Here is a 57671-nt window from a genome sequence, read left to right on the forward strand (position 1 = left end):
CCGGCGTGCCCGGGCCGTTCCCGGGCAGTGCCCGGGCATGAGCGCGGGCCCCACCCGGCGCGTGGCGTCTGGATCGAGTCCGTCGGCGTCCCGGTCGGCCCGGGCGCCGCCGCGCGTTGTTGCGACCAGCATGACGACGAACCCGATCGACACCGCCGCGGCTCCCGCGGCGGCCACGACGACGGCCCCGACGAGGGTCCCGGGGGCGCCCGGCCCCCTCCCGCGCCGGCGCGCCGCGCTGGCGCTGGCCACGATGTTCCTGGGCAGCTTCTCGCTCGTGACGGCGGAGTTCCTGCCGCCGGGGGTGCTCACCCCGGTGGCGCAGGACCTCGGTGTCTCCGAGGGCGTGGTCGGCCTGTCGGTGAGCGCCACGGCCCTGACGGCGCTGGCCACCGCCCTGGTGCTGGGCTCGCTCTTCCCGCGCACCGACCGCCGCACGCTGCTCGTGGTGCTCGCGCTGGGCGCGGTCGCCTCCAACGTGCTGGTGGCGCTGGCGCCGAGCATCGGCGTGCTCATGGCCGCCCGGCTGCTGCTGGGTGCGGCGCTGGGCGGCTACTGGTCGATGTCGCTGGTCATCGCGACGCAGCTGGTCCCGGCGGACCGGGTCGGCAAGGCGATGATGGTGGTCAATGCCGGGACGACGGTCGCCACGGTGGCCGGGGTGCCGCTGGGCGTGATCCTCGCCGCCGCCGCCGGCTGGCGGGTCGTGTTCGTGGCCGCCGCGGTGGTCACGGTGGTGACGGCGGTCGCGATGCGCGTCGCCCTGCCGCCCGTGGCGCCGACGCCCGGCATCGGCTGGTCGGCGACGGGCCGAGCGCTGCGGTCGCCGGGCGTCGCGCTGGGGCTGGTGGCGATCGTGGCGGTCATCGGCGGGCACTTCGCCGGCTACACGTACGTGCGGCCCGCCCTGTCGCTGCTGCCCGGTGCGGACGTCGGGACGGTCGCCGTGCTGCTCGCGATGTTCGGCGCCGGCGGCCTGGTCGGCAACTTCGCGATCGGCGCGCTCGTCGACCGGCACCTCGCGGTGCTGCTCCTCGCGGTCCCCGTGGCCGTCGGAGCGAGCGTCGCCGCCGTCGGGCTGGCGTCCGCCGTGCCGCTGCTCGTCTACCCGGCCGTGGTGGTCTGGGGCGCGGCGTTCGGCGGCATCCTCAACGTGGTGCAGGTGTGGATCACGCGGATGATGCCGGACCAGGTCGAGGCGGGCAGCGGGCTCGTCGTCGCGGCGTTCCAGACGGCGATCATCCTCGGGTCCGCGGTCGGTGGTCTCGGCGTCGACTCCGTGGGTGTCGGCTGGACCTACCTCGTGGCGGCGGTGGCCGCGGTCGCGGGCGGGGTCCTGGTGCGCAGCACGCTGTCGCGGCGGTACTCGGACGGCGTCGCGCCCGTGTGACGGCGGAAGGCGCGGCCGAACGCCGTGTCCGAGCCGTAGCCCAGGCGGCGGGCGATCGTCGCGACCGGCAGGTCGCCCGCCGTCAGCAGGCAGCGCGCGTGCGCCACCCGCACCTGCGCCAGGTAGCGGCCGGGCGTCAGGCCCGTGGCGGACCGGAACCGGGCGGCGAACCCGGACCGCGACGCGAGCGCCACCCGCGCCAGGTCGTCCACCGTCCACTCGCGGCCGGGGTCGGCGTGGATCGCGGCGACGGCGCTCGCCAGGCCCGGGTCCTCGCGCTGCATGAGCCAGCGGGCCGGGGCGCAGCCGCGCGCGTACCAGGCGCTGATCGCCATCGACGCGACGAGCGTGACGACCCGGTCGCCCAGCACGCTGCGCGGGGCGCGGTAGTCCTCCACCAGCGAGCGCAGCATGGTCGCGGCCGTCGGCTCGGTCTGCGGCAGCTCGGTGAGGAGCACGGCGGCGGGCAGCACGCCCGCGCCGTCGTCCGCCCCGACCGGCGCGACCCGCACGCACTGCACGGCCGCGTCGGACAGCGCGTGCACCTCGAAGCGCGGCCCGTGCGGCAGGAACAGGAAGTCGCCGGGCGCCAGGTCGGCGACGTCGCCCACGCCGCGCACGCGTACGAGGCCGTCGGTGACCAGCAGGAGCGCGGCGTCCCCGGAGGTGTGCTCCGCCCACGCGCCGGCGGCCAGCGCGTGCCGGGAACGCGCCACGAACCGCCACTGCAGCCCGGCGAGCACGCGGTCGAGCTCCTCGGCGGCGGCCGACGCCGCGGTCGCGCCGGGTCCGTCGGGTCCGACGGCGCACGACGGCGTCGGCAGGTCCGTCACGGTCATCGCGCCTCCCCGGGCGCGACGACCGGCGCGTCCGGCCCGGGCCCTCCAGGAGCATGCCACGCGCGACGGGCGCGTGCGCGACCGTCCGGGCGTCCGGATCCCGGCCGGCGGACGCCGGGGATCGCGTCCGTCGGCCGGGCGTGACTACGCTCCGGGGGATGCGCGCCGACGACCTGAAGAACGTTCTCCACCCGAACGCGTCGCAGCTCGCGCTGCTGGCCGCCGCGGAGCGGCTCGTGGCGCGCTCCGGGTTCGAGGGGGCGAGCTCGCGGGCGATCGTCCGGGCGGCGGGGCACCGCAACAACTCGGCCGTCACGTACCACTTCGGGTCGCGGCAGACGATGCTCGACGCCCTCTACTACTGGCGCAGCAGGCCGATCAACGAGCACCGCGCGCGCATGGTCGCCGAGCTCGTGGGCGAGGGGCGGGAGCGGGACCCGGAGGGGCTGGTGCGCGCGTACGTCGTGCCGTTCGTGTCGGCGGTCGAGGGGCTGCGGCCCAGCTCGTGGGCCCGCTACACGCAGGCCGTGCTCCAGGACCGGCCGCTGGTCTTCATGGACTGGGTGCGGCGCGACGTGAAGCGCTACGAGGGGGTCGAGGTCCCGGTGGTCGGCACGCTCGACCTGCTCGACCTCATGCGCACGGTGGCGTGCGACGGCGTCGAGCCGCTGGCCGGGCTGCGCGTCGCCACGGTCTCGCGCGCGGTGGTCGCCGCCGTCGCGGCGTGGGAGGCCGACGACGAGAAGGGCGACCTCGGCCTGCCGCCGCTCGACGTCCTCACCGAGGAGCTGGTGCGCTCCGCCACGGGGATGCTCACCGCCTGACCGCGGGGTCGCCCCGGCGGCCAGGCGGTGAGCGGCGACGCCGTCCCCCCGGACCGGCGTCAGCTCTCGGCCGCGCCCGCCCGCCGCCGCGACGCCCGCAGCAGCAGGCCACCGGCCGTGACCAGCAGCAGCGCGCCCAGCGCCGCCGCCCCGACCTCGGCGCCGGTGACCGGCAGGCTGCCGCCGCCCGGCGTCGCGGACCCGCCGTCGGACGGCCCCGCCCCGGTGCCCGGGGCGGCCGGCGTCGCCGGTGTCGTGGGGGCCGGGCTCGCGGTCGGGTCGGGCGACGGGCTCGGCGCCGCGTCCTGCGCGGCGAGGACGAAGTCGACGCCGGTCACCTCGCCGCCCGCCACCTCGAACCCGCGGGACGCGTCGCCCTCGACGACGTAGCCCTCGGGCGGCGTGACCGTGGCCGTGTACGCGCCGTCCGGCAGGTCGGCGGTCCACGCGCCGTCGTCGTCGGTGGTGGCGGTGGCCGCCTCGGCGCCCTCGGCGTCGGTGACGGTCACCTCCGCCCCGGGCACCGGGGCGCCGTCGGGGTCGGTGACCGTGCCGCCGACGGGGCGCGCGGGCGGTGTCACGGGGCCGGCGACGACGGCGAAGTCCTCGGCCAGGAAGCTCTCCCCGGCAGGGGTGAGGGTGATGGTCCGCTCGGTCTCGTCGGCCGTGTACCCGTCGGGCACGCTCAGCGTGATCGCGTAGTCGCCCGGCGGGAGGTCGCCCAGGAAGTAGTCGCCCGCGTCGTCCGTCGTCAGGGTGACGGGGCCGTCGGGGCCCACGACCGTGACGGTGGCGCCCGGCACCGGGTCGCCCGCGTCGTCGGTGACGGTGCCGCCGACCGCGCCCGGTCGCGCCAGGGCGAAGTCGACCCCGGTCACGTCGTCGGTGCCCACGGCGACGTCCCGCGTGGCGAGGCCGTCCACGGTGTAGCCGTCCGGGGCCTGCACGGCCACGGTGCGGTCACCGGGCAGCACGCCCTCGAACGCGTAGGTGCCGTCCGCTCCGGTGGTCGTGCTGCGGTCGCCGAGCGTCACCACGACCCCTGCCACGGGCTCCCCGCCCGCGGTCACGGCGCCGGACACGGTCGCCGGCCCCCGGACGGTGAAGTCGTTGCCGGTGCTGGCCTCCTCCTGCCCGACGTCGACCACGAGGTTCGGCGGCGTCCCGGTGACCACGAACCCCTCGGGCAGGTCGCCGAGCGAGAGCTCGTACTCCTGCGGCCGGTCGTTCGCGACGTCCCAGGCGACGTCGTCCACCAGGTACTCGCCGCGCGAGCTCGTGACGACGGTGATCGGCTCGCCGCCGCCCACCGGCGTCAGCGTCACGGTGGCGCCGGGCACGGGGTTGCCGTCGTCGTCGAGCACGGTGCCGCTGACGGCGACGGGCTCGATGTCGCGGGCCTGGAAGTCGGCGGTGCCGTCGGTCTCGCCGAGGTCGACGTCGCCCACGACGGTCGGACCCACGGCGACGAGCCCGAACCGGTGCGCGTCCGACGACCCGGGCAGCTCCGTCAGCTCCACCCGGTACCCGGGTGCCGCGGTGTAGCCCTCGAAGGCGTAGGCGCCGTCCGCGGCGGACGTCGTGGTGGCGAGGGCCGTCCCGTCGGGGCCGAACAGTGTGAGGGTCGCGCCCTCGAGCGGGGCGCCGTCGTCCGTGGTGACGGTGCCCGTGACGTCGCGGGCCAACGACGCGAACCACGTCTGGTACACCGGGAAGCCGGAGCGCTGGAAGAACCCGATCGTCAGCCGCGTGACGGGCACGGTGGGCCGGAACCAGCCGGTCGCGCCGTTCGTGTCGGTCGCGGTCGCGTTGCCGAAGAGCTGCTGGGTGGCCGGGTCCCAGGTGGGGACCTCCGTGTCGGTGCACGACGGCGAGCCCGCGCCCTGGCAGTAGTTGAAGGCGCCCTGCCAGCCGAGCTCGTCGGCGGTGAGCTGCTGCCCGTCCGCCCCGACGGCGGAGACGCGCACCCAGTCGGCGTCGATGTCGCCGAGCACGAACGCCCAGCCGCCCGCCGGCGTCGGCCGCTCGAAGGTGTAGACGGTGGTCGACGGCGTCGTCGGGCGGTCGGCCTGCGGGCGCAGGTTGACGTACGGCTGGTTCCGGCTCGAGCCGAAGACCTCCCCGGGCGGTGTCGCGTCGGACAGCCACGACGAGGCTCCCGAGACGACACCGACCGTGCCCCCGCGTGAGTTGGAGGTCATGGTCGCGGCGGGGAAGCCGGCCGCGGGCAGCTGCATCGTGGTCGACCAGCTGCCGGCGGAGCCGGTCAACGGGTCCCACGCGGCCCAGCCCGCGGTCGTCGCCGCGGAGGACGTCGTGGGCGCCACGACGGCGGAGAGCGCGGCGAGCGTGAGCGCCGCGAGCGCACTGAGGATCCCCCTGGCCCGGTTCACGGGGACACGGTATGAGACATGTGTCTTGACCGCGCGGCGTGGCGCCGCGGCTGAGGTTCCTCAGAGGTCGGTCAGAGGTCGCCCGTCTTCTCCAGGCGCTTCATCGCCACCCAGCCGATCGGCACGCGGGCCCAGTAGGTGACGACGCGGTAGAGCATGGTGACGGTGACCGCGAGGGACGCCGGGATGCCGGCCGCGGTGAGCCCGGCGATGAGCGCGCCCTCGACGCCGCCCAGGCCGCCGGGGGTGGGCACCATGGCCCCGACGGAGTTGCCGACCAGGTAGATCACCGCGACGTCGATGAGGTTGAGCGACTGCCCGAACGCGGCGAGGGCGAAGTCGAACGCGAGCACGTAGCCCAGCGTCATGATGACGTTGCCGCCGAGGCCCAGCGCCAGGCGCGTGGGCTGGCCCAGCATCTGCGACAGCCGGGGCCACACCTGCTCCAGCGTCGGGCGCGCCTTCTCCCACGCCCACCGGCGGACGGACGGCACCAGCAGGATCGCGACGACGGCGATGGCGACGCCCGCGATGGCGAGCAGCACCGTGGTCGAGGGCAGGTCGATGAGGCCGCCGGAGCGGGTGGACACCGACAGCACGACCAGCAGCAGCACCGTGACGACGAACTGCGACAGCTGCACCAGCGCGACGGTCGCGACCGCCATCGGCGTGGACACGCCGCGACGGGTCAGCATCCGCAGGTTGAGCGCCGCGGGCCCGATGCCGGCGGGGGCGGCGAGCGCGACGAACGACCCGGCCATCTGGGTGAGCGTGGCGCGCCACAGCGGCAGCTTCTCCGGCGAGAACGCGCTGAACGTGAGCGCCGCGCCGAACCAGGTGATGGCCCCGAGCACGAACGACGCCGCGACCCACCACGGGTTGGCCTCGGTGATCGCCGAGGCGATCTCCTCGAAGTTCAACGTCGTGACGATCACGGTGACGGCGACGATCGTCAGGGTCAGCATGATGACCGTGCGGGCGCCGAAGCGGGTGATGTTCTGCGGCTGCACGTCCGCCTGCGGCAGCCGCTCGACGAGCGCCTCGCGCAGCTCGTCCAGCAGGCCCTTCGTGCGCCGCACCTCCTCGCGCGTCGGGCTGGGCAGCGCGATGGACTGCAGCAGCGGCCCGATGGCGGCGATGTCCTCGTCGGGCAGGGCGCGCACCGCGGAGGCGAGCGCCCGGCGCGCGCCCACCCGCAGCGCCAGCAGCGCGAGCATCTGCGTGAGGTCCAGCCGCCGCGACAGGGTGCCCGACGCGATCTCGCCCTGCTCCCACCCGGTGAGCCACACGTGCGGCGCACCGGACAGGTCGCGGTGCACCAGCACGACGTCGGGAGTCAGGGCGTGGTGGGTCAGCCCGGCGTCGTGGGCCCGCCGCAGCTGCTCCCACGCCTGGGCGAGCACGGCGTCGCCGCGCGTGCCGTCGAGGTCGTCGGGCTCGAGGTCGCGCAGGGAGACGGCGCCGCGCGCGTGCTCCTGCACCAGCACCACCGAGTCGTCGGCGACGCCGATGCCCTCCAGCCGTGGGGTGCGCACACCGGCCGCCTGCGCGGCGTACGCGAGCAGGGCGGTGCGCTCGGCCGCGGCGCGCAGCGAGATCGCGGCGCGGCCCTCGAGGCCGCGCAGCCGCAGCGCGCGCCACAGCCGCTGCACCGTGGTGAGCACCTGGCGGTCGCCGTCGAGCACCACGACGTCGCGGCGGGGCTCGCCGTCGCCCGTGAACAGCGCGTACACCCGGTTGTCGCCGGAGCGTGTGAGGGCCACGGCCGCCGCGTCCGCCGTGGTCGGGTCCGGCGGCAGGGTCAGCTCGTCGTCCGTGGCCTCGTCGACCACGTCGCCGTCGGCGTCGTAGGACGCCACCGGGTCCTCCGGCACGGGGGGCGCGCGGTCGGCGTCCGCCTCGTCGTCGACGACGGCGGAGACGTCGCGCACCCGCACCAGCGCCGTCGGGTGGAACCCGGCCCGCCGCACCGCCGCCACGAGGTCGGCGCCGTACGCGCGCTCGCTGCGCACGCCGGACACGTACTGCACCGCCTGCCCGGCGAGGCGGCCCAGCAGCAGGGCGACCAGCACGCCCGGCAGCGACACCTGCCCCGTGATGAGCACGATGAACAGGGCCAGGTACAGCACGTTCCACGACCAGCGCACGGTGCGCCGGCGGGTGCGCGGGCCGGCGGTGGTGAGCAGGCCGGCGATCGCGGCGACGTACCCGGGGATGGTGAGCTGCCACGCACCGTCGGTGTACACGGACAGGCCGCGCACCAGCTCGTCGCTGCCGAACCGGGAGATGGTCAGGGCGGTGACGACGCCGAGCACGAGCCCGAGCGCGGCCGCGCAGATGGACTCGACGACCTGCCGGCCCAGCCGGCGCCAGCCCAGCTCCACCAGCACGGCCGCGGGCACGAACAGGGTGATGAGGCCCTCGAGCAGCGCGACCGGGACGAAGAGGATGCGCGCGAGCAGGGAGCTGAAGGTCCGCACGTCCTGGGTGACGCCCTCGGTGGTGGCGTGCGCGACCACCGACAGCACGAGCACCAGGGCCACGCCCAGGGCGCTGACCACCATGCCGAGCATGTCGGACGGGTGCCGCACCCGGGCCTCGGGGGTGTCGACGACGCGCACGAGGTCGGTCGGCGTGCCCTGGTCGGAGGCGTCGCCGCCGAGCAGCGCCCGCAGCGGCCCCGTCGGTGGCAGGGCGTCGCCCGTGGGGCTCCGGTGCGAAGGATCCTGGGCAGGACCCGCGGTGCTCGCTCCGGACATGCCGGAAAGTCTAGGTGTTACCGGGCCTCACGGCCTGTGACACGAGGTAGAGAGCGGTGGTAGGTTCCCGGACCACGATGCGATCACCGGCCAGGGTGTGACCCACGCCCGTGACCACGGCGACACACCGGTGTGCTAGAAACGCCCGCATCGTGACGAGTCCGCGGCCACCCGCCGCGGCCGGCCTGGACGAAGGGGACCACGACCATGAGTGCCATCAGAGGCTCGCGACGGCTGCTTGCCGGCGCCGCAGGAACCGCAGCGCTCGCGCTGGTGCTGACCGCGTGCGGCGGGGGTTCCGGCGACGGCGGGAGCGGCGGCGGCGGAGGCAGCGCCGAGTCGCTGGTCGTCGGCACCACCGACAAGATCACGTCGCTCGACCCGGCCGGGTCGTACGACAACGGGTCGTTCGCGGTGATGAACCAGATCTACCCGTTCCTCCTGAACACCCCGTACGGCAGCCCCGACGTGGAGCCGGACATCGCGGAGTCGGCGGAGTTCACGTCGCCCAAGGAGTACACGGTCAAGCTCAAGCCGGGCCTGAAGTGGGCCAACGGCAACGACCTCACGTCCTCCGACGTCAAGTTCACCTTCGACCGCCAGCTCGCGATCGCGGACGAGAACGGCCCGTCGTCGCTGCTGTACAACCTCGACTCGGTGGAGACGCCGGACGACACGACCGTCGTCTTCAAGCTCAAGAGCGAGAACGACCAGATCTTCCCGCAGATCCTGTCGTCCCCCGTCGGTCCCATCGTGGACGAGGACGTCTTCTCGGCCGACGCCGTGACGCCGGACCAGGAGATCGTCGACGGCAAGGCGTTCGCCGGCCAGTACTCGATCACGAGCTACAAGACCAACGAGCTCATCAGCTACGAGGCGTACGACGGCTACCAGGGCATCCTCGGCGCGGCCAAGACGCCGAAGGTCGCCGCCAAGTACTTCACGGACGCCTCCAACCTCAAGCTCGAGGTGCAGGACGGCTCGGTGGACGTCGCCCTCCGGTCGCTGTCGCCCACGGACATCGAGGACCTGCGCGGCGACGACGCGGTGAAGGTCGTCGACGGGCCCGGCGGCGAGATCCGCTACATCACGTTCAACTTCAACACCCAGCCCTACGGCGAGAAGCAGCCGGACGCCGACCCCGAGAAGGCGACCGCGGTGCGTCAGGCCGTCGCCGACCTCATCGACCGCGAGGCCCTGGCCGACCAGGTCTACAAGGGCACCTACACCCCGCTGTACTCCTTCGTCCCGGACGGCCTGACCGGCGCCACGGAGCCCCTCAAGGAGATGTACGGCGACGGTCAGGGCGGGGCCGACGCCGACGCGGCGAAGAAGCGCCTCGACGACGCCGGCGTCACCACCCCGGTCGAGCTGAACCTGCAGTACTCGAACGACCACTACGGCCCGTCGTCGGGCGACGAGTACGCGCTCATCAAGGACCAGCTCGAGGAGAGCGGCCTGTTCACGGTCAACCTGCAGACCACCGAGTGGGTGCAGTACTCCAAGGACCGCACGTCCGACGTCTACCCGGCCTACCAGCTCGGCTGGTTCCCGGACTACTCGGACGCGGACAACTACCTCACGCCGTTCTTCCTCAAGGAGAACTTCCTGGGCAACCACTACGTGAACCAGGACGTGGAGGACATGATCCTCGAGCAGGCCGTCACGGTCGACGAGGCGAAGCGCACCGAGCTCCTGGGCCAGATCCAGGAGGCCGAGGCCGAGGACCTGTCGACCGTCCCGTACCTGCAGGGTGCGCAGGTCGCGGTCACCGGCGCCGACGTCACGGGCGTCGAGGACACGCTCGACGCGTCGTTCAAGGTCCGCTACGCCGCGATGGCCAAGGGCTGAGAGACGGACTGAGCTCTTCTCGTGGCTGCCCGTAGCACGGCAGGAAGCGCACTGGGACGCTACGTCCTGGTGCGCTTCCTGCTCATCATCCCCACCGTGTTCATCCTGGTCACCACCGTCTTCGTGCTCATGCGCGCGACCGGTGACCCCATCACCGCCGCACTGGGCGGCAAGCTTCCGCCCGACCAGCTCGCCGAGCTGATCCATGCGGCCGGCTACGACCGACCCATCATCGTCCAGTACTGGGAGTACCTCACCGGGATCTTCTCCGGCGACTTCGGCACCACGATCAGCGACAACCGGCCGGTCACCGAGGTGCTCACCACCTACGGGACGGCGACGCTGGAGCTCGCGTCCTACGCGATCCTCGTGGCTCTCGTGCTGGGCGTCCCGTTCGGCATGGTCAGCGGCTACTTCCGCGACCGTCTGCCGGACGCGGTGCTCCGCATCCTCGCGATCCTCGCGTACGCGACGCCGGTGTTCTTCGCCGGCCTCGTCCTCAAGCTGGTGTTCTCCGTCTGGCTGGGCTGGTTCCCGGTGGCCGGGCGCGTGTCCACCGACGGGGAGATCGCGATGCAGCTCGCCGGGGCCGACTCCGGGTTCATGCTGATCGACGCGTTCAAGACGGGCGACCCCGAGGTCGTGCTCGACGTGCTGTCGCACGCCGCGCTGCCGGCGATCGCGCTCGGCCTGCTCACCGCCGGCGTGTTCCTGCGCCTCGTGCGCACCAACATGATCGGCACCCTCGGCACCGGCTACATCGACGCGGCCCGCTCGCGGGGCGTCAAGGAGAGCCGCCTCGTGCGCAAGCACGCGTGGCGTCCGGCGCTCATCCCGATCATCACCGTGGCCGGCATGCAGGTCGCGATGCTGCTCGTGGGCGCCGTGCTCACCGAGACCACGTTCGAGTGGCGCGGCCTCGGCTTCCAGCTGTCGGAGTACCTCCAGGCGCGCGACTTCGTCGCCGTGCAGGGGATCGTCGTGCTGATGGCCGTGGTCGTGGCGGTGACGAACTTCCTCGTGGACGTCCTCGCCGCCCTGATCGACCCGAGGGTGAGGTACTGATGACCAGCGGAGAGATCACGAGCGTCGGCACGGCCGGCGCCGCCCCCGAGCACGTCGCCGGACGCGGGGCCTGGTTCAAGAAGCTGCCGGTGGTGCACCAGGTGCGCCAGAGCGTCGGGCTCCAGCGGGGCATGCTCGTCGCGGGCCTCGTCCTGACCACGCTGTTCGTGCTGGTCGCGGTCTTCGCGCCGCTCCTGGCGCCGTACGGCTGGTCGCAGCTGCGCAGCGGCGACGGCGTCGCGTTCGGTGCCCAGCAGCCGCCGTCGGCGGAGCACTGGTTCGGTACCACCGTCGGCGGCTACGACGTCCTGTCCCGCGTGGTGTGGGGCGCGCAGACGTCCCTGCTCGTCGTGCTGGTCGCGGTCGTGGCGTCGATCGTCGTGGGCGTGCTGCTCGGCCTGGTGTCGGGGTACTTCGGCGGCTGGCTCGACCGGGTGCTCGTGGTGATCGCGGACGCGATCTACGCGTTCCCGTCCCTGCTGCTCGCCATCCTGCTCGCCATCGTCATCTCGGGCGGGCAGTCGAGCATGTGGGGCGGCATCCTCGCCGCCGCGCTGTCGATCACCGTGGTGTTCGTGCCGCAGTACTTCCGGGTGGTGCGCGCCGAGGTGGTGCGGATCAAGGCGGAGGCGTTCGTCGACTCGGCGCGCGTGCTCGGCACCGGGCACTGGCGCATCATGACCCGCCACGTGCTGCGCAACTCCACGCGCACGCTGCCGCTGATCGTCACGCTCAACGCGTCGGAGGCGATCCTCACGCTCGCGGGGCTCGGCTTCCTCGGCTTCGGCATCGAGCCGACGGCGGCCGCCGAGTGGGGTTACGACCTGCAGCGCTCGCTCGCCGACGTCACCTCCGGCATCTGGTGGACCGCGCTGTTCCCGGGTCTCGCCATCGTCCTCGCGGCGATGGGCATGACCCTCATGGGCGAGTCGCTCAACGACCTGGCCGACCCGCGCCTGCGCTCGCGCGCACGCTCCGGCAAGGTGGCGGGGGCGGTCGCGGCGACGTCGGTCGAGGCGGACGCCTCCGACCCGGAGAACCCGGCGTCCGCCGAGCACTCGCAGGAGAACCCGAAGGGAGACGACGCATGAGCGCCGTCGCATCGAGCGCCGCAGCGTCGAACGGCGCGGTCGCGTCGAACGGCGCCGTCGCGTCGGTCAGGGACCTCGAGGTCTCGTTCGCCACGGACGCCGGCCCGGTGCGGGCCGTCGCCGGCGTGAGCCTCGACGTCCAGCCGGGGGAGGTGCTCGCCGTCGTCGGCGAATCCGGCTCGGGCAAGACCGTCACGGCCAAGACCATCCTGGGCCTCCTGCCGGAGACGGCCACCACGAGCGGCGCCGTCGTGCTCACCGGGCGCGACGGCGCGACCACGGACGTCGTCGCCGTCTCGGCGGCGAAGCTGCGCCAGGTGCGCGGCCGCGACGTGGCGATGGTGTTCCAGGAGCCGTCCAGCGTGCTCAACCCCGTGTACACGGTGGGGTGGCAGATCGCCGAGGGCATCCGGGCGCACGGCGACGTGTCGAAGAAGGAGGCGCGGCGGCGGGCGATCGAGGTGCTCGGCACGGTCGGCATCCCCGACCCGGAGCACCGCGTGGACCACTACCCGCACCAGTTCTCGGGCGGGCAGAAGCAGCGCATCGTCATCGCGATGGCGCTGGTGCTGGGGCCGAGCCTCATCGTCGCGGACGAGCCGACGACGGCGCTGGACGTCACCGTCCAGGCCGAGATCCTCGACCTGCTGCGCCACCTGCGCGACGAGACGGGCACCGCCATCGTGCTCATCACGCACAACATGGGCGTGGTGGCGGACCTGGCCGACCGCGTCGCCGTGATGTACCAGGGCAAGGTCGTGGAGCAGGCGCCGGTCAAGGACCTGTTCGCCGACCCGCAGGCCGACTACACGAGGGCGCTGCTGAAGGCCGTGCCGCGCGTCGGGGAGGGCACCGCCCGCGCCGTGGAGCGCGCGGCGTCCCGGCCCGAGGGGTGGGAGTCGTCGGAGCCGGTGGTGCGGGCCGAGGGGCTGACCATCACCTACCCGGGCCGGTTCCGGCAGCCGGCGTTCACGGCCGTGGACGGCGTGGACCTCGCGATCCGTCCGGGCGAGGTGCTCGGGCTGGTGGGGGAGTCGGGATCGGGCAAGACGACGATCGCGCGCGCGATCGCCGGGCTCACGCCCGTCAGCGGCGGGTCGCTGCGCGTGCTCGGCACGGAGATGCTCGGCGCCAAGGGGCGTGACCTCAAGGCGATGCGCCCGCGGCTGGGCTTCGTCTTCCAGGACCCGGCCACGTCGTTCAACCCGCTGCTGACCATCGCCGAGTGCGTGGCCGAGCCGCTGGTCGTGCACGGTCGGGCACGCCACCCGGAGGCCGCGCGCGGTCGTGTCGACGAGCTGCTGGAGGCCGTCCAGCTGCCCCGCAGCTACGGCGACCGCTACCCGCACGAGCTGTCCGGCGGGCAGCGGCAGCGCGCGTCGCTGGCGCGCGGCCTGGCGCTCGACCCGGAGCTGCTCATCGCCGACGAGCCGACGTCGGCCCTCGACGTGTCCGTGCAGGCGCGCGTCCTGGAGCTCTTCGCCGAGCTGCAGAAGGAGCTGGGCTTCGCCTGCCTCTTCGTGTCGCACGACCTGGCCGTCGTGGACCTCCTCGCCGACCGCATCGCGGTGCTCTACCGCGGGCACCTGGTCGAGGAGGGGACGGGCGAGCAGGTGCTGGGCGGTCCGCGCGAGGACTACACCAAGCAGCTGCTGGCCTCGCTGCCGCTGCCCGACCCGGAGGCGCAGGCCGCGCACCGCGAGGGGCTGCACGCCCTGCGCACGCCGAGGTAGCTCGTCTCCCGCCGAGGTAGTTCGAGACGAGCTACCTCGGCGGGGGTCAGAGACCGAGCGCGTCCTTCCACTCCTGCGGCAGGAGCGCGTAGCCGACGAACGCGACGACGTCGAGCAGGGTGTGCGCGACGACGAGCGGCACGACCCGCTGCCGCCCCCACCGGCTGGTGTAGAACCAGGAGAAGACGACGCCCATCACGACGTTGCCGAAGAACGGGCCGATGCCCTGGTACAGGTGATAGGAGCCGCGCAGCAACGAGCTCCACACGACGAACCACAGGCGGGACCAGCCGAGGTCGCGGGTGCGCTCGTGCAGGTACGCGACGGCCACGACCTCCTCGAGCAGCCCGTTCTGCAGGGCGGCGACGATCAGCACAGGCACGGTCCACCAGTGCTCGTTCAGGGCGCTGGCCTGCACCTGGACGGTGATGCCGAGCAGGCGGCCGAGGCCGTAGAACGCGAGGCCCGGGATGCCGATGGCGGCGGCGAGCGCGAACCCCCACGCGACGTCGCGGCCCGGCCGGGCGCCCTCGAGACCCCAGTCGAGGCCGATCCGGCGACGCGTGCCCCGCCACGTGGCGCCGGCCCGCCCGCTGAGCAGGTACAGCGCCAGCGCGACCGGGACCAGCGCGAAGAAGATCCCCAGCAGCTGGTAGGTGAGGTCGAGCAGCGAGCGGTCGGACTGGCTCGCGTTGAGGGTCGCGGACTGCTGTGCGAGCGGGGTCTCGGCCGTGAGCCGCGCGACGATGTTGACCAGCGCGTACACGCCGCTCTGCCCCAGGCTGAGGCCCAGCACGATCCAGATCTCGGCGGTGGTGCGGCGTCGCGCCGCGGGCGTCATCGTCTGCGGGTCGGCCACCGTCCGGTTATAGCACCCGCCCCTGGACGATCAGGTGGACGGGGGACGGCCCGGACGCCGGGCGGGTGCCGCGTCGCGCGGCAGCCGACCGGCGTCCTTGAGCGCGCGGCGCAGCAGCAGGTCGATCTGGGCGTTGACGCTGCGCAGGTCGTCGGCGGCCCAGCGGGCGACGGCGTCGTGGATCGCGGGGTCGAGGCGCAGCAGCACCTGCTTGCGCGCAGGCCGGGCGGGGCGCCCGGGACCCTCGGGGCGCTCGGTGCCCGGGGACGCGGCGTCGTCCCCGGGCTCGTCCCCCGGTGCAGGGGCCGCGGGCGTCACTGGTAAAGCGATCCCGCGTTGACGACGGGCGTGGCGCGGCTCTCGCCGCACAGCACCACCAGCAGGTTGGACACCATGGTGGCGCGGCGCTCGTCGTCGAGCGTGACGACGCCCTCCGACTCGAGGCGGTTCAGCGCGTCCTCCACCATCGAGACGGCGCCCTCGACGATGCGCGACCGGGCGGCGATGATCGCGCCGGCCTGCTGGCGCTGCAGCATGGCCTGGGCGATCTCGGGGGCGTAGGCGAGGTTGGAGATGCGGGCCTCGACGACCTCGACGCCGGCGACGGCGACGCGGGCCGCGACCTCGGTCGCGATCTCCCCGGACACGAGCTCCGTGGCGCCGCGCAGCGACTCGACGCCGTCGCCGCCGTCGTACGGGTGGGACATGGCGACGTGCCGCAGCGCCGACTCCGCCTGCACGGAGACGAAGTCGTCGTAGTCCTCGACGGCGAAGCTCGCCCTGGCGGTGTCCGCGACCTGCCAGACGACGATCGCGGCGATGTTGATGGGGTTGCCGTCGGCGTCGTTGACCTTGAGCTCGCTGGTCTCGAAGTTCCGCACCCGCACGGAGACGCGGCGCCTCGTGCTGAGCGGGACGGTCATGACCAGGCCCGTGCGACGGATCGTGCCGAGGTAGCGGCCGAAGAGCTGCACGACCAGCGTCTCGCCGGGGCTGATCACCGAGATGCCGGTGAGCACGGCGAGCGCGAGCAGCAGGCCGACCGCCAGCACCCCCACCATGGCCGGGGCGTCGCTCGAGACGGCGCCGAGCGTGCCGAGGGCCAGGACGAGCAGCGACACGACCACGCCGAGGACGGCGCCGCCCGCGCCGACGGACCAGGCGGGGCGCTCCGCGACGTCGACGCGGGTGCCGTCGTGGCCGACGGGCCGCCCGGTGGGCTCGCCGCCCACGGAGTCCTGGACGGGGGCGGTGCTCTCGGGCATGGCAGCTCCTGTGCTCGGGGCCGGGCGGTCCGGCGATGCGATAGCAAAGTGATATCACATTATTGGGGTCTTGTGCGTGGAGCTGCTCGGTGCCATGATCGACAAAGCAGTTTGCAGCACAAAGTTTTCTGTTCAGTCCTCTGCGAGGTAGCGATGACCGACCACCCTGACCGTCCCGGCGACGACGACGCCGGGCTGGCCGCCGCCGACTCCTTGCGGCTCATCCGCGAGCAGCAGGACCGCGCCCGTGCCGCCCTCGGGCCGGACGGCCGCGCGCTCTACGGGGTGTGGGGCGTCGCGTGGCTCGCCGGCTACCTGGTGCTGTGGTCCAGCGCGCAGGGACGCGAGCAGCCGGAGGCCTGGGCGTACTGGGTCTTCGCCGGCGCGCTCGCGGCGGCCGTCGTCTTCACCATGGTGCACACCATGAGCCGTACCTCGGGCACGCGCGGCGTCTCCGCCCGCACGGGCGCGATGTACGGCTGGGCGTGGATGCTCGGCTTCCTCACCTTCAGCGCGTTCCTCGGTGGGCTCGCCCGCGCCGGCGCCGACGGCGAGCTCATGGGCCTGGTCAGCAACGGGGGCGCGTGCCTCGTCGTCGGGCTCCTGTACCTGGGCGGGGCGGTCGCGTTCGACGACCGCAGCCTCTTCGTCCTCGGCGCGTGGATCCTGCTGGTCGCCGCGGCCGCCACGCTCGCCGGCCTGCCCCTCACCTACCTGGTGATGGCGTTCGCGGGCGGCGGTGGCTTCCTCGTGATGGCCGCCGTCGAGCACCTGCGGATCGTGCGGCGCCGCCGCCGGCGCCGCGCGGACGCGGAGGTGGGCCGTGGCTGACGCCCTCGACCCGGTCATCCACGCGCCCGCCCGGCTCCGGGTCGTCGCGACGCTCGCCGCCCTGGACGCCGGTGACGAGCTGAGCTTCCCCAAGCTGCAGAAGCTGCTCGACATGACCGCCGGCAACCTGTCCACCCACCTGCGCAAGCTCGAGGACGCGGGCTACGTCCGCGTCACCAAGACCCACGAGGGTCGTACCCCCGCGACGTACCTCGCGCTCACCCCGCACGGGCGTCGCGCCTTCGAGGACTACCAAGAGGCCCTCACCGGCCTGCTGAGAGGAGCCGGATCATGACCCGCACCCGACCCCCGGAGCGCGCCCCCGCCCTGGCCGGGGCGCCGCTCGCACCCCCCACCGCACCCCCCGCCGCGGCCGTCGTCGCCGTGCGCGGCGTCACCCGGCGGTTCGGCGACGTCGTCGCGCTCGACGACGTGTCGCTCGACGTCGGCCCCGGCGAGCTCGTGGGCCTGCTCGGGCCCAACGGCGCCGGCAAGTCCACGCTGCTCTCGCTGGTCAGCGGCCAGCGCCGCCCGGACGCCGGCACCGTGCGCCTGCTGGGCGGCGACCCGCGCGACGCCGCCAGCCGCGCCGGGCTCGGCATCACCCCGCAGGAGACGGGGCTGCCCGCCACGCTGCGGGTGGGCGAGGTCGTCGACTTCGTCGGCGGGCACTTCGCCGACCCGGTGCCCACCGGCGAGCTGCTGGAGCAGTTCGGGCTCACCGACCTGGCGCGGCGGCAGACGGGGGCGCTGTCCGGCGGGCAGAAGCGGCGGCTCGCCGTCGCGCTGTCGCTCGTGGGGCGGCCGCGCGTCGTCCTGCTCGACGAGCCCACCACCGGCCTCGACGTCGGCGCCCGCCAGGCGCTGTGGGACGCCGTCCGCGCCTACCACGCGGCCGGGGGCACGGTGCTGCTCACCAGCCACTACCTCGAGGAGGTGCAGGCGCTGGCGCAGCGCGTCGTCGTCATCGACCGCGGCGTGGTGCGGGCGGACGACACGCTCGACGCCATCCTGCGGCGTGTGGGCCTGCGGCGCGTGGCGCTGCGGGCGACGGCCGACCTGGCCGCGTGGCCCGGCGTCGTGCGCGCGGAACGACTCGACGACGGCACGCAGGAGCTGTACACGGCGGACGCCGACGAGCTCGTCCGGTCGCTGGTGCGCGACGACATGGACTTCCACGACCTCCGCATCCGGGGCGCGAGCCTCGAGGAGGCGTTCGAGGAGATGGTGACGGAGGCGGCACGATGAGCGCGACGACGACCCCCGCCCGGGCGGGGACGGCCCCGGGACCGCTGCGGCTGACCTGGCTGCACCTGCGCTACCAGTTCCTCGAGACGGTGCGCGTGCCCATCGCGGTGCTGGGCAACATGCTGTTCCCCGCGCTGGCGATGTTCTTCTTCGTCGTGCCGCAGCGCGACGTCGCGAACAACCCGCTCTGGGCCACGATGTCGGTGGCGAGCCTCGGCCTGTTCGCCGTCTGCTCGGCCAGCCTGTTCACCTACGGGCTGGGCGTGGCCGAGGACCGGCAGCTCCCGTTCGACCCGTTCCTGCGCTCCCTGCCCGCCGGCCCCGGCCCGCGGATGGTCGCGCGGATCGGCAACGGCGCGATCTTCGCGCTGTTCGGGCTGGTGCCGCTCATCCTCATCGGCTGGCTGTTCACCGCCGCGACGGTGACGTTCGGGCAGCTGCTCGCCGGGGTGGGCACGATCCTGCTGGTCTCCGTGCCGTTCGTGCTGCTGGGCATGGCCGTGGGCTACTCGCTGTCCGCCAAGGCCGCGCTGCCGGTGGTGCAGGCGGTGCTGTTCCCGCTGGCGTTCGCGGGCGGCCTGTTCCTGCCGCCGCAGGCGTTCCCGTCGTGGCTGGACGCGATCTCGCAGGCCACGCCGACACGCGCCGGTCGTGACCTGCTGGTGCAGGCGCTCACCGGCGAGCCCGCCTACGGGCTCGCGTGGGTGGTGCTGCTCGGCTGGACGCTGCTGTTCGCCGTCCTGGCCGTCGGCGCCTACCGCCGCGACGAGGGTCGCCGCTTCCGCTGACCCGGGTCCGTGCTGCGAGCATGATGGTGGCCCTGTTCCGCGACCGGAACAGGGCCACCGACATGCTCACGGCACACGCGGGTCAGCAGAGGTCAGCCGGCCCGGCGCAGGCGCAGCGAGTTGCCGACGACGATGACGGACGACGCGGCCATGGCCGCCCCGGCGATCATCGGGTTGAGCAGCCCCGCCGCGGCGAGCGGGATCGCCGCCACGTTGTAGGCGAACGCCCAGAACAGGTTCTGCTTGATCACGCGCAGCGTGCCGCGCGACAGGCGGACGGCGGCGGGGGCCGAGCGCAGGTCGCCGCGCACGAGCGTGATGTCGCTCGCCTCGATCGCGACGTCCGTGCCCGTGCCCATCGCGAGCCCGAGGTCGGCGGTGGCGAGCGCGGCGGCGTCGTTCACGCCGTCGCCGACCATCGCCACGACCCGGCCCTCGGAGCGCAGCCGGGTCACGACCGCGGCCTTGTCCTGCGGGAGCACGCGGGCGATGACGTCCTCGTCGGCGATGCCGACCTCGCGGGCGGCGACGCGGGCCGCGCCCTCGCCGTCGCCGGTGAGCAGCACGGGCCGCAGGCCGAGGTCGCGCAGCTCGCGGACGGCCTCGGCGGAGGTCGCCTTCACCGGGTCGCGCAGCACGACGACGCCGCGGGCCGCGCCGTCCCACGCGACGACGACGGCGCTCGCCCCGGTCGCCTCGGCGTCGTCGAACTCGGCGGCCAGCCCGTCCGTCCCGTCGCCGTCGAACGCGACGCCCTGCCCGGCCAGCCACGAGGGCTGCCCGACGAGCACGCGCCGGGCGTTGAGCCCGCCGTCGACCCCCAGCCCGGCGAGGCCCGAGTGTGCCCGCCGCACGACCGCCTCGACGCCGCCGCCCGGCGTGGCGCGGAAGTCGAACGCCTGCAGCGCGCCGATCCCGACGCCGTCCGCCCCCGTCCCTCCGGACGTGTCAGGCTCTGCGCCCGGCGTACCTTGCGCTCGTCCTGACAGCTCCGTGGCGGCGGCCGCCACCGCGTGGGCGATCGGGTGCTCGCTGAGTGCCTCGACGGCGCCGGCGTAGGCGAGCACCTCTCGCTCGCCGGCGGCGCCGGCGACGACGCGCTCCACCTCCATGCGGCCCTCGGTGACGGTGCCGGTCTTGTCGAGCACGACGGTGTCGACGCGGCGGGTGGACTCCAGGATCTCCGGGCCCTTGATGAGGATGCCGAGCTGCGCGCCGCGGCCGGTGCCGACCAGCAGCGCGGTGGGCGTCGCCAGCCCGAGGGCGCAGGGGCAGGCGATGATCAGGACGGCGACGGCGGCGGTGAACGCGAGCTGCACGTCGGCGCCGGCCAGCAGCCAGCCCACCAGGGTGAGCACGGACAGCCCGATGACGATCGGCACGAACACGGCGGAGATGCGGTCGGCGAGCCGGGCGACGGGCGCCTTCCCGGTCTGGGCCTGGGAGACGAGCCGGCCGATCTGCGCGAGCGTCGTCTCCTCGCCCACGCGGGTCGCGCGCACCAGCAGGTGGCCGGACGTGTTGACGGTCGCGCCGGTGACGGCGTCCCCGGGGCCGACGTCGACCGGGACCGGCTCGCCCGTGAGCAGCGAGGTGTCGACGGCGCTCGCGCCCTCGACGACCTCGCCGTCGGTGGCGACCTTCTCGCCCGGCCGCACGACGAACACGTCGCCGACGGCGAGGTCCGCGACGGGCACGCGCTCGGTGACGCGCCCGCCGTCGGGCCCGGTCAGCGGCGTGCCGTCAGGGGCGAGCCGCACCCGCTCGGCGTCCTTGGCGCCCAGCTCCAGCAGGGAGCGCAGGGCGTCGCCCGCGCGGCGGCGCGAGCGGTGCTCGGCGTACCGGCCGGCGAGCAGGAACGTCGTGACGACGGCCGCGACCTCGAAGTACAGCTCGGGGGTGCCGCCGGACTCGGACGGGATCAGCGACGGCCGCATCCGCATGCCGAGCTCGCCCGTGCCGCCGAGCGTGAGCGCCCACACCGACCACAGGGTCGCGGCGATGACGCCGAGCGAGACCAGGGTGTCCATCGTGGACGCGCCGTGCCGGGCGGCCCGCGCCGCCGCGGTGTGGAACGGCCACGCGCCCCACGTCACGACCGGCAGCGCGGCGGCGGCGACCAGCCACTGCCAGCCCGTGAACTGCAGCGCGGGGATCATCGACAGCGCCACCACCGGCACGGTGAGCACCGCGGACGCGACGAGCCGCCGGCGCAGGTCGGCCCCGCGGGCGTCGCCCGGAGCCGACGTGTCCGACGACGGGCGGGCCGGGGCGCGCTGCGCGTCGGACGGGGCGGGCGCGGTGGCGGAGGTGTCGGGCTCGGGGTGCACCGGAGCCGGCTGAGGGTCCGGCACGGGCCGGGCGACGTCGCGGCGGCCGGTGACGCGGGCGCCGTAGCCGGCCTTCTCGACGGCCTCGACCAGCGCGGCGTCGTCGACGGGCGACGTGAGCTCGACGTGCGCGCTCTCGAGCGGCAGGTTGACGGTGGCGGTGACGCCGTCGACGCGGTTGAGCCGCTTCTCGACGCGGGCCACGCAGGAGGCGCAGGTCATGCCCTCGATGGCGAGGTCGATCTCGAGGATCGGCGGCGTGGCCGGGGCAGGTCCTGCCGGGTCGACCGGCGAGGACGTGGGGGTGCTCATGAGGGTGACTCCCTGAGGTGCTGGGTGGAGGTCACCCGCGACGACCGGGGTGGCGGGGTCGCGGTGGGGGCGCCGCGTCGGGGCGACGACGGCGCGGCGCGGAGGGCCTGGGTCGCGGACGCTCGGGGAGCGGGCGACGGTTCGGCAGGCGGTCCGCGGGGTGGCTCGCGGGGGCGAGCGGTGCGGCTCAGGCGCGCGGGGGCACGGTCAGGTCGTACGTCTTGTGCTCGCGCGCGGCGTGCTCGTGGCCGCAGCCGCAGGCCCCGTCGTGGGCGTGCTGCCGGGCGGGCGCCTGCGCGGCCTGCTGGGCGGCGAGCGCGTCCTGCTGGACGGCGACCGACGCGACGTCGTACCCGGCCTCGTCCACGGCCTCGCGCAGCGCGGCCTCGTCGAGCGGGGCGTCGGAGAAGACCGCGACGTCGGAGGTGCCGCCGACGTGCAGCTCGACGCTGACGTCGACGACGCCCGGGACGGCGGAGAGGTCCTTGGTGACGTGCGCGACGCAGTTGGCGCAGGTCATGCCGGTGACGCCCAGGGTGGTGACGGTGCTCATGCGTGCTCCTTCGTCGAGGGTGGATCGGCGGGTGGATCAGGAACGGACGAGGCGGCCGATGGCGTCGGCGGCCTCCTTGACCTTCGCGGCGCCCTCGGCCTCGGAGGCGCGGGCGGCGTCGACGACGCAGTGGCCCAGGTGGTCCTCGACGAGGCCGATCGACACGGCCTGCAGCGCCTTGGTCACGGCGGACACCTGGGTGAGGATGTCGATGCAGTACACGTCCTCGTCGATCATGCGGGCGATGCCGCGCACCTGACCCTCGATGCGGCGCATGCGCTTGAGGTAGGCCTCCTTGTCGGAGGCGTAGCCGTGCGGCCCGTCGTGCGGGTGGCCGCCGTCGGCCGCGAGGTCGGGGAGGGGCGTGCCGGTGTCGGTCATGGGTCCACCATACCCCTAGGGGGTACCGTGTCAAGCTGTCGGCCCCGGCTGCCCGCGCCTGCACCGCCGCCTGCCCCTAGTCTCGCCATGAAGGGCGGAGGCGGCATGGGTACTGCGATCCGGCGTGCGGCTGCGGCCCTGGGTGCGCTCGCGCTGGCCTTCGTCACCCTCACGCTGCCCGCGGCGGCGCCCGCGTCGGCGGCCCCCACGCAGCCGTTCACGGTCAAGTTCTCGACCAACGCCAACGGCGCGCTCACGACCGTCGGCAACAACCTCTTGACGTGCAGCGCGTCCTCGTCCTGCACGAGCGCGCAGAACGGCGCGGCCGCGGACAACAACGCCTTCACCATGACGCAGCTCGACGCCGACGGGACGTCCGGGACGACGAACTCGTCCGCGTCCCGGCTCGACCTGCCCGAGGGCGCGACCGTGCTGTGGGCGGGCCTGTACTGGGGCGCGCGGCTGGACGCCGGCGCCGGAGGGCAGAGCGCGTCCGCGAGCGCGATCGGCGCGATGTCGCTGCGCGCCCCCGGGGACTCCGGCTACCGCACGGTCGCGGCGTCGACGGCGGCCCGCGACCAGTTCGGCCCGAACACCTCGAGCTACGGCGCGTACCAGCGGTTCGCCGACGTCACGGCGATCGTCAGGTCCGCGGGCAACGGGAGCTACTGGGGCGCGAACGTCGCCGCTGCGACCGGGCAGGACCGGTACGCCGGCTGGGCGCTCACGGTCGCGTACTCGGCCCCCGGCCTGCCGCTGCGCAACCTCACGGTGTTCGACGGGTTCGACGTCGTGAGCAACAGGAGCCCGCAGTCGGTGCAGGTCTCGGGGTTCCTCGCGCCCCGGTCGGGCACGGTCGACGCGCAGCTGACGATGGTGGCCTACGAGGGCGACCTGTCGCAGACCGGCGACTACACGAGGCTCGACAGCACCCAGCTGGCGACGGCGGCGTCGCCGGGCTCCAACTTCTTCGACTCCACCAACGACACCAACGGGTCGTCGGTCGCCACGCGCACGCCCGCGCACCGGAACATGCTCGGGTTCGACGTGAAGAACCTCGGCGCCTCGGGGGTGATCCCGAACGGCGCCACGAGCGCGACCTTCACGTTCTCCAGCAACGGGGACGTCTACTACCCGGGGGTGGTGGGCCTGGCGATCAACCTCTACGCCCCCGACTTCACGGCGTCGGCCAAGACGGTCGTGAACCTCAGCGGGCACAGTCCGGCCCGCCCGGGCGACACGCTGGAGTACACGGTCCACTACTCCAACACGGGGCAGGACCCCGCCGTCGACGCCGTGTCGGAGGACGACCTGCCGCCCGGTACCTCCTACGTGCCGGGGTCGTTGCGCTACCTCGCGTCGCCGGTGTCGCCGCCGGGCGGGCTCACCGACGGCGCGGGCGACGACCGGGGTGAGGTCGACGGGCGGACGGTGCGCGTCCGCGTGGGGACGGGGGCGACGGCGTCGGCCGGGGGCACGGTCGACATCGGCGCGGCGCCCGCCTACGCGTTCCAGGTGACGCTGGACGACGACGCGGGCGGGACCACCGTCGCGAACCTCGCGAACCTCGACTACGCGACGGCGACCACCGGGACGGCGGCGCGCTACACGACCCCGCCCGCGAGCGTGGACGTGGCGCGGCAGGCCGACGTGTCGGTCACCAAGACGATGTCCCCCGACCCGGCGGCGGTCGGTCAGGACGTGACCGCGACGCTCGTCGTCCGCAACGACGGGCCGAACGCCGCCACGGACGTGACGGTCACGGACCCGGTGCCCGCCGGCTGGGACGGCGTGACCGCGACGTCCACGGCCGGGACCTGCTCCGTGGCCGACGGGAGCGTGAGCTGCGCGCTCGGTGACCTCGCCGACGGGGCGACCGCGTCCGTGACCCTCACCGGCACGACGTCGTCGGGCTCGACGGCGACGTCCCTGACCAACGTCGCGACGGTGAGCACGTCGTCCCTGGACCCGACGCCCGCGAACAACGTCTCCGGCGCCACCGTCACGCTCGCGCGGCGGGCCGACCTGTCGGTCACCAAGACGGCGTCCCCGACGACGGCCGGCCCGGGCGCCGAGACGACCTGGACCCTTCGGGTGTCGAACGCCGGGCCGTCCGACGCACGTGCCGTGCGGATCACCGACGCGCTCGACGACGCCGGCCGGGCCACGCTCACCGGCGCGACGATCACGTCGGCGGACGGGTCGGCCCCCGCGTGCGAGGAGCCGACCGGCCGCGGGGCGACCTGCACGCTCGACACGCTCCCCGCGGGCGCGACGGCGACCGTGACCGTGACGGGGACGCTCGCGACGAACCTCACGGAGGGCGTCACGGTCGGCAACACGGCGACCGTGACGTCGGCGACGCCCGACCAGGCGACCGGCGACAACACCGCGACGGCGACCGTGACGGCGGGCGACCCGGAGGCCGACGTCCGGGTCACCAAGGCGGGCCCGGCCGACGTGGTGGCGGGCCGGAGCATCGCGTGGACGGTGACCGCTACGAACTACGGGCCCGCGGACGCGACCGGGGTGGTGGTCACGGACACCGTCCCCGACGGGGTCACCGGCATCGGGGCGACGACGTCCCGCGGCGACGCGTGCACCGTCGAGGACCGGACGGTCACGTGCCCGGTCGGCGCCCTGCCGTCCGCCGGCGCGGGCACGGCGGGAGCGGCGGTGACGATCACGGTGACCGGCCTCGTGGCGCCCGGGACGACCGGCACGCTCCGCAACACCGCGACGGCGACGTCCACGTCCACCGACCCGGCGGGCGGGAACGACACCGCCACGTCCGACACCGCGGTGCGCGCCGAGTACGACCTCGCCGTGACCAAGACGGCCAACCGCACGACCCTGCCGGGCGAGGCGCCGCGGCCGGTCGACTACCGGATCACGATCACCAACAACGGCCCGTCCGCGGCGCGGGACATCGACGTGAGCGACGCCCTGCCGGACGCGCTGGACCTGCGCGGGGCGGACCCCGTCACCGGGTGCGCGGCGGACGTCACCGCGGACGGGTTCACGTGCACGGTGCCCGGCCCGGTCGCGCCCGGCGAGACCGCCGTCGTCACCGTGGCGATGCAGGCCGACGAGGTGCTCGCGGGCGGTCCGGACGTCGTGCAGACGGTCACGATCGACGCGCCGGGGGACACCGACCCGTCGAACGACGAGGCGTCGTGGACGCTCAGCGGGCTCCCGTTCGTGGACCTGTCGCTCGCCAAGACGGCGGACGCCACGGTGACGGCCGGCGGCACCGCCACCTACGACCTCGTCGTGACCAACACGAACGACCCCGCCGACGTCACCGAGAACCTCGCCGCCCTCCGCCCGGTCCTCACGGACACGCTGCCGGACGGCATGACCTTCCAGGGCGCGACCGTCACCTCCGGCGGCGGTCAGAGCGTCACCTGCGGCACCAGCGGGCAGACGCTCACCTGCCAGCTGGGGGCCAACCTGGACGCCGGGACGTCGGCGACGGTCGAGGTCACGGTCGACGTGGCGCCGGACGTCGCGGCCGGGGCCACGCTGGTGAACGCGGCCACGGTCGTCACGGGGAACATGGAGACCAACCCCGACAACAACCTGGCGAACAACAGCGCGCAGGCGTCCAGCACCGTGGTCGCCGAGGCGGACGTGGCGGTCACCGGGCTCTCCGTCGAGCCCGTGGACCCGGACGCGACCGGCCCCGGCACCCATCGCCGGGTCCACCTCACGGTGTCCAACGAGGGGCCGTCGGTCGCCCGCGACGTGACCCTGCGCATCGAGCGCACCGAGGACGGCGTGCTCGTGGACCCCGGGACGCTGCCCACGGACTGCACCGCGACGGCACGGGAGATCGTCTGCACCCTGGACGGCCGTGACCTCGCGCCCGGCGAGTCGGTCGACATCGACTACGTCCTGGAGGTGGCGAGCTACGTCGACCCGGGCACCTACGTGAAGACGGCGCAGGTCTCGAGCTCCACCCCGGACACCGACCTCACGAACAACACGCAGCAGGCGTCCACCGTCGTGGGCGCCCCCGTGACCGACCTGGCCGTCACCAAGACGGCGACCGGCACCGTCCCCAACCCGGACGAGGCCACCGGCACGCACGACTCGTTCGTGGCCGGCGGCGCCTTCACCTACCGCATCGCGGTCGCCGTGCCCGAGGCCGCCCGGCCCGGCGCGGGCTACGCGGACGCGCAGGACGTCGTCGTCGAGGACCTGCTGCCGCTCGGCTTCGTCGCCACCGGGGCCAGCACCGGCAGCGGAACCTGCACGATCACCCCCGTGGTGGAGCCGGGCGGGGGCGTGCGCAGCGCGCTCTCGTGCTCGCTCGGCACGGTGCACGGCTGGTCGGGGGCGACCGCGCCCGCCCCGGTGGTCGTCACCGTGCACGGCACGCTGGACCCGGACGCCAACAACCTCAACGGGGGCGACCGGTTCGCCGAGCAGGTGCCGAACACCGCCACGGCCACCACCGGCACCCCGCTGGCCGGCGGCGCGACGAGCGTGCAGGACGCCGCCGCGGTCGACGTCGTCGAGATCGCCGACCTCCACCTGGTCAAGACGCCCGACGCGGCCACCGTCAACGCGGGCGGTACGGTCGGGTACACGCTGACCGTCGTGAACTCGGGGGCGTCCGGCGTGGAGCACGCGGTCGTCACCGACTCCCTGCCGGCCGGGTTCACGCTGGTGGACGCCCTGTCGGACTGCACGCCGCCGCAGACGACGCCGGTGGACGAGACCGAGGCCCGGCCGCAGGTGCCCGACGGGCCCGGGCAGGAGATCGCGTGCCGGCTGGGCGCGGTCGCGGCGGGCGGCTCGGCCACGATCCACGTGGTGGCCTCGACGCCGGACACGTTGGCGGCGGGCACGGCGACGAACACCGCCACGGTCGGCCTGCTGGCGAACGAGGCCGCGCCGGACGACAACACCGCCACGGCCGACGTCGACGTGCGGCGCGTGACGAACCTCGGTATCTCCGCCTCCGCGAGCACGCTGACGCCGGCGGCCGGCCAGGACGTGACGTTCACCGGCTTCGCCGTGAACAACGGCCCGTCCACCGCCGACGGGACGAACGGCGACACCGTCTTCCCGCCCGGGTTCGTGCCCTACGCGGACAGCGTCGACGTGCCGTTCAACGACTGCACCTGGAACCGCACGCCGCCCGACGACCCCACGACGGCGTCGTGGGAGGACTTCCGGTACGTGCTGCACTGCGAGCCCCTGACGCCCGGGGCGCGGTGGGAGGCAGGGGGCGCGACCACCAACGTCGTGACCGTGCACGTCCCCGGCGACACCCCCGCGGGCAGCTACTCCGGGCGGGCGGTGATCCGCTCGGACACGCCGGAGACCACGGAGGAGGACAACGAGGCCCCGCTGACGCTGACCGTCCAGCACGTCTCGGACACCAGCCTCGTCAAGGACCTCGTCGAACCGCACCCGATGGTCGCCGGGAGCCCGGCGACGTGGCGGCTGACGATGCGCAACGCCGGGCCGTCCGTCGCCGAGGACGTCGTCGTGTCGGACACCGTGCCCGGCGGCATGACGTTCGTGTCCGCGGAGCTCGAGGGCGGCGCCGACTGTCCCGTCCCGGAGACGCACGGCCTCCCGAACGGCGACACCGAGACGATCGTGCGCTGTCCGGTGGGCCGGATCCCGGTGGGGGAGTCGGCGTCGGTGCTCGTGACGTTCGACGTGGCCGCCGACCAGGCGGGCGAGAAGCTGTGCAACTCGGCGCTGGTCGGCTCCGGCTCCCTCGACCCGGCCGCCGCGGACAACGAGGGCGAGAGCTGCGGCGAGGTCGTCGCGCCGCCGGGCACCGACGTCTCGCTGGTGCTGTCGCCGCCCACGCAGACCCACCTGTCCGGCGAGCGTGCGGAGCTCACCGCGACGGTGCGCAACGAGGGGCCCGGGGACGCCACCGACGTCGTGGCCGTGCTCGACGTGCCGCCCGGGCTCACGGACTACAGCGGGGTGGCGGTGTCCTGGCCGGCCGGGAGGCCACAGCCGCCCGACGGGGTGGTCGGCTCGCTGACGCTCGACGTCGGGGACCTCGCGCCGGGCGAGGCGGTCGTGTACCGGGTCGTCGGGACGGCGACCGGCAGCCCCGGCGACGTGCTGCCCGTGGACGGCGTCGTCACCCACGACGAGCCGGACACGGTCGAACCCAACGACACCGACGAGGCGCAGATCCTCATCGTGGAGCCGAGCCCGTCGCCGAGCGCGTCCCCGAGCCCCTCGCCCAGCCCGTCCGGCGTGCCGTCGTCGCCCGGCCCCACGTCGGGCGCCCCCGCGGTGCCGCCCGGCCCCGGGGACCCCGGTGGCACGACGACCGCGCCCCCGTCGGCGTCCGGGCCGCTGCCGGTCACGGGCGCGCAGGTGGTCGGGTGGGCGATCGCGGCGCTGGTCGTGACCGGTGTCGGGCTCGCGCTGCTCGCCGCCGCGCGGCGCCGCCGGGAGGGCTGACCGCGCCGACGAGGAGGCCCCGCGCCGGAAGCCGTCAGGAGATGCGGAAGGGAGCGACCAGGAGGTCGTCGCGGCGCGAGCTCGGACCGACGAGCAGCTCGAACTCGCCGGGCTCGACGACGCGGCGGCCGGCGGCGTCGACGATCGTGCAGTCCGTGGCGGGCACCTCGACCTCGACGACGACGCGCTCGCCGGGCGCCAGCGGCACGCGGCGGAACGTCTTGAGCTCGCGGTCGGCCCACGTCACCGACGTGACCTTGTCGCTCACGTAGACCTGCACGGTCTCGACCGCCGGGCGGGGGCCGGTGTTGGCCACGGTGACGCGGCCGCGCACCACGCCGTCGGCCGCCACGTCGGCGGCGTCCAGCACGAGACCCGAGTACTCGACGGTCGTGTACGACCGGCCCTCGCCGAACACGTACGGCGGGCGCTGCGTGAGGTCGGCGTACCGCGTGCCGTGCTGGCCGCGCACCTGGTGGTAGAAGACGGGCTGCTGCCCGGCGTGCAGGGCGTAGGAGATCGGCAGGCGGCCGGTCGGCTCGACCAGCCCGAGCAGCAGCTCCGCGACGGCCCGGCCGCCGCGCATGCCGGGGTTGGCGGCGTGCACCAGGGCGGCGGCCTCGGCCACGGCCGCGGGCAGCACGAGCGGCTTGGAGGCGACGAGGACGACGACCACGGGCGTGCCGGTCGCGACCAGCCGCTCCAGCAGCTCCACCTGGCCGCCCTGGAGCTCCAGGGTGGCGGTGGACTTCCCCTCGCCGGCGAGCGCGACCTCGTCGCCCAGCACGGCGACGACGACGTCCGCGGCGCGGGCCGCCTCCTCCGCCTCGGCCAGCAGGGCCGGGTCGGACGGGGCGGGCAGCGCGGCCGGCGGCCGGGGCTGCCCGTCGGGGTAGTGGGTGCCGTCCGGGTCGGGGCCCAGCTCCACGACGTTCGCGCCCCGGGCGTAGGTGACCTCCCACGACGCCGGCGCGACGGCGCGCAGCCCGTCCAGCACCGTCTCGGTCAGCTCGCGCGGGTGGCCGTCGCGGATCCAGCTCACCTGGCCCGACGCGCCCGCCCAGTCGCCGAGCTGGGCGTGCGGGTCGTCGGCGTTCGGCCCCACGACGGCGACGCGGTGCGGGCGGGCCGGGTCGAGCGGCAGCGTGCCGTCGTTCTCCAGCAGCACGAGGGAGCCGCGCGCGACGTCGAGCGCCAGGTCGCGGTGCGCGGCGGACCCGACGACCGCCTCGATGCGCTCGGCGACGGGCGCGCGCGGGTCCTCGAACAGCCCGAGGTCGACCTTGAGGCGCAGGACGCGCCGTACCGCGTCGTCGAGCCGTGCCACGTCGATCCGGCCGTCGGCGACGGCCTCCTGCGCGCCCTCGAAGAACCTCGGCGTCGCCATGATCACGTCGTTGCCGGCGCCGACGGCGGCGGCCGACGCGGCGGCGTGGTCGGGGCTGACGAACTGCTCCCACACCATGCGGCCCACGTTGTCCCAGTCGGTGACGAGGGTGCCGTCGAAGCCCCACTCGTCCTTGAGCACGCCCTGCAGCAGCCAGCGGCTCGTGGTGATCGGGACGCCGTCGATGGCCTGGTAGCCGATCATCACGGTGCGCACGCCCTCGCGGACCACGCGCTCGAACGGCGGCAGGAACCAGGACCGCAGCTTGCGCGGCGTGAGGTCGGCCTCCGTGGCGTCGCGGCCGCCCTGCGTCTCGGAGTAGCCGGCGAAGTGCTTCGCCGTCGCCAGGACGGCGGTGGGGTCGGTCAGCCCGTCGCCCTGGTAGCCGCGCACCATCGCGGCGCCCAGCTCCCCGATGAGGTACGGGTCCTCGCCGAACGTCTCGTTGACGCGGCCCCAGCGCAGGTCGCGCGTCGCGCACAGCACGGGGGAGAACGTCCAGTGCAGGCCGGTTGCGGCCGCCTCGACCGCCGTCGCCCGCGCCGCCCGCTCCACCAGGTCGAGGTCCCAGGTCGCCGCCATCCCCAGCTGGCTGGGGAAGACCGTCGCGCCGGGGAAGAACCCGTGCCCGTGGATGGCGTCGTCGGCCACCAGCAGCGGGATCGCCAGCCGCGTGCCGCGCGCCAGCTCGATCGCCTCGACGACGCGCGACGGCGACGCGTGCAGGATCGACCCCGCCAGCCGCCCGACGACGATGTCCTCGAGGTCGTCCATCGCGTTGAGCTGCAGCATCTGCCCCACCTTCTCGGGCAGCGTCATGCGGCGCAGCAGGTCGTCCACGCGCTCGGCGGGGGACAGGGACGGGTCGCGGAACGGCAGGTCGGTCATGGCGCAGAGTCTTCCGTCGGGGGCGGGCGTGCCGAGGTAGTTCAGCCGGCCGCGAGGTAGTCCAGAATTCCGCGAGGTAGTTCGAGACTTGCCGAGGTAGTTCGAGATCCCGCGAGGTAGTCGACTACCTCGCCGGGATGCGAACTACCTCGCGGATCCCGTAACTACCTCGCGGAGTCCGGAACTACCTCGCGGATCCCGGAACTACCTCGCGGAGTGCGGAACTACCTCGGCGGAGGTCAGCGGACGGTCAGGCCGTTCGCCTGTGCGACGGAGCCGAGCCAGCCCAGCGACGGCTTCGCGCGGCGCTCGAACGTCTCTTTGTCGAACTCGACGAGGCCGAAGGTCGGGCGGAACCCGGAGGCCCACTCGTAGTTGTCCAGCAGGCTCCAGTGCAGGTAGCCGCGCACGTCGACGCCGTCGGAGATGGCGGAGTGCAGGCCGGCCAGCGCGCCCTCGGTGTAGTCGATGCGACGCGCGTCGTCCTGGGTCGCCATGCCGTTCTCGGTGACGAACACGGGGACGCCCTCGGTCTTCTCCCACGCGGCGCGGACGCCGTGCTCCAGGGCGAGGGGGTAGAACTCCCAGCCGGTCAGCGTGGTCTCGACGCCGTCGGGCACCTGGCGCGGGCCGTCGGGGCCGATGATCGTGCGGGTGTAGGCCTGGACGCCCACCCAGTCGTCGCCGCGGGCGGCCTCGAGGTACCAGTCGTCGCGCTGGTGGCCGTACTCGTGCGCCACGTCCTCGCAGCCGGGCTCCGGCTGGAAGTCCTGCGTCGCGACGGTCCAGCCCGAGTTGATGCCGCCGACGCCGGCGAGGATCTCCCGAGAGCGGGTGTGGCACTCGAGCAGCGTGTCCGCGACCTGGAGGTCGGGGTCGGGCAGGCCGTACGCGACCAGGTTGGCCGGGTCCTCGCCGCCCGCGATCATCGCGGCGATGTTCGGCTCGTTGATGGTGCAGACGTAGTCGACGTCGTTCCCGAGGATCGGCAGGGCGAGCTCGGTGAAGCGGGCGAAGCGGTCCGCCGCCTTCGGCGAGCGCCACATGCCCTCCTCGTAGAACCAGCGCGGCACGGTGAAGTGCATGAGCGTGACCATCGGCGTGATGCCGAGCTCGAGGCACGTCTCCACCATGCGGCGGTAGTGCGCGATCTCGGCGCGGGAGACGAAGCCCTCCTCGGGCTCGATCCGCGCCCACTCGATGGAGAAGCGGTAGGTGTCCAGGCCGGCGTCGCGCAGGAGCGTCATGTCCTCGCGGTAGCGGTGGTAGCTGTCCGCGGCGTCGCCGCTGGGCTCGACGATCGACGTGCCGGCGGCGTGCTCGCGCACCCACCAGTCGCTGGAGACGTTGTTGCCCTCGATCTGGTGGGCCGCGGTGGCGGCGCCCCAGCGGAAGCCCTCGGGGAAGTGCAGCACGGGATGGTCCTTACGTTGTGGTGCGGTGCAAAGAGGCGCGGGCGCGGCGGCCCGGCGCGGAGTGGTGGTTCAGCGGGTGGTGGTCCAGAAGCCGGCCAGGAGGTCCGCCGTCGCGGCGGGGTTCTCGACGTTGGGCAGGTGCCCGGCGCCGTCGACGACGGCGTAGCGGGCGGCGAGCCGCTCGGCCATGGCGCGCTGCCACGGCTGCGGCCACGCGGCGTCGTCCACGCCGTGCGCGACCAGCACCGGCAGGCCGGTGGCGGCCAGGTCGGGCGTGACGTCGCGGACGTCGGCGAGGACGTCGATGGCGCCCAGGAGGTTGTCCACGCTGGTCGCGACCGAGCGGTCCCGGTGGAAGCGGGCGTCGACGTCGAGGTCGGCCAGCTCCTGCGGGTCCTCGGCCAGCCGTCGGGCGAGCCCGGGGTTGTCGAGCGTCCACAGGTCGACCAGCCCGGCGGCGGCGAGCAGCCGGTCGCGCTCGGCGTCCTTGCGCCCGGGCCAGCCGTGCGGGCCCGAGCAGAGCATCGTCAGGCTGGCGAACGGCGCGGCGTCGCGCACGACGGTGGCCGCCGCGACCGTGCCGCCGAAGCTGTGCCCCAGCAGGTGCAGGGCGCCGGGCTCGATCCCGGCCGCCGCGGTCACGACGGCCGCGACGGCGAGCGCGTCGCCCGTGAAGTCGTCGCGGCGGTACGCGCCCACCCCGCGCGGGGCGGCCGAGTCGGCCTGCCCGCGCTGGGAGTACGTCCACGCCTCGACGCCGCGGTCGGCCAGCAGCGGCAGCAGCAGCCGGTGGTCCTCCCGCGACCCGGTGAACCCGGGCACGAGCAGGGCCACCGCGCGGCGCTCCACGCCGGCCGGCACGACCGACCGGAGCGCGGTGAGCGGCCCCACCGGCACGTCGAGCACCAGCGGCTCGACGCCGTCCGGCAGCGGCAGCACCGAGAACGGCGTGCCCGGCCGGACGGCCGTCGAGGCGGGCGCCGTCACGACGCAGCCCCGTCGGAGAAGCGGCGCGCGGGCTGCGGGATCGCGTCCAGCAGCCGCGTCGTGTACGCGTCCTCGGGGAACCGCAGCACCTGGGTGGTGCCGCCGGACTCCACGACCTTGCCGTGGTGCAGCACCATGATCTGGTCGGTCACGACGCGCGCCGACAGCAGGTCGTGCGTGATGTACAGCAGCGAGACGCCGAGGTCGGCGCGCAGGTCCTCCAGCAGGCTGAGCACGCCGGCGCGCAGCGACACGTCGAGCATGGAGACCGGCTCGTCGGCGATGAGCACCTGCGGGTTCGAGGCCAGGGCGCGCGCGACGACGACGCGCTGGCGCTGCCCGCCCGACAGCTGGTGCGGCAGCTTGGCCGCGTACTGCTCGACGGGCGTGAGGCCCACGGTCTCCAGCAGCTCCAGCACGCGCTCGCGCGCGGCCTCGCCCTTGAGCGCGGTGAAGTTCTCCACCGGCCGGGTGAGCGTGTACTCCACGGTGTGCAGCGGGTTGAGCGCCGAGTACGGGTCCTGGAAGACCATCTGGACGTCGGCGTGCAACGTCTTGAGCCGGCGCCGGCGCAGCCGGTCGACCCGCAGGTCGCCGAAGGTCACGGTGCCCGACGTCGGCCGCTCCACGCCGGTGACCATCTTCGCGATGGTCGACTTGCCGGAGCCCGACTGGCCCACCAGAGCCATCGCCGCTCCCGGCTCCAGCCGGAACGAGACGTCGTCGACGGCGGTGACGGCCTGCTCGCCGCGGCGCGGCGGCGGGTACACCTTCGACACGTGGTCGACGACGATCGCGTCGTGGGCGGCGGCCCGCCCCTCGTGATCGCCGGTGCGGGCCTCGCCGTCCCCGCTCGCGCGCCCGGCGGCCGGCGCCTTGCGCTCGAAGCCGGGCAGCTCCACGACCTCGGCCCGCGGGTCGGCGTAGTGGCTCAGCAGCATCTGCGTGTACGGGTGGGCGGGCGCGGAGAAGATCTGCCGCGACGCGCCGTCCTCGACGATCTCGCCGTCGTGCATGACGACGACGCGCTCCGCCGACTCCAGCACCACGCCGAGGTCGTGCGAGATGAGCACGGCGGTGAAGCCCTCCGCGGCCTGCAGCTCGCGGATGGTGTCCATGACCGCGTGCTGCACCAGCACGTCGAGGGCCGTGGTGGGCTCGTCGAACACCATCAGCCGCGGCTCGAGAGACAGGGCGAGCGCGATCGAGACGCGCTGGCGCATGCCGCCGGAGAGCTCGCCGGGGTAGCGGTCGAGCACCGTGGAGGGCAGCTGCACCTTGTCGAGCAGCTCGACGGCGCGCTGGCGGCGCTTCCCCTTCGGCACGTGACCGTGCGCGGCGAAGATGTCGCCGAAGTGGTTCGCGATGCTGCGCACCGGGTTGAGCGCGTTCATGCCCGACTGGAGCACCATCGCGAACCCGCCGCGGCGCTGCGCGCGCAGCTCCTCGGCGTCCAGGTGCGCGATGTCGGTGCCGTCGAACACGATGCGCCCGCCGGAGATGCGCGCGGGGGCCTTGGCGAGCCGCGTGATCGCGAAGCCGAGCGTCGACTTGCCGGAGCCGGACTCGCCGACCAGGCCCACGAACTCGCCCTGCTCCAGGGTGAGGTTCGCGTTCTTGACGGCGTGCGTCGGGGTGGCCCCGCGGGGCTCGTAGACGACGGACAGGTCCTGGATCTCGAGCAGGCTCATCGGCCGGTCCCTTCCCGCAGGCGCGGGTTGGACAACCCGTCGACGCCGAAGTTCACGAGGGTCATGGAGGTCGCCAGCAGCGCGATGCACAGGCCCGGGGCGAACAGGAGGATCCACTGGCCGGTGAGGATCGCCATCGAGTTCTGGGCCCAGAAGATCATCGAGCCCCAGCTCACGGTGGCCATGTCGCCCAGGCCGAGGAACGACAGGCCGGACTCGGCGAGCACCGCCGACGTCGCGGCGCCGAAGAACGACCCCGCGATCATCGAGGTCATGTTCGGCAGGATCTCGCGGAAGATGACGCGGGCCGAGCTCTCGCCGGAGAAGATCGCCGCCGTGACGAAGTCGCGCGAGCGCAGGGACTGCGTCTGCGAGCGCAGCACGCGGGCGCCCCAGGCCCAGCCGGTGATGACGACGACCAGGATGATCATCGGCAGCCCGCCGTTCTGCAGGTACGCCGCGATGATGATCATCAGCGGCAGGCCCGGCATCACGAGGAACAGGTTGACGAGGAAGTTGACGACGTCGTTGCCCCAGCCGCGCAGGTAGCCCCACGACAGGCCGATGACGACGGCGACGAGCGTCGACAGGCCGCCGGCGACGAAGCCGACCAGCAGCGAGACGCGGGCGCCGTAGATCACCTGGGACAGCACGTCCTCGCCGGCGCCCGTGGTGCCGAGCCAGTGCGCGGCGCTGCCGGGCTCGTTGCGGGCGAACGAGTCGTCGTGCGGGGAGTACGGCGCCAGCAGCGGAGCGAAGATCGCCATGAGGACGAACATCCCCAGGATGACGAGCCCCACGCGGGCCTTGGGGTTGGCCCAGACGGTCGCGAACGCGCGGCCGAGCACCTGGCCGGTGCGGCCGAGGCGGGTGCGGGCGGGCCGGGAGGGGCCCTGCACGGACTCGGGGGCGGGGCCCTCGGGGTCCGGGATCGTCGCGGTGGTCGTGGTGGTCGGGTCAGCCATCGGGGTCACCGCCTCGTTCGGGGGTCGAGGACGCCGTAGAGGATCTCCACCAGGAAGTTCGCGAGCAGCACGCTCACGGTGATCATGAGGAAGAGCGCCTGCATCAGCGGGAAGTCCTGGTTGGTGACGGCGTTGAACAGCAGGTAGCCGACGCCGGGGTAGGCGAACACCTGCTCCACGAGCAGGGACCCGCCGACGACGCCGCCGAGGGCCATGCCGAAGCCGGTGAGGTTCGGCAGGATCGCGTTGCGGGCGGCGTAGCGGATCGCGACGGTGCGGCCGCGCAGGCCGTTGGCCTCGGCGAACGTCACGTAGTCGTCGCCGAGCGTGTTGATCATCGTGTTGCGCATGCCGAGGATCCAGCCGCCGAGCGACGTGATGAGGATCGTCACCGCGGGCAGGGCCGCGTGGTACAGCACGTCGCCGAGGAACTCCCACGACAGGTTCGGCACCGCGGTGGCGGAGTAGGCGCCCGAGGTGGGGAACCAGCCGAGCACGTAGCCGAGGAAGAAGACGATGAGGAGCGCGGTCCAGAAGTAGGGGAACGCGGAGAGGAAGCTGCCGGCCACCGTGGGCAGGGAGTCCATCCAGGTGCCGCGCTTCCAGGCCGCCCCGATGCCGATCAGGGTGCCGAGCACGAACGCCACGACGGTGACGGCGCCGACCATGATCAGCGTCCAGGGCAGGGCGCCGGCCACGAGCTCGGAGACCTGCTGCGGGAAGAAGGTGTACGACACCCCGAAGTCGAGGTGGATGACGTTGTTCAGGTACGTGACGTACTGGTCCCAGATGCTGCCGCCGGGCACGCCGAGCTGGGCCTCGATCGCCGCCTGCACCGACGGCGTCACGGGGCCGTTCTGGGCGAGCTTGGCGATGGCCGCGTCAGCGGGGGAGCCGGGCATGAGGCGCGGGATGACGAAGTTCAGCGTCACCGCCGCCCACAGCGTGAGGACCAGCAGGCCGAGCTTGCGGAGCGCGTAGCGCAACGGAGCCTCCGGGTCGGTCGGTTCGGTGGGGCAGGGGGTGCCGGCCGGGCCTGACGACGGTCGTCGGGCCCGGCCGGCGCGCGGGGGTCAGCCCTGGGCGGGCTTGAGGTGCGTGAGGATCAGCAGCGGGGTGGAGTCCCACGTCTTGGGGGAGGCGTAGGGGTCGTCCGCGCTGGGCCAGCCGGTGAAGTTCTTGTTCGAGAACAGGCCCCACGAGCCGCCGTAGAACAGGGCGATCATCGGCAGCTGCTCGTACGTGATCTGCTCGAGCTGGTGCGTGATCTCGAGCTGCTTCGCCTCGTCGGTGGTCACCTTGAGCTCGGCGAGGAGCTCGTCGGCCTCCTTCGACTCGAAGCGGCCGAAGTTGCCGGCGGAGGTCTTGCCGACGGGCAGCAGGAACTCCGAGCCCATGAGGCCGTTGTAGTCCTGGAACGGCTGCCCGGTGCCGCCGACGGTGCCCATGATCATGTCGAAGTCGCCCGTGCGGAGCTCCTTCTGGTACGCGGCGGCCTGCGGCTGCACGACGCTGACGTCGATGCCGATCGCGGTGAGCTGGCCCTTGACCTGCTCGACGCCCTGCAGCCAGTCCGACCAGCCGTTCGGGGTCGTGATCGTGATCTTCAGCGGCTTGCCGGACGAGTCGACGAGCTTGTCGCCCTTCTTCGTGTACCCGGCCTTCTCGAACGACGCGAGGGCGGCGTCCGTGTCCTGGTCGATGTACCCCTGGTTCGGGATCGACGTGTCGAGGATCGCCTCCTGGTTGGGCAGCATGAGGCCGGTCTGGCTGGCCCGGTCGACGTAGCCCTGCTCGGCCTTGTCGGCGATGACCTGCTTGTCCAGGGCCAGCGCGATGCCCTTGCGGAAGTCGACGTCGTCGTACGGGGCCTTCGTCATGTTCGGGATGAGGGAGATCGCCGCGCCCGCCGGGAACCAGTAGGTGTTGTTCTCGGGGTCGGCCTTGACCCAGGTGTCCTCGACGTCGCTCATGAACGCGTAGGCCCAGTCGTAGCCGTTGTTGACGATGTCCAGCTCGGAGTTGGCGGCGGGCTGCACGAGCTCCTCGACGGCCACCTTGTCCGCCTGCCAGTACGACGCGTTCTTCTTCAGCGTGTACTGGTTCGGCGTGAACTCGCCGAGCGTGTAGGGGCCGGACCCGACGGGCTCCTCGTTGGTCCAGGTGACCGGGTCGTCGACCTCGGACCAGATGTGCTCCGGCACGATGAGCTGCTGGGCGAGGATCTTCGCGGCGGGGACGTCCTCGGTCTGCAGGTGCGCGACGACGGTCGTGCCGTCCACCTCGACCGACTTCAGGTGCGACCACGCGCCCTTGAGGTCCATCTCGGGGTGCTTCTTGACGAGGTCGAAGGAGTACTTGACGTCCTCGGCGGTGAGGGGCTCGCCGTCGGACCACGTCACGCCGTCACGGATGGTGAAGACGACGGTCTTCGCGTCGGGCTGCTCGTACCCCGTGGCGAGCCAGGGGGTCTCCTCGCCGCTCATCTCGTTGATGATGACCAGCGGCTCGTACATGTACGTCGTCGTGTTGCGCTTGCCGGACGAGTACGGGTTGAAGTTCCGGTCGAACGTCGGCGAGCCGTTGTCGGCCGCGATGAGCATCGACGTCGCGCCACCAGCGGCGCCGTCGTCCCCCTTGTTCTGCACCGGTGCCGAGCAGGCCGCCGTGGCCAGCACCGCGACGGTGGCCGCGATGGCGGCCAGGCGCCGCCCCGAGCGCGCTGTGCGCGTCATGGACATCCACTCCTCTTCGTCGAGGCCTCTCCTGTGAGGGCCCGCGCACGCCGGGGTCGGCGTGCGACGTCCCGGCGAGTGTATGCGCATACATTTCGGAGCGGCAAACCGTGTGGCCAGTGGCCCGGACGTGCTCCGTGGCCCTCCCGGGCGGCAGGGGTCACGAGCAGCCGCAGCTCTCGCGCAGCAGCACGCGCACGGGCAGGTTCACCGTGGCCGCCGGCGACGACGGGTCGGCCAGCCGGGTGCGGAGCAGCTCCACCGCCGCGCGCCCGAGCTCGACCATCGGCTGGCTCACCGTGGTGAGCCGGGGGATCGAGGCCTGCGTGGCGTCGATGCCGTCGAACCCGGTGAGGACGACGTCGCCCGGGACGTCGACGCCCGCCTCGGTGAGCACGTCGAGGAAACCGAGCGCCGTCTGGTCGTTGGAGCACACCAGCGCGCGGGGGAGCGCGTGCCCGGTGGTCCCCGTGCCGCGGCCGGTCACGTGGGCCGCGAGCATCGTGCGGGCGAGGTCGCGCGCCCCGGCCCGCGTGAAGTCGCTGCGGGCGGCCGGCTCGTCGGGCACCTCGAGCCCCGCCGCGGCGAGCGCGTCGCGGAAGCCCTGGAAGCGCTCGTGCGCGTCGGGGGAGTCGAACGGCCCGCCCACGAACGCGAGGTCGCGCAGGCCGTGGTCGGCGATCAGGTGGTCCACCAGGGCGCGGGTGCCCGCGCGGTTGTCCACCGAGATGTGGTCGTAGGCGTCGTCCTGCGGCGGACCGGCCATCACGACGACGGGGACCCGGCGTGCGATGTGCGCCAGCAGGTCGTCGGGCACCGACTTCGACAGCACCGCCAGGCCGTCCACGCGGCCGGCGAGCTCGTTGACCGCCTGTGCGCGGCGCAGCCCGCGCGCCACGCCGATCATCACCGCGTGGCCGGTGCGCCACGCCTCCAGCTCCGCGCCGCGCATCACCTCGCCCAGGTACAGGTTGCTCCACCGCGCGGTCACCGGGCCGCCGACGTCGCGCACCACCTCGACCGCCTCGCCCACCCGCACCGGGTCGGGCAGGTCGGCGACCTCGTCGATGCCGTCGACGTCGGGGAAGCACAGGCCCAGCACGCCCGTCGAGCGCGCCGCCAGCCCGCGCGCCGCGCCGGACGGCACGTAACCCAGCTCGCGGATCGCCTCGTGCACCACCGTGCGGGTGCGCTCGCGCACGTCGTCGGGGCGGCGCAGCACCCGCGAGACCGTCGCGATCGAGACCCCCGCGCGCTGCGCGACGTCGTACACCGTGGGGGCCTTCGCCACCGGAACTCCTTGACCGCATGCGTCGCCCGCACGGCCGTGCGAGCGGTCCCACGATAGTGACTGCGCATACATCCCGGCATCGCGGCCGGTCAGCGCCCCGCCGCGGGTGCTGTCAGGCGGCGGGGGCGGGCTCGGCGTCGACGGCGATGCGCAGCGCCGCCACCAGGTCGCGGTACAGCTCGTCCGTGGCGTGCAGCTCCTCGTGGGTGCCGCTCGCGCGCACGCGGCCGCCCTCCATGACGAGGATCCGGTCGGCGTCGAGCACCGTGGACAGCCGGTGCGCGACGGTCACGACGGCGCCGTGCCGGGTGTGCGCGCGGATCGCGTCGTGGATCGCCGCCTCGGTGAGGCCGTCCACCTGCGACGTCGCCTCGTCGAGCAGCAGCACGTCCGGCTCCTTGAGCAGCGCGCGCGCCAGGGCGATCCGCTGCCGCTGCCCGCCCGAGACGGCCGACGACACCAGGGAGGTGTCCAGGCCGTCGGGCAGGGCGTCGAGGTCGGCGGCCAGGCGCACCGCCTCGAGCACCGCGCGCACCTCGTCGTCGGTGGCGTCGGGGCGGCTGAACAGCAGGTTCTCCCGGATGGTGCCCGGCACCACCGGCGTCTCCTGCTCCACGTAGGCGAACCGGGCGCGCACCTGCGCGTGGGTCAGGTCGCGGTACGGCACGCCGTCGAGCCGCACCTCGCCGCCGGTCGGCTCGAGGAAGCGCAGCAGCAGCGAGAGCAGCGTCGTCTTGCCCGCCCCGGAGGGGCCGACGAGCGCCACGTGCCCGCGGCGCGGCACCTCGAGCGTGACGTCGTGCACCACCGGCGTGTCCTCGGCGTAGCCCGCCGTGACGCCGTCGAGCACGAGGACCGGCCTGGCCGGTCGGTCCCGGTCGTCGTCGCCGTCGTGGTGCGCGGCCCCCGCGGCGCGCGGCGCGACGGCCGGACGCGCGGCGTCGTCCTCCTCGAGCTCCATCGTCCCGACCTCCCGGATCCGCTCCGCCGCGGCGAGGCCGGACTGGAGGGTGGTGAACGCCTGGGTGAGCTCCGAGATCGGCCCCACGATGTTGAACGCGTAGAGCAGGAAGGCCACGAGGCTGGAGACGGCGAGCAGGTCCTGCGAGACGCGCCAGGCGCCCAGCCCGAGGATCACGATGATGGCGAGCTGGATGCCGCCCCACGAGACGGTCCACGCGACCGCCTCGGTCTTGACCGCCGTCACCGCGTGCTTCCGCGCCTCCCGCGCGTCGCCGAGGATCTTCGTCCCCTGGCGCTCCTCGGCCCCGCTGGCCTTGACCGTGCGCACGGCGCGCACCGCGCCCTCGACGGCGCCGCCCAGGCGGCCCACCGCCTCCTGCGTGCGGTGCTGCGCCTTGCCGATGCCGGGCAGGAGCAGGCCCATCGCGACGGCCACGACGACGATCGCCACGACGGTGGAGCCGAGCAGCGTGAGGTCGAGCACCGCCATGAGCACGAGCGTGCCGACCAGCGAGATGAACCCGTTGACGAGGCTGACCAGGCTGTTCGACGTCGCCTCGCGCAGCAGCAGGGTGTCGGAGGTGACCCGGGTGACGAGCTCGCCGGCCGGCTTGGACGTGATGGCGCCGACCTTGGCCCGCAGGTAGCGCGTGACGATCGACGACCGGGCCTCGTAGACGACGTCCTCCGCGAGGCGGCCCAGCAGGATCCACTGGAACAGCCCCACGACGGAGCCGACGACCATGAGCGCGAGCAGCCAGGCGACCGGCCCGCCCAGCGACGCGCCGGTCGACAGGGTGTCGAGCACCCACTTGGTGACCATCGGGGTGGCGAGGCTCATCGCGGTGGCCAGCAGGCCGAGCACCAGCCCGAGCGCGAGGGTGCGGCGGTGCGGGCGCACGAAGCCGAGCAGGATGCGCAGGCGCTCGCGGCCGGACGTCTCGGGGGTCGGGGGTGCGGTGGCGGTCATACTGTCAACCATCGTTGACGCTCCTCGGTCTCGTCAACCCTGGTTGACGGTACTGGCGGCGGTTCGCTGCGGTCGGCCGGATTCCAAAGTGGAACACGAGTGTTCCAACCCGGTCAAGCACTATTCCATTCCACGGGTGTAGCGTTCGCCGCATGACGGAGGTGCAGGACGTCGAGACAGGAGCCCGCGCGCGCACGCGCCGAGCGATCGTCGAGGCCGCGGTGACCCAGCTCGCGCGCGACCCCGGGGTGGCCCTCGGGCAGGTCGCCGACGCCGCAGGGGTCGGCCGCACCACGCTGCACCGCTACTTCCCCGAGCGCTCCGACCTGCTCGAGGCCGTCGGCGCCGAGACCGCGGCGCGGCTGGAGGAGGCCCACGACCGCGCCCGGCTCGACCAGGGCACCGCCCGCGAGGCGCTGCGCCGGCTCTGCCCCGAGTACCTGCTGCTCGGCGACCACCTCACGCTGCTGTTCACGGAGGTGGTGCCCGACGGCCCCGCCGACGGGTGCGCGGACGACGACCCGATGGTCGCGCTGGTCGAGCGCGGGCGCGCCGACGGCAGCCTCGACCCCGAGCTCAGCCCGGCGTGGGTGATCGGCACGATCTGGGCGCAGCTCTACCTGGCCTGGGAGACGCTGCGCGAGGGTCACGAGTCGCGCCACGACGTCGTGCAGCAGCTGATGCGCACGGTGGACAAGGCGCTCGCCCCCTGACGGGCCCCCGCGCGGTCAGCCGTGCAGCGCGACCTGGTCGTGCGGGGCGACGCCGTGCGAGCGGCCCGGGTACCGCAGCCCGGAGAAGTACAGGGTCGTGTGGGCGACGATGTGCCTGGCGGGGACGGCGACGCCCTCCCACACGGCGTCGGTCGTCGTGTGGGCGTCGCTCACCAGGGTGACGTCGAGACCGCGGGCGGCGGCAGCCTGCGTGGTGGTCCGGATGCAGTAGTCGGACTGCGCCCCGGCGACGACGAGGCGCGTCGCGGCGAGGTCGTGCAGCACGACGTCGAGATCCGTGCCCGCGAACGCGTCGCGGTACGCCTTGCGCACCAGGGGCTCGCCGGGGGCTCGCTCGAGGGGCGCGGCGAGCCGCCAGCCCGGGGTGCCCTCGGGCAGGTCGCCGTGGTCCTGCACCCACACCACCGGGGTGCCCTCACGGCGTGCGCGGTCCACCAGCGCGGCCGTGCGGCGCACGACGCCGTCGGCGTCGAGGCACCCGTCGAGCACCCCGACCTGCAGGTCGATCACCAGCAGCACGGTCCGCCCGGTCGCGGTCGACCGGGGCGCCGGAGTCGTGTCCACCGTCGGTCAGGCGGTCGCCGCCGCGGCGGCGCGGGCGCCGGCCGGCAGGGCGTCGAGGATGCGGTTCACGGCGTCGTCGTCGTGCGCGGCGGAGACGAACCACGCCTCGAAGACCGACGGCGGCAGGTTGACGCCCGCGTCGAGCAGGGCGTGGAACAGCGCGCGGTAGCGGTACGCCTCCTGCGCCTGGGCCTGCGCGTAGTCGCGGACGCCCTCGGCGGCGGCGAACGGCCCGAAGAACGTCGAGAAGAGGGAGCCGGCGCGCTGCACCCGGTGCTCCACGCCCTCGGCGGACAGGGCGTCGCCGAGCGCGGTGGCGATCGTGTCCGCGACGGCGTCGACCCGCGCGTAGACGCCGTCGTCGGCCAGGCGCAGCGTCGTGAGGCCGGCGGCGACGGCCACCGGATTCCCGGAGAGCGTGCCCGCCTGGTAGACGGGTCCGGTGGGGGCGAGCTGGTCCATGATCGACGCCGGGCCGCCCAGCCCCGCCACGGGCATACCGCCGCCCACGACCTTGCCGAAGGTGATCAGGTCGGGGGTGTACCCCTCGCCGCCCTCGCGACGGATCCGGGCGTTCTCCAGCCCCCACCAGCCGGACGGGCCGACGCGGAAGCCGGTGAGCACCTCGTCCATGACGAACAGGGCGCCGTGCGCGCGCGTGACGCGGCGCAGCCCCTCGTTGAACCCCTCGGCCGGGGGCACCACGCCCATGTTGGCGGGGCTCGCCTCGGTGATGACGGCGGCGATGCGCGAGCCGTGCTGCGCGAACGCGGCCTCGACGGCGGCGAGGTCGTTGTACGGCAGCACGAGGGTCTCGGCCGCCGACGCCTCGGTGACCCCGGCGGTGCCCGGCATGGCGAGCGTCGCGACGCCCGACCCGGCCTCCGCCAGCAGCGCGTCGACGTGGCCGTGGTAGCAGCCGGCGAACTTCACGACGAGCGGGCGACCGGTGACGCCGCGCGCCAGGCGGACGGCCGTCATCGTCGCCTCGGTGCCCGTGGAGACGAGGCGCACGCGCTCCGCGACGGGCACCCGGCGGCGGATCTCCTCCGCGAGCTCCACCTCGGCCACCGTGGGCGCGCCGAACGACAGGCCGCGCGCCGCGGCGTCCTGCACGGCCGCGACGACCTCGGGGTGCGCGTGGCCCAGCAGCGCCGGCCCCCACGAGCAGACGAGGTCCACGTACTCGCGCCCCGCGACGTCCGTGACGTACGGGCCGCGCGCGCTCGCGAGGAACCGCGGGTCGCCGCCCACCGAGCCGTACGCCCGGACGGGGGAGTTCACGCCCCCGGGGATGGCGGCCTGGGCGCGCAGGAACGCGGCGTGGTTGTCGGTGGTGTGCGTGCTTGCGGTCACTTGATCCACTCCGCGATCTCGTTGGCCCAGTAGGTGAGGACGACGTCGGCGCCGGCGCGCTTGATGGCGGTCACGGACTCGAGCACGGCGGCCTTCCGGTCGATCCAGCCGTTCGCGGCGGCCGCCTCGATCATCGCGTACTCGCCCGAGACCTGGTACGCCGCGACCGGCACGTCGGACCGGTCCGCGACGGAGCGCAGCACGTCGAGCGACGTCCCGGCCGGCTTCACCATGACCATGTCCGCGCCCTCGGCGAGGTCGAGGTCCGCCTCGCGCAGGCCCTCGCGGGCGTTGGCGGCGTCCATCTGGTACGTGCGGCGGTCCCCCTGGAGGGAGCTGTCGACGGCCTCGCGGAACGGGCCGTAGAACGCGCTCGCGTACTTCGCGCTGTACGCGAGGATGCTCACCTGGTCGAAGCCCGCGTCGTCGAGCGCGTCCCGGATGACGGCGACCTGGCCGTCCATCATCCCGGAGGGCGCCACGACCTCCGCGCCCGCCCGCGCCTGGGCGACGGCCATCGCCGCGTACCGGTCGAGGGTCGCGTCGTTGTCCACGGAGCCGTCGGCGGCGAGCACGCCGCAGTGGCCGTGGTCGGTGAACTCGTCCAGGCACGTGTCCGCCATGACGACGGGGCCCGGGCGCCCGGACGAGCCCGCTGGAACCTCTGCCTCGACGGCGGCGACGGCCTCGCGCGCGACGCGGATGCCGCGCTGGAGGATCCCGTCGGGGTCGTCGCCGGCGGTGCCCGTCGCGTCGCGCTCGGCGGGGATGCCGAACAGCATGACGCCGCCCAGGCCCGCGCGTGCCGCGCCCGCGACGGCGTCGCGCAGCGTGGCCTCGGTGTGCTGCACCTGGCCGGGCATCGACGTGATCGGCGCCGGCTCGGCCAGGCCCTCCTTGACGAACAGCGGCAGCACGAGGTCCGCCGCGTGCAGGCGGGTCTCGGCGGCCAGGCGCCGCATCCGGGGGGTGGTGCGCAGGCGGCGCGGTCGGTACACGATGCCGGTGCCCGAGGTGCTCACGGGTGCTCCTTCGCTGAGGTGTCGGGCGCACGGTTCGTTCCCGTGGGCCGAGTGTCTGACAGTGCCGGGTCTGACGGTGCGAGCCCTGACAGCGCCCGCTCGACGGCGGCGGCGAGCGCGTCGTCGGTGGGGTGCGCCGCGACCGCGGCGACGTGCAGCCCGGCGTCGCGGGCGGCGTCGGCCGAGGGCGTGCCGATGGCGACGACGGGCGTGCCGGTGCCCGCCTGCGCGGCGATCTCGCGCGCCACGGAGCCGGACGAGACGACGACGACGTCGAAGCCGCCGGCGCGGGCGCGCTCCGCGAGGTCCGAGGGCAGCGCGTGGCGCACGGTGCGGTACGCCGTCACGACGTGCGGCGCCCAGCCGCGGTCGGCGAGCCCGTCGTCGAGGGTCGGGCGGGCGAGGTCGCCGAGCGGCAGCAGCACGGCCGGTGTCTCCGGGTCCGTGACGGCCGGGTCGGGGAACGCCGCGACCAGGCCGGCGGCGGTGGCGTCGTCCTCGGGCACGAGGTCGGTCGTGACGCCGACCGCGGCGAGGGCACGGGTCGTCGCGGGCCCGACGGCGGCCCATCGCGCGGGGGTCTCCGCGAGGCTCGTGCCGGTCCGGGCGGCGGCGTCGGCGAGCGCGTCGACGGCGTTGACGCTGGTCACGACCGCCCAGACGTAGGCGCCCCGGGCCAGGCCGCGGACGGCGTCGTCGAGCGGGGCGAGGTCGTCCGCCGGCGCGCGCTCGATCACGGGGGCCGCGACGACCTCCAGCCCCAGGTCGCGCAGCCGTGCCACGAGGCCGGCGCCGCGCTCCGGCGCGCGCGCCACGAGGACGGACCTCGCCGGGGGCGAGGTGGCGGGGGTGGCGTCCTCGGAGGTCACGCGCCCTCCGGGTCGTCGGTGCCGGTGGGGGTGTGCAGGGGCTCGACGTCGGACCGCGGCGCGACGTCGTCGTCCTCCCCGGTGCGGGGCTCGCCCGTGCCGCCCACCAGCGGCGCGAGGCGGGCCGCGCCGTCGGCGAGCAGCGACTCGGCCACGCGGACGCCCAGGGCGGTCGCGGCGTCGTCCTGCGCAGCCTGGTCGCGGGGGCCGGCGTCCGCGGCGAGGGCCGCCGACGCGCTGTGCGTGAGCTGTTCGGTCCCGTCGACGCGCGCGACGACGGCGGTGAGCTGCAGCTCGCCCGCCTCGACGCGGGCGTGCGCGCCGACCGGCGCCGCGCACCCGGCCTCGAGCCGCGCGAGCACCGCGCGCTCGGCCAGCACGGCGAGCCGGGTCGGACGGTGGTCGAGGGCGGCGAACGCGTCGGCCAGGGGGGTGCCGGGCGCCAGGTCGGCGGTGCGGGCCTCGACGGCGAGGGCGCCCTGCCCGGGGGCGGGGGCCACGACGACCGGGTCGAGCGCCTGCGAGACCACCTCGGTGCGGCCCAGCCGGGACAGGCCGGCGAGCGCGAGCACGACGGCGTCGAGGTCGGCGTCCGGGCCGAGCGCGCGGGCCAGGCGGGTCTCGACGTTGCCGCGGATGTCCACCAGCTCGACGTCGGGCCGCGCGGCCTGCACCTGCGCCGCCCGGCGCGGGGAGCCGGTGCCGACGCGGGCGCCTCGGGGCAGGGTGTCGAGCGTGAGGCCGTCGCGGGCGCACAGCGCGTCGCGCGGGTCCTCCCGCTCCGGGGTGACGATCGTGAGCTCGGCGGGCTGCGCCGTCGGCAGGTCCTTGAGCGAGTGCACGGCCACGTCGCAGCGCCCGTCGAGCAGCGCCTCCCGCAGCGCGGTGACGAACACGCCCGTGCCGCCCAGCGAGGCGAGCGAGCCCGTCTTCACGTCACCCTCCGTGCGGATGCGCACCAGCTCGACCGGCCGGCCCAGCAGCTCCTCCAGCCGGCGCGCGACCAGGCCGGACTGCGTCGTCGCGAGGGCGCTGCCGCGGGTGCCGAGGCGCAGCGGGGCGGGGGCGGTCTCGGGGGTGCTCACCGGTCCAGTGTCGCGCAGCGGCACGGCCTGTGGACAACTCCCGGGCGGCCCGGAGGCCGATCTCACACGCTTCTCCCGTCGTCCTGACGCCGGGTCATGACGATGCGTCACCACCGCCCCCGAGTTGTCAGGATGTGCGCCGGGCATACCGCGCGCTCATCCTGACAGGTCGCGGGTCAGAGGGCGGCGACGGCGGCCTGCGCGTGCGCGACGATCGCCGCGAGGCCGGTGCCGGCCACCCAGCCGCCGGTCACGGCCAGCCCCGGCGTGTGCCCGACGGCGGCGGTGAAGGCGCCGACCTGCGCGCGGTAGTCGGGGGTGGGCGGGGGGAGGGAGCCGGCCCAGCGCTGCAGCAGGTGGTCGCGGACCCGGTCGGTGAGGTCGACGCCGAGCAGCGCGGACGCGTCGCGGGCGGCCTCGTCGGCCGACGGCGGCTCGGTCGCGGTGCCGATCCGGCCGTACGACAGCCGCACCACGTGCGCCCCCGGCCCGGCCACGGCGCGCACGCGGTCGGCCAGCCACGGCCACTTCGCGGTCGCGTGTGTCAGCGCCTTGGCGCGCACCTCGTCCGCCCCGGCGCCGTCGGGTGCGACGAGGAGCCCGGAGCCGCGCGGGGCGTCGTCGAGCTCGGGCGCGTCGAGCAGGAGCGTCGCGAGCCAGATGTCGGCGCCGGCCTCCGGCGTCGGCGCGGGCACGGACCCCGGCCCGACCGCGCCCGGAGCCGTCACCCACGGGGCCAGCAGCGGTGCGACCTGCGGCGTCGTCACGACCAGCCGCGGCGCGCGCACGGTGTCGCCGACGGTCGTGGTGACCTGCCAGTCCGCGCCGACCCGCTCCACGCCGTCGACCTGCTGCCCCACGCGCACGGCCGCGTGGATCGGGCCGGTCGCGTCGGTGCGCGGGGAGTCGGCGAACTCCTCGGCGCTCGCGGCGATCTCACCGGTGAGGGCCTCGACGATCGCGTGGATGCCGCCGTCGATGCCGCGCACGGCGGACCCGGCGGGCGCGGCCGCCCGCAGCTCCCCGACGGCGCGCGACAGCGACGCGGTGCGCGCGAACGCGTCGAGCAGCCCGGGTGCGACGGCGGCCACGTCGAGGCGGTCGAGCGGCGCCGAGTGCACCCCGGTGGCGACGGGCGCGACGAGCCGGTCGGCCACGCGCCGTCCGAGCCGGGACCGCACCAGCGTCCCGAGGTCGGTGGTGTCGGCGACGAACCGCGGCAGCACGCGGTCCAAGGCCGCTCGTGCGACGCCGGGCCAGCCGATCGCGCGGCGGACGTCGGGCGCCCACGGCACGGAGGGGATGCCGAGCACGCCGGCCTTCGGCAGCGGGAAGGCGTGGCCCGCGGCGTACCCCCACGCGGACAGCGGGGCCGGGCTCACGACGTCCAGCCCGAGCTCCTCGGCCAGGTCCGTGACGGCGGTGCCGCGCGCCGCGAACGACTCGGCGCCGAGGTCGAGGCGCACGGGCAGCGAGCCGAACGCGCCGCCGCGCACGGGCCCGCCCACGCGGTCGGACGCCTCGAGCAGCACCACCTGCAGGCCGCGGTGGACGAGGGTGCGGGCCGCGACGAGCCCGCCGATCCCGCCGCCGACCACCACCGCGTCGACGTGCTCGGGCGGCCGGGCGGGCCGGCCGGAGGGCACGTCGTCGGGGGCGCCGAGCGGCGGGAGGGGCGTCACAGCGCGTGCACCAGCTCGACGACGCGCGTGAGCACGGTGGGGTCGGTGTCCGGCGGCACGCCGTGGCCGAGGTTGACCACGTGCCCGGGGGCCCCGGCGCCGCGCGCGACGACGTCGCGCACGTGCGCCTCGAGCACCGGCCACGGGGCGCCCAGCAGCGCGGGGTCGATGTTGCCCTGCACGGGGACGGCGCCGCGCGGGTGGTCGGCGAGCAGGGCGGCGGCCTCGTCCAGCGGGGTGCGGTAGTCCACGCCGACCGCGGGGTGCGTGACGCCGGCGGCGTCGAGCACGTCGCGCAGCGCCGGCAGCAGGTGCCCGGTGCCGGTGCCGAAGTGGATGGCCGGGAGGCCGCCGTCGTCGCCGGGGAGACGCAGGTCGGCGACGTGCGCCAGCGCGGCGGTCGACGACGGCGCCACGTGCGCGGTGTAGTCGGCCAGGGACAGGGAGCCCGCCCAGGAGTCGAAGAGCTGCACGGCCGAGGCGCCGGCGAGCACCTGCGTGCGCAGGAACCGGCCGGTGAGCTCGGCGGTCCAGGCGGTGAGGCGGGCCCACGTCTCCGGGTCGGCGTGCATGAGGGTGCGGGCGGCGAGGTGGTCGCGCGACGGCCGGCCCTCGACCAGGTAGGCGGCGAGCGTGAACGGCGCGCCGCCGAACCCGAGCAGCGGCACGTCCCCCAGCTCGGCCACGGTGAGGCGCACGGCCTCCGCGATGGGGGCGAGCGCGCCGTCGTCGAGCGTGCGGGACGTGAGCCGGGCGACGTCCTCGGCCGTGCGGTACGGCTGGTCCATTACGGGCCCCACCCCGGGCTTGATGTCCACGTCCACGCCCGCGAGCCGCAGCGGCACGACGATGTCGCTGAAGAAGACGGCGGCGTCCACGTGGTGGCGGCGCACGGGCTGGAGGGTGATTTCCGCGGCGAGCGGTGGCCGGAGGCAGGAGTCGAGCATCCCTACCCCCTGACGGACCTCGCGGTACTCGGGCAGGGAGCGGCCCGCCTGCCGCATGAACCACACGGGGGTCACGTCCGGACGCTCGCCCCGCAGGGCACGCACCAGCGGGGAGCGCGTCGTCCGGCCGTCGACCAGCGGGTGGCCGGCGGGCAGCGGGTGGGTCTCGCGGCTGGGCTCGGGGGCGATCGTGGTGGATGTCACGGTTCATGATTCTGCCCCGCTTGTTCGGCCCTCTTAAAGTGGAGCCACTGTGGTACTCCTCTCCCTCACCGCCTCGCACCGCGAGCTGGACCTGGACGCGCTCGAGCGGCTGTCCACCGGGTCCGGCTCCGTCGGGCGCGTCGCCGTGGGGTCGTGCGGGCCCGTGCAGGGCGCCGTGGTGATCTCCACGTGCAACCGTTTCGAGCTCTACCTGGACGTCGACGCGCCGCTGCAGGGCGACGCCGTGCGGCACACCACGCGGCACGTCGCGGCGCTCGTCGCCGCCGGCTCCGGGGTGTCCGAGGAGGTCGCGGCGGACTCCTTCACGGTCCGGACGGGGCCGGAGGTCACCTCGCACCTGTTCACCGTGGCCGCGGGGCTGGACTCGATGGTCGTGGGGGAGCGGGAGATCGCCGGGCAGGTGAAGCGCGCCCTCGCCGAGGCCCGGACGGACGGCACCACGTCCAAGACCCTCGAGCTGCTGTTCCAGACGGCGTCGCGCACGTCGAAGCGCGTCGGCACGCGGACGGAGCTCGGCGCCGCAGGGCGGTCCGTCGTGTCGCTCGGCCTCGACCTCGCCGGGCGGGACGTCGTCCCGGGCTCCGCTGGCCGGGACGTCCCGGGCGGCCGTGCCGACCAGGACGGGTCGTGGCGGGGCGTGCGGACGGTGCTCATCGGCACGGGCTCGTACGCGGGGGCGTCGGTGGCGGCCCTGCGCGCCCGCGGCTGCGACGACGTGCGGGTGTACTCGCGCTCCGGCCGCGCCGAGGCCTTCGCGGCTGGCCACGACGTCGTGGCGGCGCCGGACCTGGTCGAGGCGCTCGCCGACGCCGACCTCGTGGTCTCGTGCTCGGGCGCGCGCGGCCGCCGGCCCTCGGGCGGCGTCGCGGACGGGCAGGCCGAGGCGTCCCTGGAGTACGTGCTCGACGCGGCCGCCGTGGTGCGCTCGCGGGAGCGGGCCGCGGCCGCCGCGGGCGACGAGCCGGAGCCGCGCCCCCTGGTGGTGCTCGACCTGGCGCTGCACCGCGACGTGGACCCGCGCGTCGCGGACGTCGAGGGCGTGCTGCTGTACGACCTCGGCACGCTCAAGGCGCACGCCCCGGCCACCGCCGCGGACGTCGTCGACCGGGCCCGCCGGATCGTGGACGACGCGGCCGCGGGCTTCGAGGAGACCCGCCTGGGCCGCGCGGCGGACGCCGCCGTCGTGGCCCTGTTCGACGCGGCGGAGGTCGAGGTCCGGCGCGAGGTCGACGCGGCGGTCGACCGCCTCACGACCGAGCTCGCGGCACGCGGCGGGACCCCCGACGAGGCCGACGTCGACGCCATCGCGCGCGACGTCCGCAGGCGGGTGCATGCCGCCCTGCACGGCGAGATCGTGGCCGTGCGCGCGGAGGCGCTGGCCCGGGCGCGGGCCGAGGAGGCCGCCGTCGTGGCGGGCGCCGAGGAGCTCGTCGAGGGCGCCGAGCGCACCGGTCGCCGCTGACGGTCCCGTTCCGACGCAGCACTGTCGCGAACCTCCCACAGAGCCCGGTTCGCCGGGTGGGGGCCCAGATCACCCTGTTTCAGCGCGCGCGTCCGGCATGTCAGCACTAGCGTGCCGAAAGCGGGCACCTGGCCGCCCCTGTCGGCCGTCGACGGTGTGGGAACCGCCTTCGAAAGGACGCGCTGAACATGGACACCTTCTGGGACTTCTTCTGGTACCTCGTCTGGATCTTCCTGTTCGTGGCCTACCTGATCGTCCTCTTCCAGATCCTCACCGACCTGTTCCGCGACCGGGACCTGTCGGGCTGGTGGAAGGCGGTGTGGGTCGTCTTCCTGATCTTCGTGCCGATGATCACCGCGCTGATCTACCTCATCGCCCGCGGCCGGGGGATGTCGGAGCGTCAGCTCGCGGCGGTGAAGGAGGCCAAGGCCGGCACCGACGCGTACATCCGGGAGGTGGCGGGCTCCCCGGCCGAGCACATCTCGTCGGCGAAGAAGCTGCTCGACGAGGGCACGATCACGCCCGAGGAGTACGAGCGCCTCAAGGCGAAGGCCCTCTCCTGACCGCCCACCGCTGACCGGCTCACGACGCCCGGCCCCGCCCCGCGGGACCGGGCGTCGTCGTGCGCGGGTCCCGGTGTCCGACCGCGCCGCTACGCTCGGCTGCCATGAGCAGCGCAGCCCCGGCCCCGGCGCCCCGCCTCGGCGTGATCGACATCGGCTCCAACACGGTGCACCTGCTCGTGCTGGACGCCCGGTACGGCGTGCGGCCCGTGCCGCACGCGGAGCGCAAGATCACCGTGCGCCTGATGCGCTATCTCGACGCCGACGGCGCGCTGTCCGACGAGGGGCGGCGGGCGATGCTGGCGGCCGTCGACGACGTCATGGAGCTCGCGCGCGAGTCGGCGGTCGACGAGCTGCTGCCGATGGCGACCTCCGCACTCCGGGACGCGGCCAACGGTGCCGCGGTGCTCGCCGAGATCGCCGGGCGGGTGGGCCGCGAGGTGGTGGTGCTCTCCGGCGAGGACGAGGCCCGGCTCACGTTCCTCGCCGCCCGCCGCTGGCACGGGTGGGCGGCCGGGCGGCTGCTGGTGCTGGACGTCGGCGGCGGCTCGCTGGAGATCGCGTCCGGCGTCGACGAGGAGCCGGACCTCGCCGCGTCCGTGCCGCTCGGCGCCGGACGGACCACGCGCGAGTACCTGCCCGACGACCCGCCCCCGCCCGAGCAGGTGCAGGCACTGCGCGTGCACGCCCGCGCGCTGCTGGCGCCCGTCGTCGACCGGCTCGCCACCGTGCCGGCGCCCGACCACGTGGTCGCGACGTCGAAGACGTTCCGCTCGCTCGCGCGGCTGGCCGGCATGCAGGTGGAGGCCGTCGGCCCGGACGACCGGTGGCGGATGCGCCTCGTCCAGCTCGCGGACTGGGTGCCGCGCCTGGCCCGCCTCACCGCCGAGGGACGCACCGCGCTGCCGGGCGTGACGCCCGAGCGCACGTACCAGATCGTCGGCGGCGCGGTCGTGGCGGAGGAGACCATGCGCGCGCTCGGCGTCGACGAGGTCGAGATCTGCCCGTGGGCGCTGCGCGAGGGCGCCGTGCTGCAGTGGCTCGACCACCTGTAGGCGCCGACCTGCGGGCGCCCGTCGGCAGGGCCGGGATCAGCGGGAGGGGCCCTGCACCCATGCCGCGCCGGACGCCGACACGCGGACCCCGTCGGGGCGTTCGACGACGACGAGCAGGACGGCGGCGCAGGTCGCGCAGCGCACGACGCCGCCCATCGCGGACAGGTGCACGGTGGTGCGGGCGAGGACGTCGGTGTGCCCGCAGCTCGCGCAGCGCACGACGGCGCGCGTGGTCTCGAAGGCGTAGACCTCGCTCAGCGCGCCGGCCAGGGCCGACCCGTCGAGGGCGGGCCCGTCGGGGAGGGTCGGCTCGGGGGACGACATCAGGCACCTCCGAAACGCTCGGTGCGGACCCGGTCGGGCGGGTGCCCGAGGCCGGTGAGCAGCCCGGCCGCCGCCTCCACGAAGCCGGTGGGGCCGCAGACGAACACGGAGGTGCCGTCGGCGGGCCCGAAGCCCGGGGCGACGAGGTCGTCGGTCGTGATCCGGCGCGGCGGCGCCGGCCAGCCCGGCGGGGCCTCGCGGGTGAAGACCCAGCGCACGTCGAACCCCCGGTCGGGGGTGTCGACCTCCCCGCGCTCGATCGCGTCGGCGGGCGTGCGCACCGAGCACACGAGGCGGAACGGCGCCCGGCGCCCGGTGCTGCGCCGGGCGCGCAGCATCGCGAGGAACGGCACGACGCCGGAGCCGCCGGCCACGAGCAGCACCGGGGCGGTGTCGGCGTCGTGCCACACGAAGTACCCGCCGAGCGGGCCGCGCACCTCGAGCTGGTCTCCCGGCCGGGCGTCGCGGACGAGGTAGGGCGACACCTCGCCGTCGGGCACCTCGTCCACCACGAGGTCGACCCGCTCGTCGTGCCCCGTCTCGGCGAGGGAGTAGGCGCGGGTGGCCTGGTAGCCGTCGGGGGCGGTGAGCCGCAGGTCGACGTGCTGGCCGGGCAGCGCGCCGACGAACCCCGGCACCGACAGGGTCAGGGCGCGGGCCGTGCGCGTCAGCGGTCGTGCGCCGACGACCGTCGCGACGTGCCAGCTCACGCGTACCGCTGCTCGAGCCAGGGGTCGCCGTAGGCGTGGTAGCCGTTCTGCTCCCAGAAGCCCAGGTCGTCGTCGTCCATGAGGTCGAGGCCGCGTAGCCACTTGGCGCTCTTCCAGAAGTACAGGTGCGGCACCAGGAGCCGGGCCGGCCCGCCGTGCACCGGCTCCAGCGGCTCGCCCTCGAACTCGAACGCCACCCATGCCTGCCCGTCGAGCAGGTCCTGGAGCGGCACGTTCGTCGTGTACCCGCCGTACGAGCGCGCCATGACGAACTCCGCGCTGGTCTCGACGTCGGCCAGCAGGGTGTCCAGGGAGACGCCGCGCCAGGTGGTGCCGAGCTTGGTCCAGTGCGTGACGCAGTGGATGTCGGTCACGACGTCCTCGGCCGGCAGCGCCATCAGCTGCTCCCACGTCCACGAGACGCCCTCGCCCGTCTCGGTGCGGACGGTGAGCTCCCAGCGGGACTCGTCCACGTTCGGGGTCGGCCCCGCCGACAGCACGGGGAAGTCGTCCGTGACGAACTGCCCCGGCGGGACCTGGTGCTCGGGCTCGGGGCGCCGGCCCCCGAAGCCCCGCGTGACGATGCCCATCGACGTCCCCTCTCGCGGGTGCCCGGCCCTACGGTGTCGGTCGGCCGGTGCTGGTCCGATCAGACCAGAGGCGCGGCCGTCTCGCACGTGCCGCGGGCGAGGATCATCCGCGCGCGGGTCCTGTCGACCACGCGGCGTGGTCGTCGCCCCACGGGCGCGCCGGCGCCGGGTGGTCGTCGTGGCCGGGCAGCGCGGGGCGGGCGGTCGTGACGCGCGGGCGGCGGCCGTGGCTCACGACCGACTCCGGGCCGGGCTCGGCGGCCGGCGGGGACCCGGGGGCCCGGGGGTCGGCGTCGAGCAGCCACGCGGCGGTGCGTGCGAGCGCCGCCGCGACGTCGCGGCCGCGCCCGTCGGCGCCGCGGGCGGCGAGCGCGTCCACGATGCCGGCGGCGAGCAGGTAGCCCGTCGCGTGGTCCAGCGCCTGCGCGGGCAGCGCGCCGGGAGCGACGCCGTCCGCGGACTCGAGCAGCGCGACGCCCGACGCCGCCTGCACGATCGAGTCGAAGCCGCGCCGGTGCGCCCACGGCCCGGCGTCGCCCCAGGCGGACACGTGCGCGACGACGGCGCCGGGCGGTGGCACGAGCCCGAACCGATCGAGCGCGCCGGGACGGTAGCCGGTGACGAGCACGTCGGCGTCGTCGAGCAGCGCCTGCGCGCGCTCGCGGTCGCCGGGGTCGCGCAGGTCGAGCAGGGTGGTGCGCTTGCCCTGCCCGACGTCGAGGTGCTGGTGGCGGATCTCGGCGGGCACGGGCGGGTCGACGCGCAGCACGTCGGCACCGAGCGCGGCCAGCGCCCGGGTGGCGACGGGGCCGGCGATGACCCGGGTGAGGTCGAGCACGCGCACGCCCGCGAGCGGTGCGGCCCCGCCCGGGAGGACGGCGGGTCGTGCGACGACGTCGTCGCGCGCCTCCGTCCGCACCAGGGGCCCTCGCCCCGCGGCCCGGCCGGGCGCGGACGCGCGCCACTCCGGCTCGGCGCGCACGCGGACGGCGATCGCACCCGCGGCGGCGGCATCGTCCTCCAGCGCCGCGGCGGAGGCGTCCGCGAGCCGGGCCGCGAGGGCGTCGCGGCCTGTGCCGTCGGGCATGCCGAGCAGGTGCAGCAGCCGGGCCCGGTGGTGCGGGTAGTTGGCGTGCGTGCGCACCCAGCCGTCGCGGGTGCGGAAGAAGCCGGACAGCGGCGCGAACCCCGGGACGGGTCGCCCGTCGAGCCGCAGCAGGCGGTCGGAACCGAACGACGCCGCGACCCGGGCCGGCGCCGGCCCCCGCTCCACCAGCGGGCCCGTCGCGCCCGCGCGTCGGGCGGCCGAGGCGAGGGCCGCGACCGACCCCAGCGCCAGGTCCAGGGCGGGCAGCGTGGCGGCGAGCCAGGCGTCCCGCGCGCCGTCGAGCGGCGGGACGTCGTCGTCGGGCGGGGCGCCGTCGCCGAGGCCCGCCCGGTAGTCCGCCACGAGGCGGCGCCACGGCTCCATCCCGTCACCGTACCCACGCCCGGCGAGGGCGGAGGGGGTGGCCGGGCCGATAGGATCGCGGGCATGGCCAAGAGCTCTGCGACCGCCCCTGTCCTGCGTCCGTTCGAGGGTCTTCCCGGGGAGGCCGACTGGGTCGCGCTGCGCGAGGTCGTGCCGTCCGCCACGGCCACGGCGCGCACGACCGCCGACCACGGCGGGAGCGACGTCACCGTCACGACCGTCCTGCCCGGCGGCTGGTGCGCGCTGCACCGCGAGGACGGCACGGTGCTGCTCGCGCTGCAGGGCCTGGGCGCGTCCGACGACCTCAGCCGCGACCTGGCCGCCGCGCTCCTCGCGGCGCTCGCCGCCGAGCCCGGCTCGGGCGTGCTGCCCGAGGACCTGCCGGCCCCGGCGGACGACGACCCGCGCCTCCAGGACGTGCTCGACGTCGACGTCCCGTTCGAGGTGACCGTGCACGACGGCTACGACTACTGGATCGACGCCGGCACGCAGATGACGGACGAGATCCGCGAGTCCCTCGACGAGGCGGCGGAGTCGTCCATCCCCACCGTGAAGCTGGCCTCGGTCCCGGCGGCGTACTGGTGCCGGATGTCGCGCGAGTTCCTGCGCTGGGCGCGCACGGAGGACGAGGACGCCGTCGTCGACGCGATCGCGCGGCTGCACGCGCGCCGCGAGTCGGGTCTCGTGGGCGGCAAGTTCCTCGGGATGTTCCGCGCCTGCGGGCTCGTGGTGCCGGTCTGGGAGCTGCCGCGCGGCAC

At 74.8% G+C, this 57671-nt stretch carries 45 protein-coding genes (1 of these 45 running past the window's edge); 16 read left to right on the top strand and 29 right to left on the bottom strand.

What is annotated here, in order from left to right:
- Nucleotides 1-130 precede the first annotated feature (130 nt).
- Entirely contained in the window at nucleotides 131-1390 is a 1260-nt protein-coding gene (locus ACFQ80_RS07730) for an MFS transporter (RefSeq protein WP_430552367.1), read from the top strand.
- Here the strand turns inward: ACFQ80_RS07730 and ACFQ80_RS07735 are convergent.
- Nucleotides 1297-2229, bottom strand: coding sequence for a helix-turn-helix domain-containing protein (locus ACFQ80_RS07735; protein WP_430552366.1), 933 nt, complete (start codon nucleotides 2227-2229; stop codon nucleotides 1297-1299). The two genes, ACFQ80_RS07730 and ACFQ80_RS07735, sit on opposite strands and share 94 nt — an antisense overlap.
- 158 nt (nucleotides 2230-2387) lie before the next feature.
- Between ACFQ80_RS07735 and ACFQ80_RS07740 the strand changes: the two genes are divergently transcribed.
- Nucleotides 2388-3053 (top strand): TetR family transcriptional regulator, encoded by a 666-nt coding sequence (locus tag ACFQ80_RS07740; RefSeq protein WP_430563242.1) that lies wholly within the window; start codon nucleotides 2388-2390, stop codon nucleotides 3051-3053.
- A 59-nt stretch (nucleotides 3054-3112) separates the two neighbouring features.
- On the opposite strand, the gene ACFQ80_RS07745 is transcribed toward ACFQ80_RS07740, so the two are convergent.
- Both ACFQ80_RS07745 and ACFQ80_RS07750 read right to left on the bottom strand, forming a co-directional pair.
- Complete coding sequence (locus tag ACFQ80_RS07745; protein WP_430563243.1) at nucleotides 3113-5446, bottom strand: collagen binding domain-containing protein; 2334 nt, start codon at nucleotides 5444-5446, stop codon at nucleotides 3113-3115.
- Nucleotides 5447-5517: 71 nt separating this feature from the next.
- Nucleotides 5518-8205 carry a flippase-like domain-containing protein gene (locus ACFQ80_RS07750; protein ID WP_430563244.1) on the bottom strand — a complete coding sequence of 896 codons (2688 nt, stop codon included), beginning with the start codon at nucleotides 8203-8205 and terminating at the stop codon, nucleotides 5518-5520.
- A 207-nt stretch (nucleotides 8206-8412) separates the two neighbouring features.
- Between ACFQ80_RS07750 and ACFQ80_RS07755 the strand changes: the two genes are divergently transcribed.
- From ACFQ80_RS07755 to ACFQ80_RS07770, 4 genes are read left to right on the top strand one after another with little or no spacing between them, the layout of a single operon-like run.
- Nucleotides 8413-10056, top strand: coding sequence for an ABC transporter substrate-binding protein (locus ACFQ80_RS07755; RefSeq protein WP_430563245.1), 1644 nt, complete (start codon nucleotides 8413-8415; stop codon nucleotides 10054-10056).
- Between the two features lie 21 nt (nucleotides 10057-10077).
- Complete coding sequence (locus ACFQ80_RS07760) at nucleotides 10078-11121, top strand: ABC transporter permease (protein ID WP_430552361.1); 1044 nt, start codon at nucleotides 10078-10080, stop codon at nucleotides 11119-11121.
- Nucleotides 11121-12212 (top strand): ABC transporter permease, encoded by a 1092-nt coding sequence (locus ACFQ80_RS07765; protein WP_430552360.1) that lies wholly within the window; start codon nucleotides 11121-11123, stop codon nucleotides 12210-12212. Before ACFQ80_RS07760 ends, ACFQ80_RS07765 begins: the two co-directional genes overlap by 1 nt.
- A complete protein-coding gene (locus tag ACFQ80_RS07770) occupies nucleotides 12209-13945 on the top strand; it encodes a dipeptide ABC transporter ATP-binding protein (protein ID WP_430563246.1) in 1737 nt (578 codons plus the stop codon). The genes ACFQ80_RS07765 and ACFQ80_RS07770 overlap by 4 nt, the downstream gene beginning before the upstream one ends.
- A 46-nt stretch (nucleotides 13946-13991) precedes the next feature.
- On the opposite strand, the gene ACFQ80_RS07775 is transcribed toward ACFQ80_RS07770, so the two are convergent.
- From ACFQ80_RS07775 to ACFQ80_RS07785, 3 genes are read right to left on the bottom strand one after another with little or no spacing between them, the layout of a single operon-like run.
- Nucleotides 13992-14786 (bottom strand): CPBP family intramembrane glutamic endopeptidase, encoded by a 795-nt coding sequence (locus ACFQ80_RS07775; RefSeq protein ID WP_430552371.1) that lies wholly within the window; start codon nucleotides 14784-14786, stop codon nucleotides 13992-13994.
- A gap of 48 nt (nucleotides 14787-14834) precedes the next feature.
- Nucleotides 14835-15122, bottom strand: coding sequence for a hypothetical protein (locus tag ACFQ80_RS07780; RefSeq protein WP_430563247.1), 288 nt, complete (start codon nucleotides 15120-15122; stop codon nucleotides 14835-14837).
- Entirely contained in the window at nucleotides 15119-16069 is a 951-nt protein-coding gene (locus ACFQ80_RS07785) for an SPFH domain-containing protein (protein ID WP_430563248.1), read from the bottom strand. The genes ACFQ80_RS07780 and ACFQ80_RS07785 overlap by 4 nt, the downstream gene beginning before the upstream one ends.
- A gap of 153 nt (nucleotides 16070-16222) precedes the next feature.
- On the opposite strand from ACFQ80_RS07785, the gene ACFQ80_RS07790 reads away from it, so the two are divergent.
- The 4 genes from ACFQ80_RS07790 to ACFQ80_RS07805 are packed head-to-tail and all read left to right on the top strand — an operon-like array spanning nucleotide 16223 to nucleotide 18936.
- Nucleotides 16223-16900, top strand: a complete 678-nt coding sequence (locus tag ACFQ80_RS07790) for a hypothetical protein (RefSeq protein ID WP_430552356.1) — start codon at nucleotides 16223-16225, stop codon at nucleotides 16898-16900.
- On the top strand, nucleotides 16893-17195 hold the full coding sequence (locus ACFQ80_RS07795; RefSeq protein ID WP_430552355.1) for a transcriptional regulator: 303 nt from the start codon (nucleotides 16893-16895) through the stop codon (nucleotides 17193-17195). Before ACFQ80_RS07790 ends, ACFQ80_RS07795 begins: the two co-directional genes overlap by 8 nt.
- Entirely contained in the window at nucleotides 17192-18148 is a 957-nt protein-coding gene (locus ACFQ80_RS07800; protein WP_430563249.1) for an ABC transporter ATP-binding protein, read from the top strand. The genes ACFQ80_RS07795 and ACFQ80_RS07800 overlap by 4 nt, the downstream gene beginning before the upstream one ends.
- The gene (locus ACFQ80_RS07805; RefSeq protein ID WP_430552353.1) at nucleotides 18145-18936 is read left to right on the top strand and encodes an ABC transporter permease; all 792 of its coding nucleotides are present in this window, start codon (nucleotides 18145-18147) and stop codon (nucleotides 18934-18936) included. Before ACFQ80_RS07800 ends, ACFQ80_RS07805 begins: the two co-directional genes overlap by 4 nt.
- 92 nt (nucleotides 18937-19028) lie before the next feature.
- Here ACFQ80_RS07805 and ACFQ80_RS07810 read toward each other — a convergent pair whose 3' ends face one another.
- The 3 genes from ACFQ80_RS07810 to ACFQ80_RS07820 all read right to left on the bottom strand — a co-directional run bounded on the left by ACFQ80_RS07810 (nucleotide 19029) and on the right by ACFQ80_RS07820 (nucleotide 22512).
- On the bottom strand, nucleotides 19029-21578 hold the full coding sequence (locus ACFQ80_RS07810) for a heavy metal translocating P-type ATPase (RefSeq protein WP_430563250.1): 2550 nt from the start codon (nucleotides 21576-21578) through the stop codon (nucleotides 19029-19031).
- A gap of 187 nt (nucleotides 21579-21765) precedes the next feature.
- Nucleotides 21766-22131 (bottom strand): heavy-metal-associated domain-containing protein, encoded by a 366-nt coding sequence (locus tag ACFQ80_RS07815; RefSeq protein WP_430552351.1) that lies wholly within the window; start codon nucleotides 22129-22131, stop codon nucleotides 21766-21768.
- A 36-nt stretch (nucleotides 22132-22167) separates the two neighbouring features.
- Nucleotides 22168-22512: a metal-sensitive transcriptional regulator gene (locus ACFQ80_RS07820; protein ID WP_430552350.1), complete on the bottom strand. Its 345-nt coding sequence runs from the start codon at nucleotides 22510-22512 to the stop codon at nucleotides 22168-22170.
- Between the two features lie 105 nt (nucleotides 22513-22617).
- Here ACFQ80_RS07820 and ACFQ80_RS07825 point away from each other — a divergent pair, with 105 nt between their 5' ends.
- On the top strand, nucleotides 22618-28962 hold the full coding sequence (locus ACFQ80_RS07825; RefSeq protein ID WP_430563251.1) for a hypothetical protein: 6345 nt from the start codon (nucleotides 22618-22620) through the stop codon (nucleotides 28960-28962).
- A 34-nt stretch (nucleotides 28963-28996) separates the two neighbouring features.
- On the opposite strand, the gene ACFQ80_RS07830 is transcribed toward ACFQ80_RS07825, so the two are convergent.
- From ACFQ80_RS07830 to ACFQ80_RS07870, 9 genes are all read right to left on the bottom strand, one after another.
- The gene (locus ACFQ80_RS07830; RefSeq protein WP_430563252.1) at nucleotides 28997-31237 is read right to left on the bottom strand and encodes a glycoside hydrolase family 3 N-terminal domain-containing protein; all 2241 of its coding nucleotides are present in this window, start codon (nucleotides 31235-31237) and stop codon (nucleotides 28997-28999) included.
- A gap of 239 nt (nucleotides 31238-31476) precedes the next feature.
- A complete protein-coding gene (locus ACFQ80_RS07835; protein WP_430552347.1) occupies nucleotides 31477-32652 on the bottom strand; it encodes a glycoside hydrolase family 1 protein in 1176 nt (391 codons plus the stop codon).
- 69 nt (nucleotides 32653-32721) lie between these two features.
- Nucleotides 32722-33639, bottom strand: coding sequence for an alpha/beta fold hydrolase (locus ACFQ80_RS07840; RefSeq protein ID WP_430563253.1), 918 nt, complete (start codon nucleotides 33637-33639; stop codon nucleotides 32722-32724).
- A complete protein-coding gene (locus tag ACFQ80_RS07845) occupies nucleotides 33636-35330 on the bottom strand; it encodes an ABC transporter ATP-binding protein (RefSeq protein WP_430563254.1) in 1695 nt (564 codons plus the stop codon). The genes ACFQ80_RS07840 and ACFQ80_RS07845 overlap by 4 nt, the downstream gene beginning before the upstream one ends.
- A complete protein-coding gene (locus tag ACFQ80_RS07850; protein WP_430552344.1) occupies nucleotides 35327-36295 on the bottom strand; it encodes an ABC transporter permease in 969 nt (322 codons plus the stop codon). Before ACFQ80_RS07850 ends, ACFQ80_RS07845 begins: the two co-directional genes overlap by 4 nt.
- Before the next feature lie 5 nt (nucleotides 36296-36300).
- Nucleotides 36301-37281 (bottom strand): ABC transporter permease, encoded by a 981-nt coding sequence (locus tag ACFQ80_RS07855; RefSeq protein ID WP_429730146.1) that lies wholly within the window; start codon nucleotides 37279-37281, stop codon nucleotides 36301-36303.
- 87 nt (nucleotides 37282-37368) lie between these two features.
- The gene (locus tag ACFQ80_RS07860; RefSeq protein WP_430563255.1) at nucleotides 37369-39030 is read right to left on the bottom strand and encodes an ABC transporter substrate-binding protein; all 1662 of its coding nucleotides are present in this window, start codon (nucleotides 39028-39030) and stop codon (nucleotides 37369-37371) included.
- 160 nt (nucleotides 39031-39190) lie between these two features.
- Nucleotides 39191-40321 (bottom strand): LacI family DNA-binding transcriptional regulator, encoded by a 1131-nt coding sequence (locus tag ACFQ80_RS07865; RefSeq protein ID WP_430552342.1) that lies wholly within the window; start codon nucleotides 40319-40321, stop codon nucleotides 39191-39193.
- 112 nt (nucleotides 40322-40433) lie between these two features.
- On the bottom strand, nucleotides 40434-42266 hold the full coding sequence (locus ACFQ80_RS07870) for an ABC transporter ATP-binding protein (RefSeq protein WP_430563256.1): 1833 nt from the start codon (nucleotides 42264-42266) through the stop codon (nucleotides 40434-40436).
- 140 nt (nucleotides 42267-42406) lie between these two features.
- Here ACFQ80_RS07870 and ACFQ80_RS07875 point away from each other — a divergent pair, with 140 nt between their 5' ends.
- On the top strand, nucleotides 42407-42967 hold the full coding sequence (locus ACFQ80_RS07875; RefSeq protein WP_430552340.1) for a TetR/AcrR family transcriptional regulator: 561 nt from the start codon (nucleotides 42407-42409) through the stop codon (nucleotides 42965-42967).
- 15 nt (nucleotides 42968-42982) lie between these two features.
- On the opposite strand, the gene ACFQ80_RS07880 is transcribed toward ACFQ80_RS07875, so the two are convergent.
- The 7 genes from ACFQ80_RS07880 to hemE form a co-directional block, all read right to left on the bottom strand.
- Nucleotides 42983-43498, bottom strand: coding sequence for an isochorismatase family protein (locus ACFQ80_RS07880; RefSeq protein ID WP_430563257.1), 516 nt, complete (start codon nucleotides 43496-43498; stop codon nucleotides 42983-42985).
- Between the two features lie 60 nt (nucleotides 43499-43558).
- The gene (gene hemL / locus ACFQ80_RS07885) at nucleotides 43559-44917 is read right to left on the bottom strand and encodes a glutamate-1-semialdehyde 2,1-aminomutase (RefSeq protein ID WP_430563258.1); all 1359 of its coding nucleotides are present in this window, start codon (nucleotides 44915-44917) and stop codon (nucleotides 43559-43561) included.
- Entirely contained in the window at nucleotides 44905-45870 is a 966-nt protein-coding gene (gene hemB, locus ACFQ80_RS07890) for a porphobilinogen synthase (RefSeq protein ID WP_430563275.1), read from the bottom strand. Before hemB ends, hemL begins: the two co-directional genes overlap by 13 nt.
- A gap of 56 nt (nucleotides 45871-45926) precedes the next feature.
- The gene (locus tag ACFQ80_RS07895; RefSeq protein WP_430563259.1) at nucleotides 45927-46799 is read right to left on the bottom strand and encodes a uroporphyrinogen-III synthase; all 873 of its coding nucleotides are present in this window, start codon (nucleotides 46797-46799) and stop codon (nucleotides 45927-45929) included.
- Entirely contained in the window at nucleotides 46796-47884 is a 1089-nt protein-coding gene (hemC, locus tag ACFQ80_RS07900; protein WP_430563260.1) for a hydroxymethylbilane synthase, read from the bottom strand. Before hemC ends, ACFQ80_RS07895 begins: the two co-directional genes overlap by 4 nt.
- A 176-nt stretch (nucleotides 47885-48060) precedes the next feature.
- Nucleotides 48061-49566, bottom strand: a complete 1506-nt coding sequence (locus tag ACFQ80_RS07905) for a protoporphyrinogen/coproporphyrinogen oxidase (RefSeq protein WP_430563261.1) — start codon at nucleotides 49564-49566, stop codon at nucleotides 48061-48063.
- A complete protein-coding gene (gene hemE / locus ACFQ80_RS07910) occupies nucleotides 49563-50717 on the bottom strand; it encodes a uroporphyrinogen decarboxylase (protein ID WP_430563262.1) in 1155 nt (384 codons plus the stop codon). Before hemE ends, ACFQ80_RS07905 begins: the two co-directional genes overlap by 4 nt.
- 49 nt (nucleotides 50718-50766) lie before the next feature.
- Here hemE and ACFQ80_RS07915 point away from each other — a divergent pair, with 49 nt between their 5' ends.
- From ACFQ80_RS07915 to ACFQ80_RS07925, 3 genes are all read left to right on the top strand, one after another.
- Nucleotides 50767-52200, top strand: coding sequence for a glutamyl-tRNA reductase (locus tag ACFQ80_RS07915; RefSeq protein WP_430563263.1), 1434 nt, complete (start codon nucleotides 50767-50769; stop codon nucleotides 52198-52200).
- Nucleotides 52201-52388: 188 nt separating this feature from the next.
- Complete coding sequence (locus ACFQ80_RS07920) at nucleotides 52389-52763, top strand: SHOCT domain-containing protein (protein WP_430552332.1); 375 nt, start codon at nucleotides 52389-52391, stop codon at nucleotides 52761-52763.
- A 104-nt stretch (nucleotides 52764-52867) separates the two neighbouring features.
- A complete protein-coding gene (locus ACFQ80_RS07925) occupies nucleotides 52868-53818 on the top strand; it encodes a Ppx/GppA phosphatase family protein (RefSeq protein WP_430552331.1) in 951 nt (316 codons plus the stop codon).
- A gap of 36 nt (nucleotides 53819-53854) precedes the next feature.
- Here the strand turns inward: ACFQ80_RS07925 and ACFQ80_RS07930 are convergent, their stop codons facing one another.
- The 4 genes from ACFQ80_RS07930 to ACFQ80_RS07945 form a co-directional block, all read right to left on the bottom strand.
- Nucleotides 53855-54142 carry a DUF6510 family protein gene (locus ACFQ80_RS07930; protein WP_430552330.1) on the bottom strand — a complete coding sequence of 96 codons (288 nt, stop codon included), beginning with the start codon at nucleotides 54140-54142 and terminating at the stop codon, nucleotides 53855-53857.
- Nucleotides 54142-54852, bottom strand: a complete 711-nt coding sequence (locus ACFQ80_RS07935) for an FAD-binding oxidoreductase (protein WP_430563264.1) — start codon at nucleotides 54850-54852, stop codon at nucleotides 54142-54144. The genes ACFQ80_RS07930 and ACFQ80_RS07935 overlap by 1 nt, the downstream gene beginning before the upstream one ends.
- Nucleotides 54849-55442, bottom strand: a complete 594-nt coding sequence (locus tag ACFQ80_RS07940) for a molybdopterin-dependent oxidoreductase (RefSeq protein WP_430552328.1) — start codon at nucleotides 55440-55442, stop codon at nucleotides 54849-54851. The genes ACFQ80_RS07935 and ACFQ80_RS07940 overlap by 4 nt, the downstream gene beginning before the upstream one ends.
- 103 nt (nucleotides 55443-55545) lie before the next feature.
- A complete protein-coding gene (locus ACFQ80_RS07945) occupies nucleotides 55546-56913 on the bottom strand; it encodes a CoA transferase (RefSeq protein ID WP_430563265.1) in 1368 nt (455 codons plus the stop codon).
- A 63-nt stretch (nucleotides 56914-56976) separates the two neighbouring features.
- Between ACFQ80_RS07945 and ACFQ80_RS07950 the strand changes: the two genes are divergently transcribed.
- Nucleotides 56977-57671, top strand: partial view of a DUF5926 family protein gene (locus ACFQ80_RS07950; RefSeq protein WP_430563266.1) — the 5' portion only. The gene runs 139 nt beyond the window's last position; only the first 695 of its 834 coding nucleotides appear in the window; the start codon lies at nucleotides 56977-56979; the stop codon falls past the right edge of the window.

Source organism: Isoptericola sp. NPDC056578, from assembly GCF_042793275.1.
GTDB lineage: Bacteria > Actinomycetota > Actinomycetes > Actinomycetales > Cellulomonadaceae > Isoptericola.

Excerpts from the sequence above, each read along its gene's own strand:
- ACFQ80_RS07730 (WP_430552367.1), top strand. The coding sequence starts at position 131 with ATGACGACGAACCCGATCGACACCGCCGCGGCTCCCGCGGCGGCCACG.
- ACFQ80_RS07735 (WP_430552366.1), bottom strand. The coding sequence starts at position 2,229 with ATGACCGTGACGGACCTGCCGACGCCGTCGTGCGCCGTCGGACCCGAC.
- ACFQ80_RS07740 (WP_430563242.1), top strand. The coding sequence starts at position 2,388 with ATGCGCGCCGACGACCTGAAGAACGTTCTCCACCCGAACGCGTCGCAG.
- ACFQ80_RS07750 (WP_430563244.1), bottom strand. The coding sequence starts at position 8,205 with ATGTCCGGAGCGAGCACCGCGGGTCCTGCCCAGGATCCTTCGCACCGG.
- ACFQ80_RS07755 (WP_430563245.1), top strand. The coding sequence starts at position 8,413 with ATGAGTGCCATCAGAGGCTCGCGACGGCTGCTTGCCGGCGCCGCAGGA.
- ACFQ80_RS07765 (WP_430552360.1), top strand. The coding sequence starts at position 11,121 with ATGACCAGCGGAGAGATCACGAGCGTCGGCACGGCCGGCGCCGCCCCC.
- ACFQ80_RS07770 (WP_430563246.1), top strand. The coding sequence starts at position 12,209 with ATGAGCGCCGTCGCATCGAGCGCCGCAGCGTCGAACGGCGCGGTCGCG.
- ACFQ80_RS07775 (WP_430552371.1), bottom strand. The coding sequence starts at position 14,786 with ATGACGCCCGCGGCGCGACGCCGCACCACCGCCGAGATCTGGATCGTG.
- ACFQ80_RS07785 (WP_430563248.1), bottom strand. The coding sequence starts at position 16,069 with ATGCCCGAGAGCACCGCCCCCGTCCAGGACTCCGTGGGCGGCGAGCCC.
- ACFQ80_RS07790 (WP_430552356.1), top strand. The coding sequence starts at position 16,223 with ATGACCGACCACCCTGACCGTCCCGGCGACGACGACGCCGGGCTGGCC.
- ACFQ80_RS07800 (WP_430563249.1), top strand. The coding sequence starts at position 17,192 with ATGACCCGCACCCGACCCCCGGAGCGCGCCCCCGCCCTGGCCGGGGCG.
- ACFQ80_RS07805 (WP_430552353.1), top strand. The coding sequence starts at position 18,145 with ATGAGCGCGACGACGACCCCCGCCCGGGCGGGGACGGCCCCGGGACCG.
- ACFQ80_RS07810 (WP_430563250.1), bottom strand. The coding sequence starts at position 21,578 with ATGAGCACCCCCACGTCCTCGCCGGTCGACCCGGCAGGACCTGCCCCG.
- ACFQ80_RS07815 (WP_430552351.1), bottom strand. The coding sequence starts at position 22,131 with ATGAGCACCGTCACCACCCTGGGCGTCACCGGCATGACCTGCGCCAAC.
- ACFQ80_RS07820 (WP_430552350.1), bottom strand. The coding sequence starts at position 22,512 with ATGACCGACACCGGCACGCCCCTCCCCGACCTCGCGGCCGACGGCGGC.
- ACFQ80_RS07825 (WP_430563251.1), top strand. The coding sequence starts at position 22,618 with ATGGGTACTGCGATCCGGCGTGCGGCTGCGGCCCTGGGTGCGCTCGCG.
- ACFQ80_RS07830 (WP_430563252.1), bottom strand. The coding sequence starts at position 31,237 with ATGACCGACCTGCCGTTCCGCGACCCGTCCCTGTCCCCCGCCGAGCGC.
- ACFQ80_RS07845 (WP_430563254.1), bottom strand. The coding sequence starts at position 35,330 with ATGAGCCTGCTCGAGATCCAGGACCTGTCCGTCGTCTACGAGCCCCGC.
- ACFQ80_RS07850 (WP_430552344.1), bottom strand. The coding sequence starts at position 36,295 with ATGGCTGACCCGACCACCACGACCACCGCGACGATCCCGGACCCCGAG.
- ACFQ80_RS07860 (WP_430563255.1), bottom strand. The coding sequence starts at position 39,030 with ATGACGCGCACAGCGCGCTCGGGGCGGCGCCTGGCCGCCATCGCGGCC.
- ACFQ80_RS07870 (WP_430563256.1), bottom strand. The coding sequence starts at position 42,266 with ATGGTTGACAGTATGACCGCCACCGCACCCCCGACCCCCGAGACGTCC.
- ACFQ80_RS07875 (WP_430552340.1), top strand. The coding sequence starts at position 42,407 with ATGACGGAGGTGCAGGACGTCGAGACAGGAGCCCGCGCGCGCACGCGC.
- hemB (WP_430563275.1), bottom strand. The coding sequence starts at position 45,870 with ATGCGGCGCCTGGCCGCCGAGACCCGCCTGCACGCGGCGGACCTCGTG.
- ACFQ80_RS07920 (WP_430552332.1), top strand. The coding sequence starts at position 52,389 with ATGGACACCTTCTGGGACTTCTTCTGGTACCTCGTCTGGATCTTCCTG.
- ACFQ80_RS07925 (WP_430552331.1), top strand. The coding sequence starts at position 52,868 with ATGAGCAGCGCAGCCCCGGCCCCGGCGCCCCGCCTCGGCGTGATCGAC.
- ACFQ80_RS07930 (WP_430552330.1), bottom strand. The coding sequence starts at position 54,142 with ATGTCGTCCCCCGAGCCGACCCTCCCCGACGGGCCCGCCCTCGACGGG.
- ACFQ80_RS07940 (WP_430552328.1), bottom strand. The coding sequence starts at position 55,442 with ATGGGCATCGTCACGCGGGGCTTCGGGGGCCGGCGCCCCGAGCCCGAG.
- ACFQ80_RS07945 (WP_430563265.1), bottom strand. The coding sequence starts at position 56,913 with ATGGAGCCGTGGCGCCGCCTCGTGGCGGACTACCGGGCGGGCCTCGGC.